The 55,081-nt window shown below is 35.6% G+C and carries 51 protein-coding genes and 1 pseudogene; 29 read left to right on the plus strand and 23 right to left on the minus strand.

Annotated features, from left to right (window positions below; all coding sequences use genetic code 11):
- Positions 1–1,148 precede the first annotated feature (1,148 nt).
- Positions 1,149–1,412: a hypothetical protein gene (locus tag F6K18_RS26670; protein ID WP_124143397.1), complete on the plus strand. Its 264-nt coding sequence runs from the start codon at positions 1,149–1,151 to the stop codon at positions 1,410–1,412.
- Positions 1,413–1,968: 556 nt separating this feature from the next.
- Positions 1,969–2,880, plus strand: coding sequence for a phosphorylase (locus tag F6K18_RS26675; protein ID WP_287525299.1), 912 nt, complete (start codon positions 1,969–1,971; stop codon positions 2,878–2,880).
- Between the two features lie 605 nt (positions 2,881–3,485).
- Here F6K18_RS26675 and F6K18_RS36890 read toward each other — a convergent pair.
- The 4 genes from F6K18_RS36890 to F6K18_RS26690 form a co-directional block, all read right to left on the minus strand.
- Positions 3,486–3,716 carry a hypothetical protein gene (locus tag F6K18_RS36890; protein WP_375341355.1) on the minus strand — a complete coding sequence of 77 codons (231 nt, stop codon included), beginning with the start codon at positions 3,714–3,716 and terminating at the stop codon, positions 3,486–3,488.
- Between the two features lie 54 nt (positions 3,717–3,770).
- Positions 3,771–4,280, minus strand: a complete 510-nt coding sequence (locus tag F6K18_RS26680) for a Uma2 family endonuclease (protein ID WP_375341356.1) — start codon at positions 4,278–4,280, stop codon at positions 3,771–3,773.
- A gap of 152 nt (positions 4,281–4,432) precedes the next feature.
- Positions 4,433–4,609, minus strand: coding sequence for a hypothetical protein (locus F6K18_RS26685; protein ID WP_287525300.1), 177 nt, complete (start codon positions 4,607–4,609; stop codon positions 4,433–4,435).
- A gap of 1,031 nt (positions 4,610–5,640) precedes the next feature.
- The gene (locus tag F6K18_RS26690) at positions 5,641–6,435 is read right to left on the minus strand and encodes an Rpn family recombination-promoting nuclease/putative transposase (protein ID WP_353735186.1); all 795 of its coding nucleotides are present in this window, start codon (positions 6,433–6,435) and stop codon (positions 5,641–5,643) included.
- Positions 6,436–6,800: 365 nt separating this feature from the next.
- Between F6K18_RS26690 and F6K18_RS26695 the strand changes: the two genes are divergently transcribed.
- Together F6K18_RS26695 and F6K18_RS26700 are read left to right on the plus strand one after the other, a co-directional pair.
- Complete coding sequence (locus tag F6K18_RS26695; protein WP_287525301.1) at positions 6,801–9,851, plus strand: sister chromatid cohesion protein PDS5; 3,051 nt, start codon at positions 6,801–6,803, stop codon at positions 9,849–9,851.
- On the plus strand, positions 9,806–10,864 hold the full coding sequence (locus F6K18_RS26700) for a hypothetical protein (RefSeq protein WP_287525302.1): 1,059 nt from the start codon (positions 9,806–9,808) through the stop codon (positions 10,862–10,864). The genes F6K18_RS26695 and F6K18_RS26700 overlap by 46 nt, the downstream gene beginning before the upstream one ends.
- A gap of 821 nt (positions 10,865–11,685) precedes the next feature.
- Here F6K18_RS26700 and F6K18_RS26705 read toward each other — a convergent pair.
- Positions 11,686–11,826, minus strand: coding sequence for a hypothetical protein (locus F6K18_RS26705; protein WP_287525304.1), 141 nt, complete (start codon positions 11,824–11,826; stop codon positions 11,686–11,688).
- 139 nt (positions 11,827–11,965) lie between these two features.
- Between F6K18_RS26705 and F6K18_RS26710 the strand changes: the two genes are divergently transcribed.
- Together F6K18_RS26710 and F6K18_RS26715 are read left to right on the plus strand one after the other, a co-directional pair.
- The gene (locus F6K18_RS26710; protein WP_287525306.1) at positions 11,966–12,856 is read left to right on the plus strand and encodes an ABC transporter permease; all 891 of its coding nucleotides are present in this window, start codon (positions 11,966–11,968) and stop codon (positions 12,854–12,856) included.
- Positions 12,857–13,147: 291 nt separating this feature from the next.
- Entirely contained in the window at positions 13,148–13,519 is a 372-nt protein-coding gene (locus F6K18_RS26715; protein WP_287525307.1) for a hypothetical protein, read from the plus strand.
- 158 nt (positions 13,520–13,677) lie between these two features.
- Here F6K18_RS26715 and F6K18_RS26720 read toward each other — a convergent pair whose 3' ends face one another.
- The gene (locus tag F6K18_RS26720; RefSeq protein ID WP_287525308.1) at positions 13,678–13,863 is read right to left on the minus strand and encodes a DUF5837 family cyanobactin class RiPP; all 186 of its coding nucleotides are present in this window, start codon (positions 13,861–13,863) and stop codon (positions 13,678–13,680) included.
- A 740-nt stretch (positions 13,864–14,603) separates the two neighbouring features.
- Between F6K18_RS26720 and F6K18_RS26725 the strand changes: the two genes are divergently transcribed.
- Entirely contained in the window at positions 14,604–15,359 is a 756-nt protein-coding gene (locus tag F6K18_RS26725; RefSeq protein ID WP_287525309.1) for an RNA-guided endonuclease TnpB family protein, read from the plus strand.
- Between the two features lie 122 nt (positions 15,360–15,481).
- Here F6K18_RS26725 and F6K18_RS26730 read toward each other — a convergent pair whose 3' ends face one another.
- From F6K18_RS26730 to F6K18_RS26740, 3 genes are all read right to left on the minus strand, one after another.
- Positions 15,482–15,787, minus strand: coding sequence for a TOMM precursor leader peptide-binding protein (locus F6K18_RS26730; RefSeq protein WP_287525310.1), 306 nt, complete (start codon positions 15,785–15,787; stop codon positions 15,482–15,484).
- A 27-nt stretch (positions 15,788–15,814) separates the two neighbouring features.
- A complete protein-coding gene (locus F6K18_RS26735) occupies positions 15,815–15,994 on the minus strand; it encodes a hypothetical protein (protein ID WP_287300934.1) in 180 nt (59 codons plus the stop codon).
- A 233-nt stretch (positions 15,995–16,227) separates the two neighbouring features.
- The gene (locus F6K18_RS26740; protein WP_287525311.1) at positions 16,228–16,380 is read right to left on the minus strand and encodes a hypothetical protein; all 153 of its coding nucleotides are present in this window, start codon (positions 16,378–16,380) and stop codon (positions 16,228–16,230) included.
- On the opposite strand from F6K18_RS26740, the gene F6K18_RS26745 reads away from it, so the two are divergent.
- The 10 genes from F6K18_RS26745 to F6K18_RS26790 all read left to right on the plus strand — a co-directional run bounded on the left by F6K18_RS26745 (position 16,361) and on the right by F6K18_RS26790 (position 25,898).
- On the plus strand, positions 16,361–16,726 hold the full coding sequence (locus F6K18_RS26745; RefSeq protein ID WP_287525313.1) for a transposase: 366 nt from the start codon (positions 16,361–16,363) through the stop codon (positions 16,724–16,726). The two genes, F6K18_RS26740 and F6K18_RS26745, sit on opposite strands and share 20 nt — an antisense overlap.
- 179 nt (positions 16,727–16,905) lie before the next feature.
- Positions 16,906–17,079: a hypothetical protein gene (locus tag F6K18_RS26750; protein WP_287525315.1), complete on the plus strand. Its 174-nt coding sequence runs from the start codon at positions 16,906–16,908 to the stop codon at positions 17,077–17,079.
- Positions 17,076–17,198: a hypothetical protein gene (locus tag F6K18_RS26755; protein ID WP_287525317.1), complete on the plus strand. Its 123-nt coding sequence runs from the start codon at positions 17,076–17,078 to the stop codon at positions 17,196–17,198. The genes F6K18_RS26750 and F6K18_RS26755 overlap by 4 nt, the downstream gene beginning before the upstream one ends.
- Positions 17,199–17,705: 507 nt before the next feature.
- The gene (locus F6K18_RS26760; RefSeq protein ID WP_287525319.1) at positions 17,706–18,551 is read left to right on the plus strand and encodes an Npun_R2479 family HD domain-containing metalloprotein; all 846 of its coding nucleotides are present in this window, start codon (positions 17,706–17,708) and stop codon (positions 18,549–18,551) included.
- 234 nt (positions 18,552–18,785) lie between these two features.
- Positions 18,786–18,926, plus strand: a complete 141-nt coding sequence (locus F6K18_RS26765) for a hypothetical protein (protein ID WP_287525321.1) — start codon at positions 18,786–18,788, stop codon at positions 18,924–18,926.
- 315 nt (positions 18,927–19,241) lie between these two features.
- Complete coding sequence (locus F6K18_RS26770) at positions 19,242–20,366, plus strand: AI-2E family transporter (RefSeq protein WP_287525322.1); 1,125 nt, start codon at positions 19,242–19,244, stop codon at positions 20,364–20,366.
- A 344-nt stretch (positions 20,367–20,710) separates the two neighbouring features.
- Positions 20,711–21,778, plus strand: coding sequence for an ABC transporter permease (locus F6K18_RS26775; protein ID WP_287525324.1), 1,068 nt, complete (start codon positions 20,711–20,713; stop codon positions 21,776–21,778).
- A gap of 632 nt (positions 21,779–22,410) precedes the next feature.
- Entirely contained in the window at positions 22,411–23,868 is a 1,458-nt protein-coding gene (locus tag F6K18_RS26780) for a mechanosensitive ion channel family protein (RefSeq protein ID WP_287525326.1), read from the plus strand.
- 424 nt (positions 23,869–24,292) lie between these two features.
- Positions 24,293–25,216 (plus strand): class I SAM-dependent methyltransferase, encoded by a 924-nt coding sequence (locus F6K18_RS26785; RefSeq protein WP_287525327.1) that lies wholly within the window; start codon positions 24,293–24,295, stop codon positions 25,214–25,216.
- Positions 25,217–25,709: 493 nt separating this feature from the next.
- Positions 25,710–25,898: a hypothetical protein gene (locus F6K18_RS26790; protein ID WP_124145263.1), complete on the plus strand. Its 189-nt coding sequence runs from the start codon at positions 25,710–25,712 to the stop codon at positions 25,896–25,898.
- 682 nt (positions 25,899–26,580) lie between these two features.
- Here the strand turns inward: F6K18_RS26790 and F6K18_RS26795 are convergent.
- Positions 26,581–31,677, minus strand: coding sequence for a CHAT domain-containing protein (locus F6K18_RS26795; RefSeq protein ID WP_287525329.1), 5,097 nt, complete (start codon positions 31,675–31,677; stop codon positions 26,581–26,583).
- A gap of 528 nt (positions 31,678–32,205) precedes the next feature.
- Here F6K18_RS26795 and coaE point away from each other — a divergent pair.
- From coaE to F6K18_RS26815, 4 genes are all read left to right on the plus strand, one after another.
- Positions 32,206–32,838 carry a dephospho-CoA kinase gene (gene coaE, locus F6K18_RS26800; protein WP_124145265.1) on the plus strand — a complete coding sequence of 211 codons (633 nt, stop codon included), beginning with the start codon at positions 32,206–32,208 and terminating at the stop codon, positions 32,836–32,838.
- Between the two features lie 120 nt (positions 32,839–32,958).
- Positions 32,959–33,123, plus strand: coding sequence for a hypothetical protein (locus tag F6K18_RS26805; RefSeq protein ID WP_287525331.1), 165 nt, complete (start codon positions 32,959–32,961; stop codon positions 33,121–33,123).
- 689 nt (positions 33,124–33,812) lie between these two features.
- The gene (locus tag F6K18_RS26810) at positions 33,813–34,010 is read left to right on the plus strand and encodes a hypothetical protein (RefSeq protein ID WP_287525332.1); all 198 of its coding nucleotides are present in this window, start codon (positions 33,813–33,815) and stop codon (positions 34,008–34,010) included.
- 24 nt (positions 34,011–34,034) lie between these two features.
- On the plus strand, positions 34,035–34,244 hold the full coding sequence (locus tag F6K18_RS26815; protein WP_287525366.1) for an EamA family transporter: 210 nt from the start codon (positions 34,035–34,037) through the stop codon (positions 34,242–34,244).
- Positions 34,245–34,299: 55 nt separating this feature from the next.
- On the opposite strand, the gene F6K18_RS26820 is transcribed toward F6K18_RS26815, so the two are convergent.
- From F6K18_RS26820 to F6K18_RS26835, 4 genes are all read right to left on the minus strand, one after another.
- Complete coding sequence (locus F6K18_RS26820) at positions 34,300–35,262, minus strand: hypothetical protein (RefSeq protein WP_287525333.1); 963 nt, start codon at positions 35,260–35,262, stop codon at positions 34,300–34,302.
- Between the two features lie 443 nt (positions 35,263–35,705).
- The gene (locus F6K18_RS26825; protein ID WP_287525335.1) at positions 35,706–36,575 is read right to left on the minus strand and encodes a Bpu10I family restriction endonuclease; all 870 of its coding nucleotides are present in this window, start codon (positions 36,573–36,575) and stop codon (positions 35,706–35,708) included.
- 16 nt (positions 36,576–36,591) lie between these two features.
- Positions 36,592–37,776: a DNA cytosine methyltransferase gene (locus F6K18_RS26830; RefSeq protein ID WP_287525337.1), complete on the minus strand. Its 1,185-nt coding sequence runs from the start codon at positions 37,774–37,776 to the stop codon at positions 36,592–36,594.
- A 109-nt stretch (positions 37,777–37,885) separates the two neighbouring features.
- Positions 37,886–39,343 carry an NB-ARC domain-containing protein gene (locus F6K18_RS26835; RefSeq protein ID WP_287525339.1) on the minus strand — a complete coding sequence of 486 codons (1,458 nt, stop codon included), beginning with the start codon at positions 39,341–39,343 and terminating at the stop codon, positions 37,886–37,888.
- A 380-nt stretch (positions 39,344–39,723) separates the two neighbouring features.
- Between F6K18_RS26835 and F6K18_RS26840 the strand changes: the two genes are divergently transcribed.
- A complete protein-coding gene (locus tag F6K18_RS26840) occupies positions 39,724–40,224 on the plus strand; it encodes a hypothetical protein (protein ID WP_287525341.1) in 501 nt (166 codons plus the stop codon).
- Positions 40,225–40,495: 271 nt separating this feature from the next.
- Positions 40,496–40,780 carry a hypothetical protein gene (locus F6K18_RS26845; protein WP_287525343.1) on the plus strand — a complete coding sequence of 95 codons (285 nt, stop codon included), beginning with the start codon at positions 40,496–40,498 and terminating at the stop codon, positions 40,778–40,780.
- A gap of 202 nt (positions 40,781–40,982) precedes the next feature.
- Here F6K18_RS26845 and F6K18_RS26850 read toward each other — a convergent pair whose 3' ends face one another.
- The 6 genes from F6K18_RS26850 to F6K18_RS26870 all read right to left on the minus strand — a co-directional run bounded on the left by F6K18_RS26850 (position 40,983) and on the right by F6K18_RS26870 (position 47,117).
- A complete protein-coding gene (locus F6K18_RS26850; RefSeq protein ID WP_287525345.1) occupies positions 40,983–41,153 on the minus strand; it encodes a hypothetical protein in 171 nt (56 codons plus the stop codon).
- A gap of 533 nt (positions 41,154–41,686) precedes the next feature.
- Positions 41,687–42,256, minus strand: coding sequence for a hypothetical protein (locus F6K18_RS26855; RefSeq protein ID WP_287525347.1), 570 nt, complete (start codon positions 42,254–42,256; stop codon positions 41,687–41,689).
- Between the two features lie 160 nt (positions 42,257–42,416).
- The gene (locus F6K18_RS36895; RefSeq protein WP_353735183.1) at positions 42,417–42,665 is read right to left on the minus strand and encodes a hypothetical protein; all 249 of its coding nucleotides are present in this window, start codon (positions 42,663–42,665) and stop codon (positions 42,417–42,419) included.
- A complete protein-coding gene (locus tag F6K18_RS36900; RefSeq protein ID WP_353735184.1) occupies positions 42,666–43,037 on the minus strand; it encodes a hypothetical protein in 372 nt (123 codons plus the stop codon).
- A gap of 114 nt (positions 43,038–43,151) precedes the next feature.
- Positions 43,152–44,387: an LL-diaminopimelate aminotransferase gene (locus tag F6K18_RS26865; RefSeq protein WP_287525348.1), complete on the minus strand. Its 1,236-nt coding sequence runs from the start codon at positions 44,385–44,387 to the stop codon at positions 43,152–43,154.
- Between the two features lie 1,596 nt (positions 44,388–45,983).
- Positions 45,984–47,117, minus strand: coding sequence for a metallophosphoesterase (locus F6K18_RS26870; protein ID WP_287525350.1), 1,134 nt, complete (start codon positions 47,115–47,117; stop codon positions 45,984–45,986).
- Positions 47,118–47,252: 135 nt separating this feature from the next.
- Between F6K18_RS26870 and F6K18_RS26875 the strand changes: the two genes are divergently transcribed.
- The 5 genes from F6K18_RS26875 (at position 47,253) to F6K18_RS26895 (ending at position 50,810) form a co-directional block, all read left to right on the plus strand.
- A complete protein-coding gene (locus F6K18_RS26875; protein ID WP_287525352.1) occupies positions 47,253–47,393 on the plus strand; it encodes a hypothetical protein in 141 nt (46 codons plus the stop codon).
- Positions 47,394–47,659: 266 nt separating this feature from the next.
- The gene (locus tag F6K18_RS26880) at positions 47,660–49,402 is read left to right on the plus strand and encodes a polysaccharide deacetylase family protein (protein WP_287525353.1); all 1,743 of its coding nucleotides are present in this window, start codon (positions 47,660–47,662) and stop codon (positions 49,400–49,402) included.
- 109 nt (positions 49,403–49,511) lie between these two features.
- Positions 49,512–49,787, plus strand: a complete 276-nt coding sequence (locus F6K18_RS26885) for a hypothetical protein (protein ID WP_287525354.1) — start codon at positions 49,512–49,514, stop codon at positions 49,785–49,787.
- A 15-nt stretch (positions 49,788–49,802) separates the two neighbouring features.
- Positions 49,803–50,210, plus strand: coding sequence for a GAF domain-containing protein (locus tag F6K18_RS26890; protein ID WP_287525356.1), 408 nt, complete (start codon positions 49,803–49,805; stop codon positions 50,208–50,210).
- A 144-nt stretch (positions 50,211–50,354) separates the two neighbouring features.
- Entirely contained in the window at positions 50,355–50,810 is a 456-nt protein-coding gene (locus F6K18_RS26895) for a diguanylate cyclase (protein WP_287525357.1), read from the plus strand.
- A 385-nt stretch (positions 50,811–51,195) separates the two neighbouring features.
- On the opposite strand, the gene F6K18_RS26900 is transcribed toward F6K18_RS26895, so the two are convergent.
- The 3 genes from F6K18_RS26900 to F6K18_RS26910 form a co-directional block, all read right to left on the minus strand.
- Entirely contained in the window at positions 51,196–51,348 is a 153-nt protein-coding gene (locus F6K18_RS26900) for a hypothetical protein (protein ID WP_287525358.1), read from the minus strand.
- A gap of 34 nt (positions 51,349–51,382) precedes the next feature.
- The gene (locus tag F6K18_RS26905; protein ID WP_287525360.1) at positions 51,383–51,742 is read right to left on the minus strand and encodes a hypothetical protein; all 360 of its coding nucleotides are present in this window, start codon (positions 51,740–51,742) and stop codon (positions 51,383–51,385) included.
- Between the two features lie 499 nt (positions 51,743–52,241).
- Positions 52,242–53,678 (minus strand): DUF5009 domain-containing protein, encoded by a 1,437-nt coding sequence (locus tag F6K18_RS26910; RefSeq protein ID WP_287525362.1) that lies wholly within the window; start codon positions 53,676–53,678, stop codon positions 52,242–52,244.
- A gap of 732 nt (positions 53,679–54,410) precedes the next feature.
- Between F6K18_RS26910 and F6K18_RS26915 the strand changes: the two are divergent.
- Positions 54,411–55,081: pseudogene (locus F6K18_RS26915) on the plus strand (transposase); the annotation flags it as partial.

Below are 55,081 nucleotides of genomic sequence, written 5' to 3' on the forward strand. Positions count from 1 at the left end.
ATGGCAACTATTTTAGCCATAACTATTTATCATCTTAAACATCAACTATTGTCTAAATATCTAGTATCTGAACTTAAATATCCTACAATTAAAATGACTGTTATTTAAGTTTTGATGGATTGTTTATCATCAGCAAAACTTGGCGATCGCTATAATTTTTTTTCGCGTTAGCGGAGCTTTGCGTCAGCAATCGCTTGATTTACCATGCGCTATATATAGTGTCTTTGCGTAAGTCCTGATAATTAATAATTAATTATTAGAGTTGTCGCTAAATAAAGGGAAAAAATCACTCTAACCTAGACAGAGCAATAATTCCCAGCATTTTTGCCATCCAATAGCTACAATCCTTACAGAACAAGGTTTTTGGGGAATTTTTAAGTTATAAAGCGACAAGTCTATTAATTGTTGAAAAACAGCTTCTAAGGGAGAGGTCTTAAATGTTTGTACTTCATTTACTTGCAATTTGTTGTAGCTACTCCTCTGGTTATGGCGATCGCATTCGATACATAACCTTTACCTAAAAAGCTTTTACTGATCGCTTTGAAGGTTCTTGTGTTCGGCAAAGATTGAAAAGCCACATATTTAATTATACCTGATAGACTTAATTTTGCAAATTTTTACTGGCAACACTTTTAATTTTTGCTTTTCCTAGTTGTTAAAGTTACTGAATAAAGCTAATATAAAGTATGATTATAATAGTTTTTATTCATTTATTTCTCCAATCACTCACAATTAATATTTATTTACTTTCGAGAAAAATAGCAACTTAAATGTTCGCTAATTTGGCAGATTTGCAGATATAATTATTTTTGGGAATAATCATATTATCATCTTGACAATTTGAGTAGATAGCTGTAAAATTTTACTTACATAATCCCTCCAATAAACTAAGATTAATTATATCATAAAAAATGATTTTTTTTATTAATTTTTATTTATATTGAGACAGTAAAAACTAATATTAATAATGCCGGTTTCTGGATTGAGAATTTATACTTAAAAAAACAAGCAACCGCTCATAAAATCAGAAAAAAGATAGTAAAAAGTATATTAGTTAACAATAAATGATCTGAATTTAGAGATATAAAAAGAATATAGATAGTAATTCACTATCCATAAAGTAAACCAATTACAGGAGAGTTTTTATAATGAAAAGGTACTTAATCCTATCTGCACTAGCTTCTCTCGGCATTTTCTTACAAGCAGGATCGGCTAACGATCAATATAGATGCAATTTCAGATATAAAGTTGGCGCAAATGATTGGGTTAATGACAGTGCCAGTGCAACAACTCGTTCTCTTGCTAAAGGTTCAGTTGCAAGCGTTCTAGAAAGTAAAGAAGCTAAAGCAAATAGAGAAGGTAAAAGTTTTGATTCAACTAACTTATTTTGTAGAGAAGTACTTGGGGATTAATGTGATAGTCTGTCTGGAAACTAAAATACTCAAAAACTCTATTGCTTTTAAGCATGAAAATTAGGTGAAGTTTAAGCGATCGAGTTAGTGAATTTATCAACAAAAACTAAAGTTTTAGTGTTGTAAATACTGAAATCAAGCTCTAAGAGTAGTTGCTATTTATAGGGGTTCCCTGTTTCCAGAGGGGACTTTTTTTTGACTTACAGCAGAAGGAAGAAGGAAGAAAGAAGAAGGTTTTATACCAAATCTCAAAAACTTTTCTATGTTTTCTGAAGCGGGAAAGTAGGGGAGGTAGGGGCGAACGGCCGTTGCATGCAATGTCCCTAACCATTCCCCCACTCCCCTACTACCAATTTTTTTGGGTCTCAAATTTTGAAATATTGATCGCCTCTTCATATCAATATCAGTATAGTTGCCACTATAGTTAGGACATGGGGTAATTATGATGATTGATAACGCGAGCAAGATGCTCACACTAATTGTCAAACGCCAACCTCACCCTTCTTGGGAATTGCTATAATCGATGACTACTGACTATCATATCCAAAATTTAACTATGTCCCAAAATCAATTGTTATTTACACCGGGCACTCTCTGGGAAAGGCTAAAACAACAAACTGAATATGCTCTAGAATGTGGCGCACTTCAACCTATACCTACTGAATACGAGTTTGTGCAACAGGATAATATTCGCTTCCTAGTACGCATTTTGTCTAATTTATCCCGGAAAGATGAAGCTACAAAACAGCAGAAAAAAAAGAAAGCTGAGACTGGCAAAGATTTTAACCCTTTTCTACCTTATGAGCAGGATTTATTTGTTGCTGATATCTCTGAAACTCATTTGTGTTTGTTGAATAAGTATAACGTTGTAGATAATCATCTACTCATTGTGACTAGAGAGTTTGAGGAACAAGAAAATTTGCTTAATTTGCAAGATTTTCAGGCTTTGGGTTGCTGTATGGGAGAATTTGATGGTTTGGCATTTTACAACGCTGGGAAAGTGGCAGGTGCCAGTCAACGTCATAAACATTTACAAATGATACCTCTACCAATGGTTTTGGATGGAGAGAGAATACCGATAGAAAGAGCGATCGCTACTGCTACCTTTGATAATGGTATAGGTGTTACGTCTGAGTTTCCTTTTCGACACGCTTTGGCTAAATTAGATTCTGGTTGGATAAATTCTCCTGTTGACTGTGCTGGTAAAATTTTGGCATCTTATTTTGCTTTACTCAAAGCTGTGGGGATAGAAGATAGTGATGAGATGAGTGGGAAACAGTCTGGTAATTATAATCTTTTGGTGACGCGAGAATGGATGTTAGTTGTGTCGCGATCGCGTGAGAGTTTTCAGTCTATTTCTGTTAATAGTTTGGGTTTTGTGGGTGCTTTGTTGGTAAAAAATCAGGAACAGATGAAAATTATTAAGGAGCATAAACCTTTAAATATTCTTCGTGATGTGGGTAATTAGAAGGAGTCAGGAGTCAGGAGTCAGGAGTCAGGAGAGAAGAAGAAGGAAGGCTTGAGTTCTCTAGGAGAGAAGGAAGAAGAAGGAAGGAGGAAGAAGGTTTGATGGTGGTGCATTTTTATTGGTCGTGCATTGTCTGGCAATGTGTGTTACGAGAACAGTGGGAGCATCTTGCTCCCGACTTTTTTGTGGTAATTTATAGACTATTATCGTCTCTATTGACATACTACCGACGTTGCGCTTACACGACAACGAGGGATTCTTCAGTCAGAAAAAAACTGACCGCAGTTTTGACAGAGGTGATGTCCTCCCCCTGTGTTTGTTGAGACAATAACAAAATACCTCCTACTTGTCAAGGAGGTCGAAACGTTTTATTTGTGGAGATATCCAACTGTTGCCCCTGGCTTTCCCATACGACGCTCCCCTAATAGCTGCCGCTAGGCTCCGCCAACGGGAGACCGCGGGACTTCCCGCCAGGGTAGTTAAATAGAATATGCTGTCTGTTTTTACGTTTGTCTAATTTTTTTCAGTTAACTTAACTACAGATAAAATTGAATTCTTTATCAAAAATATTCTTTAGCCAAGTTAGTCTGAGTCTCTCCAATTATCTAATTGTTATTAGCAGAATTAGCTATTTGTTGAACAACCGATAAAGGTAGGTCTAAAGATTCAGCAATTACCTCTAAACTCAATCCTAATTTAAGCAATCGAGGGACTGCTTCTTGTTTGGCCTTTTGTTGGCCTGTTTGTTCTCCAACTTGTTGACCATCGGCAAAAGCATTTTGAGCTTGTTGAACTTGTAATTGAGCTTGTATCGCTGACTCCTGGGGAGTTGGCACTCGTTCACCGTTGGCAGTGAAGTAACGCAGTTCACCTCCATCTACTCCTAAGTATCATTCTAATTCTTGGCTCCAACGCCAACCTGACTGATTCGGTTGAATTTCTTCATAGCGATTTTGTTGTAAGCGAAATCCCATAAATTCCATAGTTTCCGGGTCGAACCAAAAATACTCTGGGGTGCGGAAGTTGTCTTGATATAACTTCTTTTTTAAGTTGCGATCGACTCTAGCGGTAGAGTCTGATAGTAACTCGATAATTAAGTTAGGATATTTACCGTTTTCCTCCCAAACTACCCATGACTTCCGAGGTCGCTTCTCGGTTTGCTTGACTAAGAAAAAGTCTGGTCCGCGAAATTCGCGAGTTTTTAGCTGCTGGCGACTGTAATAAATAGTCAAGTTGGCACCAATAAAGTAATCATTTCTATCGCGCCACAACCATTCCAGACAAATAACTAGCAACATGAGTTGCGTATAGTGTTGAGAGCTTTCCATTTCGGGTTCGTCGCTTTCTAGTTGAGTAGCATCGGGCATTATTGCCTCAAATTCTTGGGCTGTTAAAACCATTGAATTTCACCTTTTTTCAGTTATCAGTTATCAGTTATCAGCACCTCAAGTTGAACCACAGGCAATTATTAATTAGGGCTTGCTGATTAAATATAAAAGCATTTACATATAAAGGTTTTAGCCTTTTTTTTTCTTTAAAAAGTGCAAATTTTTCAGCTCTTTATGCTCAAAAAGGAGCGTATTTTAGGCAAGACTATGGCAGAAAAATCATTCTGACAATTGTTACTCCTAACTCCTCTACATTCCCATTTCTCCTGTCTCCTGTCTCCTGTATTCCCCTCCTGGGAGGGGGAGGGGCGAGGGGTGGGTTGTCTCCTACCCTCACCCATAAGACTTTTTCAGCAGACCCTAATTATTCATGGCTTTGTTGCATGAAAGTATATAGCTGCCGCACTTGCTCCGCATCTGTACTTCATAACGCGCGGAAACTGTTGTAACTATTGGACAATAGTAAATAGAACATCAATGTTTGAGGTGAAAAAGGCTGAAACTTTTACCTGTAAAAGCTTTGAGGTTTGATCGCTAGAGCAATAACTATTGGACAATAGTAAATAGAACATCAATCATCGCAAAAGATAGCGTACGCGTTCTCAGCAGAGCAATAACTATTGGACAATAGTAAATAGAACATCAATCATCGCAAAAGATAGCGTACGCGTTCTCAGCAGAGCAATAACTATTGGACAATAGTAAATAGAACATCAATCATCGCAAAAGATAGCGTACGCGTTCTCAGCAGAGCAATAACTATTGGACAATAGTAAATAGAACATCAATAATTGCAAAAGATAGCGTACGCGTTCTCAGCAGAGCAATAACTATTGGACAATAGTAAATAGAACATCAATAATTGCAAAAGATAGCGATATAGCTGCGGAATGGATGTTAAGAACGCTACTTTCATGCAACAAAGCCATTATTAATTATTCATTATTAATTATTCATTATTCATTATCCATCCCATTCTTTATCCAAGATTAATGGGATTTTTTCTGGAGGTACAATAACGACTTTTCCATATTCCCAAATAGCGATATACTCTCCTAATTTTCGGTGTCTTTCTAATGCTTCAGCAATGGCTTTATTGATACCTTTAAGGAGTCTTTATGAAAATAATTTAGGTTGTTCATTATTCATGGTTTTATCTCCATAATTTGAGAATAAATTTCAGATTGATAAATAATCGGTGTGTGGTTAATTCTTTTTTTTCCAATACAAACTGATTTATACAAACTGTTTAATTAGACTCTACCTAACTCTCTTACCTAATTTTTTTTAAAAGTTAACTTAACTACAGATAAAATTGAATTATTTATCAAAAATATTCTGTAGCAAAGTTAGTCTAAATCTATTCAGTTATTTAATTATTATTAGCCGAATTAGCTATTTGTTGAACAACCGACAAAGGCAAGTCTAAAGATTCAGCAATTACCTCTAAACTCAACCCTAATTTAACCATTCGAGCAACTGCTTCTTGTTTGGCCTTCTGTTGGCCTGTTTGTTCCCCAATTCCTTCACCAATTTGTTGACCATCCGCAAAAGCATCTTGGTAAAACCTTGTTTGTTTCAAATCACCTAAATTAAACATTGCTGCAATTTCCTCCCGACTTTTTTGTGGTAATTTGTAGACTATTATAGTCTCTATTAATTCGATAATATTTTCTTCTCTGACTGCATCTGTTAATTGAATTTGAGTTTTTTCAACTAACGACTTAGCCAGATCGACTGCGGTTTCTTCTGGTTCTACTACCAGTTTAACAATTTCTACTCCTAACGAGTTTATGTTTGCTAACTCATCTAAATAGATTCGTTCGACTCTTTCTAAAGTCAATATATCCCCAAATTGATGAGCTTCTTCTCTTTCAATACTACGAGTTGGATAAATAACTACTACTCGCCAAGGATTAATCGGTTGATATTGTCTTAAATATAGAAAAAGTTCGGAAAATATACGATAATATAATTCCTCTTTTGGTTGAAATTGTACTTCTACTAAATAGAATGGTTGGTCAGAATTAACATTGGTTGGTACAAATAATCCATCCATACGAAATGATAATTGTTTGACTTCACGGGAAGTAAATTTGTAATTTTTGGCTTCATTGCCAGAAATACCAATTAGTTCAAAAAACTGGATGGAATTGTCAGAAATAATTTATAGAAAATGCTGTCTGTTTTCACGTTTTTATTTTGGAATTTAATTTAGCATACTGTTTTCCTGTTGTTGTTGCAACTGGAATGAAGTGGAAAAAAGCAATCTTAGTTGGTCTAAATTATTTCTTGATTTTCTGTTCCGGTTCAATTTAATATGTTAATATGTAGACTTAAAATAAGCTGCTGTTTTCCATAGCAGTTCTTTAACATAAGAGGTACAGCTTTCGATCCCCCCTAACCCCCCTTAGTAAGGGGGGAACGGCTTAAAAGTGGGGAGTCTTCAAAGTCCCCCTTTTTAAGGGAGATTTAGGGGGATCGTAAATTTACTTCATAACTTTGGGAATTCCTATATCTCTCAATCTAACGATGATGAAACTCTCTAACCCCTTTCTCCGTAAATGGCGTTTTTTACTGCTGTTGTTGTTGGTGCTATTGGTGGTAAATTTGGGTCATGTTCGAGCTGATGAGAAGTCACCGCCGGAAGACTGGCAGCTTCAGGGAATGTTGGCGGCGTTGGATGATTCTGACCCTGATGTTTTGGTGGAAGCTTTGAAGAAAATGTCTGAGTATGACCTTAAGTCTCCTGTTGAAATTCCCCCGGAGCGGATTGAACGAATTGGAAAATTGTTGAGCGATGAAGATTCGGATGTCCGTATAGCAGCAGCAACAGCAGTAGGTAATCTGGGGTTGGAGGCTAAACAATACATTCCCCAGTTGCAGCAGTTGTTCAGTGATAAAAATTGGCGTGTCCGTGAAGCAGCAGTAGAGGCAGTGGGTAATATGGGGTTGGAGGCTAAACAATTTATTCCCCAGTTGCTCCAGTTGTTTAGCGATGAGCATTCGTCTGTCCGTGAAGCAGCAGCACGGGCAGTAGTGAAGATTAGGTCGGATGCTAAACAATTGATTCCTCAACTACAGCAGTTGTTGAACGATGATAATTGGCGTATCCGTAAAGCAGCAGTAGAGGCAGTGGGTGAGATGGGGTCGGAGGCTAAAGAATTTATTCCCCAGTTGCAGCAGTTGTTGAGCGATGAAGATTCGGATGTCCGTAGAGCAGCAGCATGGGCAGTGGGTAGTATGGGTTCGGAGGCTAAAAAATTTATTCCCCAGTTGCAGCAGTTGTTGAGCGATGAGCATTCGTCTGTCCGTGAAGCAGCAGCAACAGCAGTGGGTAATATGGGGTCGGAAGCTAAAGAATTTATTCCCCAGTTGCAGCAGTTGTTGAGCGATGAAGATTCGGATGTCCGTGAAGCAGCAGCAACAGCAGTGGGTAATATGGGGTCAGAGGCTAAACAATTTATTGCACAGTTGCAGAAGTTATTGAGCGATAAAAATCCGGATGTCCGTGAAGCAGCAGCAAAAGCAGTGGGTAGGATGGGGTCGGAGGCTAAACAATTTATTGCACAGTTGCAGAAGTTATTGAGCGATAAAAATCCGGATGTCCGTGAAGCAGCAGCAAAAGCAGTGGGTAGGATGGGGTCGGAGGCTAAACAATTTATTGCACAGTTGCAGAAGTTATTGAGCGATAAAAATCCGGATGTCCGTGAAGCAGCAGCAAAAGCAGTGGGTAGGATGGGGTCAGAAGCCAAAGAATTGATTCCCCAGTTGCTACAGTTGTTCGGCGATAATAATTCACTCACTATGTCCTATTTTGATGATAGGTTTGAAATAAAGTCTGTCAATACAGAAGCAGCAAGGGCAGTCGTTAAGATAGATTCTGGAGCCAAAACTTTGGCAAAATTGAAGGAACTACTAAGCGATGAAAATTCGGATGTCCGTGAAGCAGCAGCAACAGCAGTGGGTAATATGGGGTCGGAGGCTAAACAATTCATTCCCCAGTTGCTGCAGTTGTTGAGCGATGAAAATTGGGATGTTCTTTATGCAGCAGTAACAGTAGCGGGTAATTTGGGGTCGGAGGCTAAAGACTTAATTCCTCAGTTGCTGCAGTTGTTGAGCAATAAGAATTCCTTTGTCCGTGAAGCAGCAGCAATAGCAGTGGGTAAGATGGGAAAATTGAATAGTCAGCAGATTTTACCGATTTTGAATACAGCTCATAAAAGCAGCTACGAAGAAGCAGAATTTCGTTTTCTCGCTTACTTTGTCAGTGGAGGAGAATCTGATACCGTTACCTTAATTCAATGGTTGGGTTCACCCAAAAAATATCCCTACGAAAACAATAAATTTGATAACTCTCGAAAAGAAGGCAAAAAAGTCTTAAAACTCTTTGCCGAAATTTGGCAAGCAACCAAACCCCTAGAAGAATTACGCCCAGAATTAGAAAGACAAATTGCCCAAGTAGTCGATCGCGTCGAATGGCAACCCCAAGACATTAACCTCCTCACAACCCACTACCAAAATTTAAACGCTGCCAAGTCTACTCATGCAGATTCCATCAACACAAAAATCAAGATATTAAAAGGAATACAATGGTTATCCTACCTCTGGAAAATTCTACTCCTTCACGCCATAACTTGGCTCATCCTCCTCTCCCTCTATCCCAAATATCCCGAAATTCAAACCCTATTCTGGCATCCCCTGATTCGCAGAATTGCCGGACTCGGTTACATCGGTTTATTACTCACCTGGATACCATTCCTCCGCCGCACACTCCTCTCCCCTTTCCAACCCCTCCTCATCGCAGACGCCAACCTCGACAGTTTCAACCCTCAAGATTACTTTCCCGACTCCAACGTTTGCCTCAAAAATACCCACAACCTCCAACCCATCAAAACCGCCATTGCCAAAGTGCAATCTCCCATTATCCTCGAAGGAGAATCAGGTCTCGGCAAATCCATGTTCCTGCGCTACTGGGCGAAAACCTGTAAAAATCTTGTCGTTTACCTACCTGCCAGCAAATGTGCCCAAGGAGCGATCGCTGCCATCCAAGCCAAAATCCCGATTTCTCAAACAGACCGTAAATTCCTAGAAAACCTCATCTATAACAACGCCCTAGAAATTTGTATCGACGGTCTCAATGAAGTCACCCCTGACACCCGTACTAAAATTAGTTATTTCGTCGAGCGTCATTTCCGGGGTCATATTCTCCTAGCAACACAACCCCTAGATTGGATTCCACCCTCCGCCACCAAAACCTATATTCTCCAACCATTAAAACGTCAGCAAATTCGACAGTTTCTCCAGACTCGTCAGTTTACCCCATCCGCAGAAACATCAATTTCCCAGTCTGAGTATGAGGAAGCTTGCGAAGAATACCTGGAAAAAACCTTCAATTCAAACAAACAGTCAGAGGAAGAGCGCAAAGCAGTACGTCGGTTACTATCGAATCCCATGGACTTAACTATTGTCGGGCAAATTCTCGCCCAGGGAAAAATCCTGACTTGCTCAACCTGCAACAACAGCAGTATAACGTTATGGCAGCAGCATACGAGCAGATTAATTTTGATTCCTTTCCCCTAACAGAATTTGCCGAAACAGCATATCAAATGCGCCTCAACGATGAAATTAATATTCCGTCCGAGTGGAAAAAAGAGCTAAATTGCATGGAAAACTACAAAATGGTTTTGCGCCGTCAACCTCATGTAGAAGGTAATTCAGGTTCCCAATGGTATTTCCGCCATGATAAAATTCAAGAATATTTTATCGTCCAGACTTTTCTCGGTGAGGAGAATCAAAAATTAGAGCAACATATTAACGACCCCAGATTTCGAGGAGTTTATCTATTATTAGCAACTTTGTTACCCTATAACGAAGCACTGTTATTACGAGATAAATTATTAATAAATGCAGCAGAAACCAAAGACCATGTTGTCAGCGACCAATTTATTCAGCGATTAAATTCTCGGTCGGAATTATCCAAAAATGGTGAGAATTTCAACCTACTAGAAATTATTAAGTTGCTGATTGTCGAGAAAAATAATAATATAAATATTGAAGCTAACCCTAATACTGAAGCTAACCCTAATACTGAAGTTAATCCTAGTATTGAAGCTAACCCTAATACTGAAGTTAATCCTAGTATTGAAGCTAACCCTAATACTGAAGTTAACCCTAATATAAGGAGTGAGTTAATGGCAGATTCTTACAGAAAAAAATATGACCTGAAAGAAGCTACTATTCGTAATCTAGTCGATCAAGAGCAAAGTGAGAGTAGTGGTAACGTAGTCGAGAACGCTGAAGGTGGCAGTCAGATTATCGGAACCCAAAATAACTATGGCTCCCAAGAAAAGCAAACCCTTGCCGAAGCTGCTGATGAAATTCAAAAGTTATTGAAACAGTTAGAATCAAATAATCCCGATGCGACAGATGCAGAAAAACAAGCATTTGTCACCGCCTCCATTCCGCCGAATAACCGCCAACGTTTTGTCGGAGCATTGCAAGCGGGAGGCAAAGAAGCACTCAAAGAATTGTTAGATAATCCTTATGTTAATGTGGGAGTTGCCATTGTGGAAGGGTGGCAAAACCCAAATTAAGAGCATTGAACGAAGTCAGAAGTCAGTAGGGGCGAACGGCCGTTCGCCCGTACAGAAGTTAACCCACCCCTAACCCAACCCACCCCCGCCCCTCCCAGGAGGGGAGCCTGGATGGGAAGTAGGGGATTTGAGCAAGACTCCAAAAATATTTTGCGTTAAAAGGAGGGATTGCGCGACCCAATTATTTTGATAAAAAGTTGAAACCTTGTAGGTTGGGTTGACGCAGGTTAGCGGAGCTTATCCGCAGGATAAACCCAACAACTCCTTTTGTATATGTTGTATAGAACCCATTTGAGATCTATATAATTATGGTATAATTATGGTTCTCAAGTCTTTTCGCGCATCAATTTTGACCGAAAATCATCAGCAAGGAGTTGAATTTTTTGTATGATCTCTGCCCACATCTTCCCTCTTCCCTCTTCCCTCTTCCCTTTTCCCTCTTAACTCCTGTCTCCTGTCTCCTGTCTCCTGACTCCTAGATCAAAAAACTTGGTATTTATCAAGATACGCTCAGGGGTTCTATATGTGTAGGTTGAGTTGAGTCAGGTAAACACAAGGAGCATTTTGGGTTTGTTGGGTTACGCTAGCGCTTAACCCAACCTACATTCTTTGTCCTGCTATATCTTCAATATTTTTTAATAATTATTATAGCAGTCAAAGCAAAGGGCGCAGACATATCAAAAACTTAAAACTCAGACAACGCTAAGTTTTTCCTTCTTCCTTCTGCTATAGCAGTCGAAGCAAAGGGCGCAGACATATCAAAAGCTTAAAGCTCAGACAAAGCAAGACTTTTGCTTCTTCCTTCCCCTATTCTGCCATTTCTAAATAGCAGTGTTAAAATTACCAGTGTATTGGACAAAAGCCATTAGCATACGGTGGAAAAATATTAATAATAAGTTAAAAATCTTTAACTTCCACATTGCCGTATTATCTTTTGTCCATATAGCAATGTGCGCTGGCATATTTACAAATTACAGTAACTGTCCAATAGCTAAAAGCCTGATATTATCGGTTTTTTATTCCCCCTGTTGCCTGTTGCCTGTTGCCTGTTGCCTGCGCACAGCGCTATACATTCTGCACTAATAATATCTAAAGTCTAATATGAGTGGTACTATTACTCCTTCCCAACCAAATATTAGTCAGTTGTCTGACACTCAAACGACACCTTTAACCTCCGGTTCTGTACTGGGAGATTTCTTCCAAGAAACTCTAGCATTAACCCGTCGGTTATTTATCCAACTAAAACGACGCCCTTCGACATTAATAGCTGGAATTATCCAACCCCTGATGTGGTTAATCCTATTTGGGGCACTTTTCCAAAATGTACCTCAAGGTTTATTTGGCGAAAGTCAAAATTATGGACAATTTCTCGGTGCTGGTATTATTGTCTTCACCGCTTTTGCAGGTGCTCTTAATGCTGGTTTGCCAGTCATGTTTGACCGAGAATTTGGCTTTCTCAACCGCCTATTGGTAGCTCCATTAACATCCCGCTTTTCTATTGTCTTAGCTTCAGCTACCTTTATTATCACTCTGAGTTTGATTCAGTCAGCAATAATCATCGGTGCTGGTGCATTTTTGGGCGCTGGATTACCTGGTACATTAGGATTAGCTACCATCGCCCTGATTGTCCTAATGTTGGTTTTGGGCGTGACAGGTTTAAGTTTGGGTCTGGCCTTTGCTTTACCCGGTCACATTGAACTTTTGGCAGTTATTTTTGTAACTAACTTACCTTTACTATTTGCTAGTACTGCTCTAGCACCTCTATCTTTTATGCCTAATTGGTTACAGGTAGTGGCAAGTTTAAATCCTTTGACTTACGCGATCGAGCCGATTCGCTATTTGTATTTACATAGTGACTGGTCTATTGGTAGTATAATCATGGAAACACCTTTTGCTGATATTTCTTTTGGTACAGCATTGTTGGTACTTTTGGTCTTTGATGTAGTGACTTTAGTCGCAATTCAGCCTTTATTACGTCGTCGGTTTGCCTAAATTGATTCGATCGGGTGGTTCATTAATTGATAATTGATCATGGATAATTGATAATTACCTCCGGTTAAAACCGTTCTGACGCTAAAAATGTAGTAGCGTTAGACTCCTAAAATGTTGCATCGGGTAGGGGTGGGTTCCACGTTAAGTTAATTGCTCAACATTAAATTTGGATAAACCCGCCCCCTCCCCAATAATCTAATGCTACCGTAAAATAATATCTCTTCTTCAAACAGACCAAAAAAGTTGTATGCTATATATCTGAAGTTTCTTAAAAAAACTACGATACGACCTATGTCTGCTCAACTTTTGACAAAAATCATTTTCAGCACCTTAACCACAGGAATAATAACTATATTCCTACCTCAGCCATCTTTTGCTGAATCTTATGAAACTAATACAGTTAATCCTCTAAAGGATTTGCAAACCGTAGATAACCCAGATCCTTTCAGTGGTTCCGGTGGGTTGAATATGTTCGACATTATTCATAACTCAAGACTGGGAAATAACCGGAATATGAAAGAGTATATGCTCGAACAACGTGACAGTATTAATGATGCAGCGACGCAGTTTCGCAATAAACAGCAGCAGTTAATAGAACCATCACAGAATGCTGTCGGTGATACTCCTGCTTCTACCGTAGGTGAGAGTGAAGTTAATCCTTAATCGACCACATAGTATAGTTATTTATTCCAGCGATCGCTCTGTTCCTCAAATCAGTATTTAAAGATAAGAGTCTATAATTGTATTGTAGGGGCGAATAACCATTCGCCCTTAAGCATTGTATGACGATCGACTGAATTATATTATTCCATGGAGCAGGGTTATTCTGCCTCACCGTCATAGGAACATCTGTAAGGCTGATTCCTCCTGGAACCTTGTGGGGCTATTCCCTCCCTGGAGGCGAAACCAGTAGTCAGGTTTTCTTCTTCAAGTCCCTCTATAGGTTTTTCAATGTTCAAGCGAATCACAGGCTTTTGTTGTTGTGGCATCAGATTTTTCTTGGCCATCGGATTATTCCTCTGTGTATTTTTAGCTTAATTTGCTTGCATTTTAGGTTTATGAGTCACTACTGTCAAGTTAATGAGCTTAACTTAAGTAGCTATCAGCATTTTCCGTACCGGAATGCTCTGCAAACAGCACTCAGCTTTCAGCGGGCTAAAAGCTTGGGTTTAAATCCTCGACTTCTGCTCTTACCTTTTCCTCCACTTTTATGACCAAGAGAACGACGCAAAGCACTGAGGGCTAACTACTGAAGCCAAATAATTGGACAAAGTTGGATAAATATTAAGAAATCTCGAAAATCTGTTGATGATATGCTATCATACATTAAAATTTTCCTAAACAATCAAAGACTTTTTTTCATGGTGTGCGTGTTCAAATGCAATCAATCAAGACTAAATTAAAAGTTAACAATTACCAAAAAACAATACTTGCTTGCGCACGCAGGTGTAGCCCCTGACTGCTTATAATTGGGGATTAGCTACTTGCATTTCTGAATACGCAGAAACCAAGAAACGGCCTAGTGCTATCGCGTTACATAAACGTTTAATTGCTGAAGTTAAAAGTGAAAATCCATGGTATTATGAAGTATCAAAGTGCGCTCCCCAGCAAGCCTTAAGAAATTTAGAGAGGGCATTTAAAAACTTTTTAACTATTCCTAAACGTGGATTTCCTAAGTTTAAGAAAAAAGGTAAAAAAGATAGTTTCTCCGCGCGAAGGAAGTATTAAAATTCTGCAAGGAAACTACATGAAATTACCAAGAATCGGAATAGTCAAAACTTATGAAATATTACCTTCTGTGCCAGTCAAAAATGTCACCATCTCAAAAGGTGGAGATAACTGGTACATTAGCTTTAAATATGATGAATGTCAGCCCAAACCTCCGACTAAAAAACGGGCTGTTATCGGTGTAGATGTAGGCATAAATGCCCTAGCAACTTGTAGTGATGGAACGAAATTTGCTAACGTCAAAGCCTACAAACAAGCCAAAAAACAACTAACTCGTTATCAACGCCGTCTCAACAAAAAAGAGCCTGCTTCCAAAAACAGAGCCAAAGCCGTAAAAAAACTAGCCAAAGCTCACAAAAAAGCGGATGCGACCCCGCGCCGTCTCACGGCGCAAGGGAACGCGCACCAAGCAGTAGCTGATATCAGGGCGGAGGCACTACATAAAGTCACAACATGGTTAGCCAAGAACCACAGCACCATAGTGATTGAAGATTTGAAGGTGAGTGGAATGCTCAAAAACCATAAGCTGGCGAGTGCAATAGCAGACTGTGGGTTTTATGAGTTTAAGCGTCAGTTATCATACAAGTGTGAATGGTATGGCAATGAATTAGTGATAGCAGATAGATTTTATCCAAGTTCTCAATTGTGTTCTCACTGTGGGCAGAAACATAAAATGCCATTATATAAGAGAATTTACGAATGTGGCAACTGTGGTTTTGAAGCAGACAGAGACTTTAACGCTGCCGTCAATTTGGAAAACTATGTGGATAAGTAGGTGGAGTTTCCGCCGATTTTAAGCCTGTGGAGAAGATAAGTTACAGACTGCGGTCAGTGGTATTCAGTGTTTGCGCAGCATTGCGTCAGCAAAACAGGAAGCTAGCTCCAAAACTCATGCAATTATGTTTGGGTAAGTTTGGGTAAGTTTAGTAGAACGGTTTTGGCACTACCGAAACTATGAGTAGCATTGTAGGTATGGATTAGAGAATTATTTGGGTCAGAGGTTTGTACTAAAGCACTGACAACTCCAGTAATGGGACTTATTAGTTGTTCGTAGCGTTTTGTTGTTTGGTCGGGAGTGAATGCGCGATGACCGCCATCAGAGGTAAAATGTTTTTTGCGACTGGTGAGAGTCAGAGGATAAAATGCCATGTCTTTGAGTAATTTAGGATCGCCGCAAGCTTGACATTGAGGTCGTTTACTCAAAATATGAGTTTCTGTGGTCAGGTTTGTCTAGTTAAAGGTAATCACTTTTCCAGCGAGGGTAGTAAAGTTAGGCATTTCCACCCCACATCTTTGTACTATCCATTTGGCAACTTCAGTGGTTATCAGATTGATGGCAGTTGCCATAGTTGAAGGTAGGTAACCATAAAGAAGTAGGGAGACATCCAGAAATTTCTCTTTTACTCGCACTAGATTTTTTGGTCGAAAGAGATTTTTGTTTCTGTCGCAAAACTGCAGCTTCAACTTCCCGATGACCGCGCAAACGTTGAGCTAAACATTACACATCTTCCAGAAAAGAGGGAGTAGGCAGCTTTGCTGTAGGCAGTATGGAACCCACCCCTCGCCCCTCCCCCTCCCAGGAGGGGAAAGAATTGATAATTTCTGTGTGATAATTGATTTGATTTTTGATTTTTACCAGATGTCTAATCCCAACATCCGGTATCTTCTGGTTCAAATATCGGACCTAACCACAGTAACCCTCCCACAGGTTTTGCCAGCAACCAAGGTTGATGAGCACAGACTGCGGTTTCATTAATTTTCGCAAGTTGTGGTTGAGTGATAGAACAGTGGCTCAATCAGAACAAAACTGGACGTAGGGGAGCATCCAACACCTATAGCAATGTCGCCATGGAGCTAATGGCCACTATTGCTACTTTGTTTAGCTTGGCAGGACGACAAATTGAGGATTTCTTGGAATCTATATTTGAATTGATGGGAATAGACTTGCCAGTACCAGACCATAGTACCTTGTGTCGTCGCTTGAGCAAACTGAACATCAATATACCTATATTACCAGCAACAGAAACCATGTACTTGGTACTAGACTCTACGGGGGTCAAAGTGTATGGCGAGGGAGAATGGAAAACAAGAATTCATGGTGTGGGCGTCGGACATGGCGTAATATCATGTCCGGATAATTAGTGATCAGAAAACTCTCTCCTTCAACTCCAGTTCTTCTTCTTCCTTCTTCTTTCTTCCCTCCTGACTCCTGAGGACTGACTCCTGAGGACTCCGTAGTTATTTATTTATCACTGTTCAACCGGACATGATATAAGCTCTATTTGGGGGTTTCGGAGGCAACTGGGGAGATAGCTACTGCTATGGTAAGGAACAACGATGTTAGTGATGAAGAAGCATTTTCCGAGGTACTAGATGCTCTAGAAGGAGAGATAGCTCAAGTATCAGGAACGGGACATACGACAAGTATAAGTCTGATGAAAAGGCTAGTCAAAGAGGAGCAAAAATCACGATTCCTCCACGAAAAAATGCCGTGATTGGGCAACATGGCAACTGTAAAGCTCCACCCCATCCTAGAGATGAGAACCTCAGACGCATTCGTCAAATAGGACTAAAGAAATGGAAGCATGAAAGTGGTTACCACCGACGCTCCTGATCCGAGACCACAATGTTTCGGCTCAAAGTGATGTTCGCAGGTAAATTACGACGACGGAAATTTAACAATCAAGCAGTGGAGTTATTGATACAATGTGCCCTCCTCAACCGTATAATTACCGTATGATTAAAGATTGTAAGCCAGAAAGTTACAAAGTACAATTCTAGTTCATTCCTCTACAGGGGTGATTTTTGTGATCGCCACCTTCATGCAACAAAGCCTATTTTCTGGTATAATTTTACTTCTCAATTTACTTTCACCCATTTCTATAACCACTCAACACTTATGTTGTAAAGAAAAATTATCGTTTTGTTAGATTTCTTTAAACCATGAAGTAACTCGAATATAAAAATGACCCTGATTTTGCTTTCTGTGTCTCATTACCTTCAGCACTATTTATAATATTAAGTAAGTAAGAATAAATGACGTAAGAAAGCAAAAAAATAACTCAGACAACTACAATTTTTAGAAAAGCCTAAAAAAATCAAAACAAATTAAGAAAAAAATATGTTTAATGCCACTGAAATATTAATTAATTCATTTGTCGAAAAAATTAAAGATGGCTACCGTCGTACTTACGGCGGTCATAAATCTAACTACGAAGAAATTATTGGTTGGGCAGGAAATATGGCACTAGAAAATATTGCCAATAGTGATGCCCTTTACCATAATGTAGAGCATACAATTCTGGTGACTCTTGTAGGCCAAGAAATTCTACGGGGAAAACATATTCGAGAAGGAGGAGTTGCCTGCGAAGATTGGTTACATTATATTATTTCCTTAGTTTGCCATGACATCGGATATGTAAAAGGAGTTTGTCGGGCAGACAAAAAAGGATGGTACGCTACGGGTAGGGATGATGAAATGGTTAATTTGCCATTAGGTTGTACGGATGCTAGTTTAACTCCTTATCATGTGGATCGGGCAAAATTATTTATTAATGAACGATTTGGCGGTCATAAACTAATTGATGTGGGAATAATTAAACATAATATTGAGTTAACATGCTTTCCTGTTCCGAAAGAATCAGATCATCAAGATACTGTTAATCATCCTGGTTTAGTACGAGCGGCAGATTTAATTGGCCAGTTAAGTGACCCCCGCTACCTCAATAAAATTTGTTCTTTATATTATGAATTTGAGGAAATGGGTTTCAATGAAAAAGTAGGGTATAAAAATCCTAGCGATCTGCGCGATAATTATCCGCAATTTTTTTGGCAAGGAGTTCTTCCTTATATAAAAAATGCTCTGAAATATTTGTCACTAACACAGCAAGGTAAGCAAATTATTGCTAACCTTTACTCCAATGTATTTGTAATAGAGCATGATCTTTCTATGAAGGTTGCTGTTTAGAAATTAGGGAGCAGAAAGAAGAAGGAAGAAGGAAGAAGGAAGGAGGAAGAAGGCGTTTAGTTATCTACTAGAGACGGAAGGACAGAAGCAGCGAAAAATCTAGCATTGTCTGAGTTTTAAGCTTTTGATATGCCCGCGCCTTTTCCTTAAACTGCTATAAAATTTTGTTGAGATATTCAACAAGAAACAGAAAATATCTCTAATACCATTTCTCAAAAACTTTTCTACATTTTCATGAGTAGGAGACCCACCCCTCGCCCCTCCCCCTCCCAGGAGGGGAAGTGGGGGAGTGGAGTAGAAGTAAACACAAGAATAATTAACATTAACTTGGCTAAAATTAGCAAAAAAGTGATTCGGCTATTTTTAATTACTTAAGAACTGAAGTTTGACCTAAGTATAGCGTTACTTTTGGGAATTGGTATAATGCCAAATTCAGTTATTATTGGCTAATTACTTAAATCCTAAAAACCTTTACCTCTAAAGGTTTAAATTTTTTAATTATTATTTTATACCAGATCATGGATTTAGATAATGTTGCAAATTTTCACAGACAAAAATTTCAGGTGAATATTTCCAATAATCAGTTTGAAGTAATTTGTGACAGGCTAAAATTATATACAAAACTGAGATTTGATAAATGTTGAAGCTGTCTAAGCTATTACCAATTACTAATTACCAATTACCAACTTTATGAATGTCAAATTTTCACCTATTCAACAATTTCTAATTACATGGTTATTATTATTAGTAGCAGGATGGTTGACAATCGGGGCAATTAGTTATGTAGGTGAAATAGTTAGTATTCTAATTACAGCAGGATTAGTGGCATTTTTGTTAAACTATCCAGTATCTAAACTACAAAAAATTTTGCCCCGAAGTTTGGCAGCAGGTTTAGTATATTTAACGGCTGCTTTAATAATATTAGTTATCGGCCTAACTATTGTTCCACCAGTTCTTAACCAAGCTCGACAATTGTGGTTGAAATTTCCAGACTTATTAGAATCTGCCAGATGGCAATTAACAGAATTTCAAACCTGGAGTGAATTTAATAATTTACCCTTTGATGTCGGGATTTTACAACAGCAACTATCAGCAAAAGCTCAAGAAGAAATACAGGCGATCGCTACTACCAGTTTTGGTTTAGTCTTAGGCACAGTTAACTGGTTTTTCGACTTAATTTTAATTTTAGTAATCTCCTTTTATATGCTCTTAGATGGAGAAAGAGTTTGGAATAATCTGACAAGTATTATTGCTCCAAAAGTACGAGATGTATTTACAAAATCCCTAGAAGTTAATCTTCAAAGTTTTATCTCTGGACAGTTGTTATTAGGTTTATTTATGGCAACTACTTTATCTTTTGCTTTTTGGTTTCTTGGTGTTCCCTATTTTCTACTATTTGCAGTCTTTATCGGGGTAATGGAATTAATTCCATTTATTGGCGCAACTTTGGGCATTGGCACTGTAGGCAGTATAGTAACATTTATTAATTGGTGGTTAGCTTTAAAAGTCTTAATCGTGGCGATCGCTCTCCAACAAATTAAAGATAATATAGTTGCCCCTAGAGTCATGGGTAATTTAACCGGACTTAGCCCAGTAATTATTTTTGCAGCGTTACTATTAGGTGGTAAAATAGGAGGGCTTTTGGGAGTAATATTAGCAATTCCGCTCACTGGAGTTTTAAAAAGTATTGTGGAAGTGGTGCTAAATCCAAAATTACCACCCCAAACAGGCTCTTTCTTTTATAATCCTATGGATGAAGAAAATGAAGTATCAGAAATAGAAATAAAACAATTAAATCAACAAGTTTCTCCCTAACTTATTACGCCTTATTTCTTCCTTTTGATCTCCTTCCTTCTCCCTAAATTATTCCTTATTTCTAACTTTTTAGGCTCGTAGTAGGGCTTTAGCCTTATTATACTTATAATCAATAATCATTCCAGTTAAGATTGAGGCACTTAACCTTGACATAATCCTTAAAAATAAGGGATTTATCCATCTCATTTTTATTTTAAACTACTATAAGTATTAGGGCTAAAGCCCAACTAAGAACAAAAACCTTATTATTAGTAGTTATCCGATAGGGTAACTCCCCTGGAGGGGACAAGCGATATTATTTTCTTACTTATTCCTTCTTACTTATTACTTCTTACTTCTTAAATATGAAATGGTGGAAAAATCTTAAAAAAAATCCTTTAGCAAGATTTGGTGCATTATTACTATTAATTTTTTATCTGGTAGTAATTGCTGCTGACTTTATTGCTCCATACGACCCCTACACATCTCAACCCAATGGTTCCCTACTACCACCTACTCAAATTTACTGGCAAAACCAAGCAGGTGAGTTTATTGGACCCCACGTTTATCCCACAACTCAAGGACCAGTAGATTTAGAAACTGGACTCCGCGAGTTAAACGTAGACTTGAATAAACCATCTCTTCTCGGTTTATTTGTCAAAGGAACACCCTATAAACTCTTGGGTATTTTGCCTTTGGATCGACATTTATTCGGAACCACAGGTGAAGGGAAATTTAACTTATTAGGTACTGACGAACAAGCGCGAGACCAATTTAGCCGTTTACTTTTTGGCGGTAGGATTAGTTTATTTATTGGTTTAGTGGGAATTACAATCTATTTTCCCTTGGGAATGATCATTGGTGGAATTTCTGGTTACTTTGGTGGTTGGATAGATAGTATTTTGATGCGTTTCGCTGAAGTATTAATGACAATTCCAGGTATTTATTTATTAGTGGCACTTGCTGCTGTATTACCTCCTGGTTTAACCAGTGCTCAAAGATTTCTCTTAATTGTGGTTATTACTTCATTTATTAGTTGGGCAGGGTTAGCTAGAGTCATTCGGGGACAAGTATTATCTATCAAAGAACAAGAATTTGTGCAAGCGGTAAGGGCAATGGGGGCGAATTCTTTTTATATTATTGTTCGTCATGTATTACCCCAAACGGCAACTTATGTAATTATTTCAGCAACTTTAGCTATTCCTAGTTTTATTATCTCAGAATCAGTTTTAAGTTTGATTGGTTTAGGTATTCAACAACCAGACCCCTCCTGGGGAAATATGTTATCTTTGGCCACAAATGCTTCTATTTTAGTGTTACAACCTTGGTTAGTATGGCCTCCAGCATTATTAATTATTCTAACTGTATTAGCTTTTAATTTATTAGGAGATGGGTTGCGAGATGCTCTAGATCCACGAAATTTACAACGCTAATTTACCAATGGATAATTAATTACTTCTGGTTAAAACCGTGAGGGAATTGAATATAAGGAAATATCCTAGAACTTTTTTCCCAAGAGAAAGAGTCGGCTAATAAAGCTGAATAATTAATAATTAGGGTTTGCTGAAAAAGTCTTTGAGTAGGGGTAGGAGTCAGGAGTCGTAGGGGCGATTTCCTGCGGAATGCTGCGCAAACGCGAATTGCCCGTATCAGGATAAATGGGAATTTAGAGGAGGTCGTTGGAAAAATTATCCCTTAATTTTTCTTTCCTAGTGAGCCTTTTCTGCTAACTTTTTGAGCCTTTTCGACCTAAAAGCTTGTACTTTTTCCAGACCTAAAAAGCCACTTATCTTTATCTGTCAATGCTTTTAGATTTAATCAGCAAGCCCTAATTATTCGGTAAAGTTGAAACTTCAAAAAAGAATAGGAATTAATTTAGAGTATGTTGATACTTTTACAAACATCAAGCTTTTCAGCAATATACTCACTCCCCTGGCTCGAACAGGGAGGAATTTTAGGGATTGCAATAGTTTTAGGATTCTTTTTATATCTGTTAGTATTCTCGGTTCTAAAGTCTTTCTTTCGCCGTTCAAGCAATGAAATAGGTATTTTAACTATAAATATTTTGCAAACTCCTCTACTGATACTTTTTGTACTAATTGTTTTTAAAGTATTAACTTACAGTTTAAACTTATTAGAAAATTTACCTTTAATTCACAGATTATTAACAGCAGGAATTATTGTTGTAACTACTTATTTAATCAATCAGTTATTTACCCAGGTAATTGCTTATTCTCTCAGCAAATATGCAGAAAAAACAGAAGCAGACTGGGATGATGTTTTAATTCCCTTAATTAAAAATACTCTGCCAATTTTAGTCTACTTGATAGGAGGTTTTTTATTCCTCCAAACATTAGGAATAGATTTAAGTGGGCTATGGGTGGCATTTGGTGGTATTACATTTGTACTAGGTTTTGCCCTGAAAGATATTTTATCTAACTTTTTTAGTGGTTTGGTATTATTAGTAGATACACCATTTAAATTTGGTGATGTTGTGGCTTTAGAAGATGGCTCAGTCGCTGTAATTAAATCTATTGGAATTAGGCTCACAACTTTATATTTAATTGAAAGTCATTGTGATTTGTTAGTGCCTAACGCTGCTTTACAAAGTCAAAATTTGATTAATTTTAGTCGTCCTAATTCTAGCTATTATTATACAATTATTGTACCAATTAGAGCAGATAGTGACCCCAATCAAGCTATCAAAATTATTGAAGAAGTAATTTTGAGTCATCCAGATACATTAGGAGATATCAAGAAAAAGTTGGTAGCTATAGAAAATTTTTACAGGGTGACAGATCAATTATTAGAAGGTGAGACTCATCTTGTATCTAAAAAAGAAGCTGGTCGTCAACGTCTTATAGCAGAAGGAAAAGTTAAAGTTAAGCTAGAAGAAATTAAGCAAGCAATTACAGAGTTAGTTAGTAAAATTAAGTTTATGGAAATCCAGGGATTGGATTCGGGAGAAGTTAGAGAAATTCAAGGTTATTATTTAGATATAGTGAGAATGGTAGGGTTAGAAACAGTATCAGAAAAACAAAAAGGACAAAAGTCATTATATTTGCAAGCATCACAGAATATGGGTGAAGATACTTTAATTAGTTTGCTGAGAAGTTGGTATCGAAACTGGCAAAAAGATCCAGATTTGATTGATATAGATAATGAAGTTTTGGAAAATGAGTGGGAAAGAAAAATAGATTTTTTAACAAAGAAAATGAACAAATTATTACAGCAAATTGTTAATGCTAATCGAAGTTTGTCAGAAACAAAATTGGATGATTATACCGAAGAATTATGGAAATGGATAGAAGAAAGATTTCAAACTTATGCTTCCTGGGAGTCTCCAAGAATTTGGATGCAAGATATGTCGGGAGTTGATGTTGGTCTTACTAATACTAATATGGCTGTGAAGTTTTTTGTTGATAATATTAAATTGGAACAATGTCAGCGTGGCAACCGTATCCGCAGTGAGGTTCATGGAAAAATTGTCCGGCGACTGAGACAAGCTTATTTCTATAGATAAATTTTTGTTTTTGGAGATATTTCGATCAAAAGTAGATGATGCTAAGTTGGTTTAGTATTGTCTATATTAATGTAGTTTTTTTAGGGTTTCATTCTTTCCAACAATTTTCTAGTTTCGTTGTTTAATTCGCCGATCAACCTCATAAAAAATTACCATTTTTGTTGTTTTGATACCAGAGTATACTATTATGTATGATGTTAGATATGTTTCAACAATTAATAATTAATAATTATTAATTATTATAAAGAAGAGGATTGACTAAAAGGATTTTTTTCTTTTTTCTCCATGAATGGAGAGGCTTTATACCTTGATTTTTTCGGTAATTAATTTTGCGTACCTGCTTATCAGTTAATAGTTAATCGTTAATAGTTATTGCAGAATCAATACAACTAATTTTAAACACATTTTTTGTAGAAAAAAAATAATGACTACTACTTTCAAATCTCAGCCTAATTTAGCTACAAAATTAGTCAATGGAATTCTCTCAATTAAACCACTCGCTAATTTTGCTAAAACTCAAGCACGAAAGATGATTATTAAACGTGCAGAAAAAATTGGTGTTCCTTGGCGCAAACAAGCAAAAGAACTCTCCGAACGCAATTGGGATAGAGAATGGGAAATAGTAAATAATCCTAATTTGAGCTATCCAGAATATTACCTTACTTCATTTCATGCTTATGAAAAAGGTAATATGAGTTGGCAAGCAGCTACAGAAGAAGAAGTAGCAGCTTTAGCAGTTCATGCGAATATTTGGCCGGAAGAAGGTATTGGTGGAGATGCCAGACTTCGTAAAAGTTTTCTTGATATTCTAAAAGCAGAAATTTCTACACCAAATGATATTTTAGATTTGGGATGTGGTGCTGGTTTAAATACTTTTTCACTACAAAAAGTTTTCCCTCAAGCTAAGTTTACAGGAGTAGATTTATCCCCTTATTTTTTAGCAGTTGGTTTGTATCGTTCTCAACAGCAAAATTTAGATATTAATTGGGTTCATGCTGCTGCTGAAGCAACTGGTTTACCTGATGATTCTTTTGATTTAATTTCTATCTCTTTAGTCTGTCACGAACTACCACAAACTGCTACTAGAAAAATATTTCGCGAGGCAAGGCGGTTATTACGTCCAAATGGCAATATTGCAATTATGGATATGAACCCTAAATCAGAAGTTTATGCCACGATGAAACCTTATGTTTTTACTTTGTTGAAGAGTACGGAACCTTATCTGGATGAATATTTCACTTTAGATATTGAAAAAGAATTGATAGATGCTGGTTTTATGACTCCCAAAATAATTTGTAATACTCATCGTCATCGCACAATTATATCATATCCAGTAGAACAATTATAATAGGGCTTCGTAGTGGGGCTTTAGCTCTTACAATACTTGTATTAGGGCTAAAGTTAAACTACAAACAAACACAAATTTTATTATAACTAAATTATTCGATAGTGTAGCTCCCTCGGAGGGGGCACATAATATTATTTCTAGGGTGAAATAATCGTTGAGATTTTAATTTTTTAATTCAGCTTTGCTGATTAACTGTAAAAACATTTACCCGACGTTGCGCTTACGCGACAACGCGAGATTCCCTAACATCACTGATAAAGCCTTTCTGCTTCTAACGCACCTGCCTCCGTTGTACCTCGATCGACATTGTATATAGTCGGCAGTTTGGTTATTTTTAGGATATTATCGCTATAATTAGTTTTGTTGCGTCAATATTCTCAACATTACAAAGTTTAAATTTATTTAATGAAATATTGAGATTAATGACCGGAGGGATTGATTAATTTAATAAGTAGGTTAATGTTAAATTAGCAAACAATTTGAATCAAAAAAAATGATTGAGAAAGAAAAAAATCTCCCACGAAATACTTTGAATAACGTAACTGAAAAACAACAAATTAACAATAACTTAACACCTCTGGTAGCTGTGCCTGACGATCGGAGACTAACAAGAGCAGACCCTTTTGAAACTATGAGAGGATGGAACTATGGCATTCCTGGATGGTATGTAGAACGGTATTGAATAGCGATCGCAACAGATCAAAGTTGAACTTTCTATTTTTTCTTATGAAACTGTTGGATCGATAAATTGTTTCCCTATTTTCCTTCTTTCCTTGTTCCTTAAATTGTTTCCCTATTTTTCCTGGCGTTGCTGAGTGGTAATGATTTTGAGATTAACTTTGGGCGCAAAACATCAGTTTTTCAATTTTACCTTCAGCTCATAGACATCTCCAAGAATCAAAAATCAATATCTATATCCCAAAGAAATTATCAATTCTTTCCCCTCTAGGGAGGGGGAGGGGCGAGGGGTGGGTTCCCTACAGCAAAGCTGCCTACTGCCTACTCTCTATGGTTGGAGTAGATGTCTAATTAGGGCTTGCTGATTAAATCTAAAAGCATTGATATATAAAGACAAGTGCCTTTTTGAGGTCGAAAAAAGTGCCTGGTTTTCAGCTCTTCATGCTCAAAAAGTTAGTATTTTAGGCAAAAGTTGGGCAGAGAAATCATTCTGACAATTCTTACTCCTACCTACTCTAAATTCCCATTTCTCCCCTCCTGGGAGGGGGAGGGGCGAGGGGTGGGTTGTCTCCTGTCTCCTGTCTCCTGTCTCCTACCCTCACCCATAAGACTTTTTCAGCAAACCCTAATTATCATTACATTTAAGCAACGCCTTTTTCCTTCTTTCTTCTTCCCTCTTCCTTCCTTTACCATGGCGAACCAATCATCGTAAATGCTGCCCAATAATAAGGATGAGATAAATCCCTTCTACCTCCTCTAGCTAACTCCCGTGGTAGAGGTAGATGTTGATTACCATTTCGGAGTATATGACCATCTTGTAAATGCAACTCTCCCCGTAACATTGCTAACTGGGCCTGTCGTAATGCTGCTGCTTTAATTGGTCTGTTAGATAAACTCTGATAAAACTCAGTCATTAAAGCTAATGTACCAGTATCACTAACGTACCAAAGACTTGCCAAAGCAGACTTGACTCCCGCTTGCACTGCTAACCCAGCAAAACCTAACTCAGCCTCTTCATCTCCGACTGCAGTAGTACAAGCACTCAAAACTAATAATTCTACCTGTGCATTATACAAACGTAACTGGCGTAATTCATTTAAGCGTAACTTAGTATCCCAGAATTGAATATAAGAATTGTCAGCACCCCCTGGATGAAATTCTCCATGAGTAGCTAAATGAATAATTTTGAATTTTTCTTTGCTACTTTGCTGCTTTAAATTTTCGAGAGTAAATCCTTGATTCAAAAAAGATTTACCAGGCCAAAGATTATTCACGATGCTTTTAAGTTCTACAGGTACTGCTGGCAGAGGAGTTTGCTCGGTATCACCAGGAAATTCAGATGCTCCCATTGCTAAAACTTGAGAACCATTTAATCCAACATACGTTGTATCAGTTAAAGTAAAACTAGGAATTAATCCCAAACTATATTTTTCGACCAGGAATTGTTGACCATCGTGTAGAGCGGCGATGGGAATAGTTCGCAAACCGCTATCCATCGAAAAAATGATCGTATTAATATTATGATTTGCCAATTCTTCAGCAATTGGTGCAATTAACCATTGATGTAATTTTTGGGCATTTGGTAAATAATTATGAGAATTTAATTGACTGGGAGTCCTAATCTGATTTGTAAATTTTTTGGCAACCTCAATCACTTCATCTCTTGTTTGCCCACTACTTCTGACAATAGGTTTACCGTTTGGCAAAAACAATTGCAGTTCTAAATTATTGGGTTGTGCAGATACATATATAATTGCTGGTCTGATACCAATTTTTTCAACGCTACTAAGAGTATTTCGGATATTTGCTGCTGTGGCAGTTTTTTTAGTAATATTTTTTCCTAAATAACCCGCGAATTCTCTGCCTCTGTTTAACTCTATTTGCCATAGGGAATCAGTTAAACTAACTTGATTGTAATTATCGTTGCGAGAAATTTCGGAAGCAGTGGTAGTCATATTTTCTTCTACGACTATAGTTGGAGTTGGTTTCTGAGAGGACTTACCTTGGACGGGATTTTCTATAGCAACAGTTTGCTCTAAAACTGATGTAATTGAACTGGAATTAGTATCTTCTACAAGAATATTTGTCTCCACATTTTCGACAACAAGTTGAGAGTTATTCGGTTGGTCAAATTCTAATGTAGTTTGATTTTGATTTTGATTTTCCACAACTAATGGGATAATTTGTTCTTCTGAACTACTCATTGAGGATGCAATATTTTCTGTAGGGGCCGCCGTAGGTTCAGAATTATCTAAAATTGGTGAGTTTGATTCGGGGTTTTGAGATACTATCTGTATATCTTGAGCTGTGTTTGAGGGTTCCTCGTTATCTACTTCAGAGGGAATTTGAGTTTGCGACTCCTCTATATTTTTTGGCTTTTCAACTAATTCTGCTTGAGTTTCGGTAACAATCGAAGTTTGATTTCCCTCATAATTACTAGATTCTGTTGATTCTAGTTGAGTGACATTTTGAGGAGTTGATTCTTCTGAGTGAGGTTGATTTTCTTGATTTTCTGATTCCGTTGTGGTTTCACTAGAATCAGAATTTTGTGGTTGAGAGTTTTCTACTTCTTTGAGTTCAAAACTACTAGTTAGAGAGCGATCGGGTGAAATTGTTAATTTTCCATCTGTTATTGCTCCTACAGAACCATTAATTGTAGCATCTCCGACGATAAAAGGTGTATTTCCGGTGCTAATAGCAATATTTCCCCCCACTATCTCTCCTGCGGTAGAAATACTAGCAATATTCTGATTTTTGTCTAAAAAAGTACCTGTTATCCTGAGAGTATCACCTGTAGTAATTTCGACATTGCCTCCACTATTTCCCCCTTCTGCTTGTATAGATATGACCTCAATACCGTTTTCCGCATTCAGTTGAACTTCTCCTGCATTTCCTAGTGTAGCGCTAGAATTTATTCTACCTATAGTTATGCGATCGCCTGCTTGTAGATTAATATTTCCTCCTGCTGTTGTTCCTGTGGTGGTTAATTTTCCTGTTTCGATAGAACCACTACTGGTAATATCAATATTACCAATACTGTTATCTGATGTATTTGCCGTCACATCTCCAGTCTTAACATTGCCTTGAATACTGGTAATACTAATACCTGTGGATGTGGAAATATTGCCTGTGGAAATGTCACTATTAGCATTTATAGTAATTTGAGCATTATCTACCCCAGTTATTGTACCTGTACCTGTAATTTTTTCTGCTTGAATAGTTGTGGGATCATTGAATACAACTCCATTATTATTGCTGCTTTCTGTAGAAGCAATAGTAATATTGCCAGAGTTTTCAGATTTTCCGATAGTAACAGACTCAAAACCATTTGCCAAAGTTGCTAAATCTCCTGTTGTCAGGTGTAGGGGCAAATTGCCGTCTGTCCCTTCTATATTTTCAAATCCTCCCAGAGTAATATTTTGATTTTCTGATGCTGGTTGTAAGATGAGTTTCCCATTGCTACTGACACTGTTTTCTCCACCTAAAAGGTTGATTTCATCTCCAGTAATAGTAATGTTGCCAGTTTCTCGACTACCGCTTGATGTTGATATTCCTCGCAAGTTGAGAGTATTTCCAGCTCTAATATCAATATTCCCACCACTTTGTTGACCTTCAGCATGAATGCTTTCTGTATCAATATTAGTAGCAGCATTCACAGTAATATTCCCACCCCTAGAGTCTCCACTCGCATCAATTTCCCCTGTAGTAATATTTCCCTGTGCTCTAAGATCAATATTCCCACCAGTTTGTGTACCTTCAGCATTAATGCTTTCTGTATCAATATTAGTAGCAGCATTCATAGTGATATTTCCACCCCTAGAGTCTCCACTCGCATCAATTTCTCCAGTCGTAATATTTCCCTGTGCCGTAATATTAATCTCTCCACCATTGCTTTCTACTGTCATATTTGAATTGGCAGTAGATAAGTTATTAGTCATCACAAAACCTTGACTACTGGTAATATTAAGTTCTCCTCCTTCTGTATTAATATTTCCAGTATTTATCGTCGTGCCAGAAATATTAACTGCTGCTCCTTGAGTATTGATAGTATTTTCTGAATGTATTGTCAAAGACCCTAAACCATTTTCGTCACTATCTGCGACAAATGAGATTTCACCTTTTGTCTGAGCAAAACTTAATTGAGTTTCAGATAAATTGTTGACAGTAATATTATCAGACGCTTGAAAAGTAATATTTGTACTATCTGATATGCTTTCTATTGATGATTTTGATATCTGAGATCCTGCTGCCGTTTCCCCCTTTAAAGGATTATCTGCTGCCTCAATATTTGCATCTACAATATTAATATTTTCAGCCTTAAATGATAAACTGCCCAACACATCTGGAGAACCTAAATTAACAGTACCATCAAAAATTAAATTTCCTTGACTAGAAACTTCTACTAGATTTTTACTGGAGTTTTGTTCTGGCGATATAGACTGTTCTTCAATCCGACCAATAGCTTCTATTTTGCCAAAAAAGCTAGTTTCTTCATCACTCCAAATAACTATATTTCCACCCTCATCCCTAAAAGAGGTAGCAAATATTTCTGTATTTTCATCTACATAAGTACGAGTAGCACTAAAAACTGTTCCTAAACCTTGAGAATCTCCACCAATTCTAATATTGCCACTACCATAAATACCAGAAGCATTCAGTTTGGCATTAAATAATCCTACTTTTTCTCCAAAAATATTGATTCTACTTGTATTTGCCAATTCCGAATTTTCTGCCCAAGAAATATCAAGAGAACCAGATACAATCGTTGTACCTAAATCTGTAGGAATTACTTGATTAGAACCTGTCAAAACTACTTCATTGTTATCATTAACTCTAACTCCGGTAGCCATTTCCATCACTTCACTATTACCTGTTAAAAGTTCTGGTATAGATAAGGGATTTAAACTGTGTAATTCTTCTGGTAAATCATTAGAACTTTCTCTATCCTCTGTCGCTATTTCTAAATTTAATAAACGTCCTTCTTGACTAATACGGACTAAATTTTCTCCAGGAACTGTAGAGATCGTAATTTCACCACCTGGGGCAGAAATTTTACCTGTATTAATAATTGTACCTCCCAATAAAGTGACACTTTCTCCTGCTTCAACAGTTAACTCACCTTCATTTAAAATTACTCCAGGATTCGTCATTGGGAAAGAAAAAGCACTGGGATTTCCTGTTAAAATATCGTAATTATTTTCACCTATGCTATTAAACCAACCAGAGTCAAAACCAATACCTGAACCAGTAGTCACGACAAAAGATGCAGGGACATCCAATCTAGCATTTGCACCAAAAATTATACCCGCAGAATTCATCATCAGTAAGTTAGAATTGCCCCCTGTTACCTGAATTAGACCATTAATTACAGAAGCATCTCCACCAGTTACACGAGTTAGAATATTTTTGATATTTGGGTTAGAGATAAAGTTAACAATTTGGTTTTCTCCCAAATTAAATCTCTCGAAGCTATGGAAAAGATTAGTACTATCTTGTGATTGCTTCCCACCTGTAATATCAAAGCGAGTTGTGGAAGAATCTGGGGATGGTGTTACCGGAGTTACTACTGTATTGGTTGAATTTGCTTCGGGAACTATTGATGGAGTAGATGTTTGAGCTGATGCGATTTTAGCGGAAAAAATTTTCCATGAAATCATTCCTAATCTACCATTATTTTCGTTGTCATGGAATGGTAGGAGGGCAGCAGTATCCAATACCCAAAGTCCAGTTAGGGGAACAGCTATGAGAATCTGGTAAATTTTATAGATGGGTGCATAGTTCATTGGTTTGTGATTTTTTATCGCTTATCATATAACTACTCTTTCGTCAATATTTTTTTGTCCTTTAATTAATGAGCTATATCTATAGCAGGAAACAGGGAACAGCGGTACGACCCCGTGTCGGCGACATCGGAGCGGCTCTGTCACTCTTAGGGTCTCCTCGCCATATCCAATCGACCAAGAGAGGGAATAGTAGGAAAAACATTGCTTAGTCTAGGATTCATCATCAGCATAACTCCTAACCGCTCTGACTATTGCCATAACATAAAATCAAATAAATATTATAGAGAAAATTTCTGTTTGAGCTATTTCCATTTCTACTGTAATCCAAAATTTTCATAACTTGCTTGTAACTTTTCAGAAAGATAACAATCAGGGTTGCTCACGCCTGTTTTCTACACCTACAACTACTAGCAAAGGAACTAGCGACGATAATAAATGGTATAAATTAAGCTAAACTACTGAAAGTTAGGCTCTGCCTCAAAATAATTAACTTTTGGCTATTTATTTTTGACTTTTGACTTTTTGATGATGCGTCTCATTGGTTTAACTGGGGGTATTGGTACAGGAAAGACGACTGTATCAAATTATCTGAACAAAACTTACCATCTCCCAATTTGGGACGCAGATATTTATGCTCGCAAAGCCGTACAACCAGGTTCATTGATTTTAGATAGTATAATAGAAAACTATGGCACTGATATATTGTTACCTAATGGTAATCTTAATAGGCAAAAATTAGGAGAGATTGTTTTTAATAATCAAGAGGAGTTACTTTGGTTAGAGAAACAAATTCATCCTTATGTACGCGATTGCTTCGAGCAGAATATTCAGCAGTTTGTCAAAAAAAATAATGAACCTGGGTATCAGACCTCCGATCAATACCCCACAGCAGTATTAGTAATACCATTGCTGTTTGAGGCCAAAATGACTGATTTAGTAACAGAAATTTGGGTTACATACACTTCACCTCAACAACAAATAGAAAGATTGATGAAACGGGATGGGTTAAGTCAAGAACAAACTTACACTCGAATTAATCATCAAATGCCTCTAGAAAATAAGTGTCAACAAGCAGATGTAGTTTTGGATAACTCCTCAACCTTAGAAATCTTGTTGAAGCAAGTAGACTCAGCGATCGCTCATCCCTCATCACCTAAATAATTGACCATCTGGCCGCAATTTTCTTGGAATAGGTAAAGAAACTGAATTATATCCTGAAAAGACTATATAAATTCCGTATTTAGTAGTAGAAACTCCTTGTATGAACAATAGATAACTCCTATGAGTCTCTACCTATTTATTGATATTTCCATCGTAATTTCGACTATCTTATCCCGTAATATCTGTAGCTGGCAACTAAATTACTCAACCTCAAATACCCAACAATCTTTCGCTCAAGTTAGGGTGTACTGTGATGAACGAGGTAGTGGACGTGGCGAAGCATAGTGTATTGGTCGCAATAGGTAAACCTTTGTGTACTTTCATATCCACAGCACCAGATATATAAGTTTTCCAGCATCCTGACTTCTGCTGTATCAACTACTTTCTTATTTTCTAGTTATACCAAATCCGGTAATTGCTAGTATACTGATTATGGTTTTCAACAATTAACAATATTTTGAAAAGCGTGTAGTGCTTATTCATGGCGGGTCTGTAGACGCGGAGTAAACATTCGCTATCCTCTATCATACACTTGATATAGCAGAAGGAAGAAGAAAGAAGGAAAGTTTTGCGTTATCTGAGTTTTAAGCTTTTGATATTTCTGCACCCTTTCCTTTGATAGCTATAACTGTTAACGTAGTTCCTCCAAAGAAGGCTAACTCTTAATCTATTTAAAAGTTATTCACCAGACATCATATAATTAATGCCACAATAGTCAAGGTCTTAAAACAGTCCTTTGCTATAAATTATATGCTTGGTTTTTTCATTGTTATATTTGCATCATTCTGTTTCTGTTTTCAAAATGTCATTGTCAGAGTTTTATTCAACGAACAGACAATTTTGGGCATTTTTCAAACAGGAGGGTTTGTCATATCAAATCCGGTTAAACAGCCATAGAATGGTTAAGTTAGGGGGAGTCAGGAGTCAGGAGTCAGGAGTCAGGAGGAGAAAGAATTACAAAGATCAACGTAGTTATGGCGATTGAAGATTTTTTTTATGTCCAATTAAACGGATTTGATATCACTCCCACCGTACAAAATTCATTTTTGCTAATGTTTATGCGAATGGTATTGGTAGTTCCGTTGATGGCATCCTTCGCCACAAAACTCTACCCGCACACTTGGCAAAATATTAGAGAATTAGGAAATACTGAATCTCGTCCCCTTTTGTGACGATCGCTAGGTGGCGGGATGCTAATGTTTCTTTACTTAGCACTGCTTTATATGTCTATTGGATTAATTGAAACTGGGGTGGCATTAACTCTATTTTTTACTTACCCAATGTTCACTTCGCTATTTTCTTGGCTATTGTTAGGTATTCCCCCTACTAGCTTTCGGTGGATGGTGATGATAGTGGTATTAGTAGGAACTTTTTTGACTATTCCCTACAGTCAGACTACCTCCTGAATCCTTACTAAGTAATTAAAATGAATATCATACACTAATTCAGCAACGCCTCATTTTATTTTTTAGTTTCGGAAGCATGACTGAGATAATTACCAAAAACTTGACTCAAAGCATCAGCTTTTAAATGATAATTCCAACGACACATTTGTGTCATTACTTTCATCAAGCTATACCCAATCTCAATACCATATTTGAGATGAGAAAAATTGATAATATCTTGACCAGAAGTTCGCTCTTTTTGATGATGATTTAAGAGTCTAATTACACGAGAGATACTGCCAATAACTCGTTGAAAAGCTGAATCACCAAAACCCCATCTAGTGATTCCCCAAAACTTAGCCAAATGATTAACTTCATCTTGTAAAGGTTGAGCGATCGCCATTTGTAATGCCCCTGTAGAATGAGACATTAACCATATATAAATAGATACGGCACTCCATTCAGAACTAATTCTACCTACTCCATGATTATATATTTCTGCCCGTACATTTCCAGTAGGTTGATAACCATGAACGGTATTAGGTTTTTGCTGTAATTTTTCCCCTGTAAGTTGTTGATAAATCTTGCTAAAAGCAGGAGCGTGTTGTCGTTCTTCTTTTTCCCAAATACCAACTTCAATTATTTTACCATTTTCATCAGTTACACCTCCCATAAATCTAGCTAGTTGAGGATGAGCTGTTTGTAAATAACCCCAACTTTCTTGAGAATAGGAACGAATGGGTGCTTCTATTTCTACGGCGGAGGCAATTACTTGTAAAAATAATTTTGGTTCGATACCAATAATTTGACTATGATTTATAGCTTGCCAATTAATTTTTTGCCAAGGTCTTTGTTGAGGATTTTCAAATTGTTGGGGTAAGTCTAATAGTCTTTCTGTGAGAATATCTTGAGAAAGATAGCGTTCGAGTAAATAATTGATTCTAGCTCTGGTTTGTAGATAGTTAGGAGTGGAATGGCAATAACCAGCTAGGTCAAATTGGGTCTGATTAGAGGAATTAATTGTTGTTACTAAGTTCATAGTTTTTCAGTTAAGTTATTTTTGGTTTAATGATTTAGGCAGATTCGAGAAAGTCTTATAGCAATGGAAGGAAAGGTTAGGACAGATTAAAAGCTTAAAATTCAGACAACGCAATATTTTTTTTCTTCCTTCTTTCTTCTGCTATACCTTATCTCTGACAGCTTATTAATAGAAACTGACCAGATGAGAAGGTGTCACTCTTGTGTTCTTGCTTTTCTTAATACCAATCCTAAGCTAACTATTAAGGTAGAACTTAGTATGTAGGTGACAGTTATTCAGTTGTCATATAAGAGGGTAGACAGTTGTAGTGATTTTTCTAAACTGGCACAGTTAAAATAATTTCAATATAGCGCTACGCATTAAGGTTAAGAAATTTCTCAACCCTTTAACAATTTACTATTCCCTATTCCCTAGCGCGTAGCGCTATAAAAATGATTAGCTAGCTAAATTAAATAACCCCGTTTCAAGCCAAAATTAATACCGCCCTCCCAATCAGATGTTAAATAATCTCTAACATAAACAAATAAATGCTCTACTACATTTGCATATATAGGATTTTTCACATAACCTTCTTGAAATCGAAATTCTCTATCCGTATTCTTTTGTTTTCTTAATACATATATTTGGTCTATTTTGAATTTTCGTAAATTTACGGCATCTGTTAATTTTAGCCATTCTGCCACTAAAATATAAATAGGGTTAGGATTTCTATATTTAAGTTGTTCTGCTGCTGTTGCTGCATCTTGAAGCATAGTTTGATCCAAATAAGTTTTGCATTCTATAACTACAGCAGGTACATCCCAAATATGACTTTCTAATTCTTGGGAACCTTGACAATTCATTTGGGTATGAATTCTTACTCCTATGGCAAAATCATTATCTTTTAGTTCAATTAAAGCATGAGGATAACTGAGCATATCCTGATAATTTTCAGAGCGAAAAAATATATCTTTGAAAGTACGAGACTTACCAATTAAAGCTTGTGATGAAAATTCTCTAACCAAATCTTTGAAGAGATAATACATAAATTCTTCTAACACAGATGAATGAAGATTTGAACGAGAATCAAATTTTTCAGCATAGTGTTGTTGTTCTAGAAAATCTTTATATTGATTCAACAATTCTACTCGCTTTATCAATAATTCGCTATCTTGGTCTGTTTTTTCAATTAATGGACCAATTAGCCCTTCATTAGCCAATTTCCACTCATTATATTTTTCTCTTATTTCTCTCAAATATCTCCGAGAATCTTCGTCTCTATATTTCGTTTTATGATTTTCTTTCTGCTCTAAATTTTTGCCATGAACATACATTTTATCTAGCTCTATTTTACAACTGTTTTAAGATATTATCGGCAATAGCTTTAGCTAATAAAGGAGGAACGGCGTTTCCTATTTGATTGTATTGACATAAATGTTTTTCTGCTAAACGACCTTCTCGAGATAGTAGTTTATGACTAACAACTGTTGGTTTACCCATGAATTTAAAACTATCTGGAAATGACTGTATTCTTGCACCTTCTCTAGCTGTGAAATTTCTATGTTGATAAGGGTGAACAAAGTTAGCGTAAAATGAAGCTGGAATTGTATGGCATGGTTGATCTGGGTGGAGTCTTCTATTATTTTGGTCGTAGATTTTTTGAGATATTTTTGTAGAGTTTCTTTGTCGTGGTTGTAAATGTTTTGGTACATCTTTTCTAGAACTTCCCCAAGTCATTGTGGCAAATCTTTCTACCATTCTTGGAGTGTGATTCATTGCTTTATGATTAAACAGAATTTTATTGCGATTTCTCAACAATTTTTGATATTCATTTGACGGTTGTTTGAAATAATTTGACTCTTCTTTTCCTTCACCAGCTTCCAATGGAGGTAAGTCAGAAATAGCATCCCATAATGTCGGACAGAACTTTAAATTTTCTCCAAATAAAGACATTTGCTGATTGGTTGATACTGCATGAGTTGGTAAGGGAAAAGGATTTTCTAGTTCCCGTTTTGAAGCAACAATAAATAAACGTTTTCTGATTTGAGGTACTCCGTATGCTGTAGCTTCTAATATATTTATATAGACGTGATACCCAATCTTTTTAAACTCCTCTTCAATAATGTCAATAACTTTGACTTGAGAATGAGTCCTAAATTTAATCAGGTTAGGCACATTTTCCATAATTAAGATTTCTGGCTCAAAAACTATAGCTACTCTGATTAATTCTCTAAAAAGATTATTTCTAGGGTCTTTAGGGTCTCCAGAATTTTTATTACAAATAGAATATCCTTGACAAGGGGGACATCCTATCACAATTTGTGGTTTATTATTACCCCAAATTGCTGCTATATCCTTATTAGTAATAGTTGCAATATCTTGATTGATAACAACTGCATCTGGATGATTATAAGCAAAAGTTTGTGATGCCCATTTATCTATTTCTATAGCACCAATAATTTGACAACCTGCCCACTTAAAACCAAGACTAAATCCACCTGCACCGGAAAAAATATCTAACATTAATGGTTTCATAAATCATACTTTTGGCAAAGTTTACATTTTGGCATCTTGCCGACTACAGTTATGCTTAACTGAGATAAAATCCGCTGTAAATACAATTATATTCTAGTTTTATCAGAAGTTAACAACGATTTATAATTTGTTCTATATAATGGATAAATATAGGTTTAACGATAAATAAAGTCTGATTTTCTTCTAAATTTTTATCTATCCAACTTCGTCTTTCTAAAGATAGTAATGTTTGAAATAATTCTGGTGATGATAATTGGGATTTTTCTAATATTTGGGAAACTGAAACAGATTTTGGTTGGTTGCTGAGTTGACATAGCACTTGTTTTTCTAACTCAGACAATCTTTGAAAATGCTGCTGTAAAAGATTGGTTAATTCATCGCATAAAAATAGTGGTTGATAACTCAAATATTGAGCAACACTCCCACCAAATAAATTTTTAATTGTCTGTCCTACTAATTTTAACCATTGAGGACTACCTTCATAGAAATTTATCAATTCTTGCCATTTTTCTTCATCCAATAATCCTCGATTTTTCAGCATCTCACGCGCCACCTTTTCCGTTAAACCAGTTAATTGAAATAAACGTACTGCTGAGTCATTATCTGTAAAGTTGAAAATTTCTAAAGGTGGCTCCCAACTATTAAGAATAAAACAACTATTGTGAGGAATTTCGCCGATAATTTTAAATAGGTTGCCATAGTTTTCATATCCTGGTTTATACTTACCAAGAAATAGGGTAGGGGCGATTCGCGTTTGCGTAGCATTCCGCAGGAAATCGCCCCTACTTAGTATTTGTTGTACGTCATCTAGAATAATTAGACAACGCATATCCCGTAATTTTTCGATGAGCATTGACAGTTGAGTATCGGTGTTATTGGGGAGGTTTATTTCTGTTTCGTTGGAGATAATTTCAATTAAATTTTTGAGAGTTACGCTTAGGGGTGGAGATGTGCGGAGGGTGCGCCAGATGATGTGGTCGAAATTAGATTCTATTTCTGGGATAAGGTGACGAATAATAGTGCTTTTACCAATACCACTTATTCCTGAGACGGTGATGAGACGACAACGATGTTTGAGTATCCAGGTTTTGAGGGTTGTGAGTTCCGTGGAGCGATCGTAGAATATTTTTTTGATGTCTGGTGCGTCTCTGAGGTCGAGTTTTGGCAGTGGGGTGTTATTTTCGTTTGTTATTTGTGTAGTGAATAATTTTTGTGTGGTTTCTGGGGAATGGGTGTTGTCTGAACAGAGATTAATATGACCTTTTAGACAATTATTTACTCCTAAATTAAATACATTTGAAAAGTTAGAAATTTGATATCTTTCCATCGTAGCGCGGAAATTTGACTTATGAATTTTTTCATTTAATTCCTTGGAAATAAGTTGCCATAAATTTGAAGCGACATTACCAACGTGAAATTTAGTGCAGTGGTATTCTTGAGCAACCTTTGAGTATTTTTCCCCTTGCCAAGTAGCGCGTAATATTGCTTTTTGGAGACTATCAAGGTGTTTGCCAGTTTTGTCGAAAACTATCTCATCAACAAATTTCAATACTTCATTAAAAATCATCAGTCAAATTTAGCTAGGAATTTCTTCCTATTATATCTGATGTTTTCTGATATTTATGAAATAATCTGATTTTTTCTGACTTAATCAAGCTTAAAAACACATGATCTTTATGAGATTTTATGAATTGCGGGTATTAGTATCACTTGTGTTAAATTATTAAGTATTAGATTACTTGGTAAAGCCATAAAAATTTTTTTGACTTTTAAGCAAGGGTAGTCTCAGATAGTAATGGTATATAGGAAAAAGAAATAACTGGCACGGGAGCAAGATGCTCCCACTGTTATTGTAACAAATATTGCCGAACAATACACGAAAATTACAATGCACTACCACCTAAATAAGTAATCTGAATCAATAAGTATTTGGAGAATATCTAACTTATGAAAACTAGAAAACTTCAATCTATTCTTTTATCTTTAGGTGTAATTTTATTGCCACTGACGGTGAGTAATTTAGCATTAGCATCAAAAATTTCTGCCCAAGCATTAAAAACCACCTTAAATAGAACCTTATCAGGTACATACGACGAAGGAACTTGGGGAGGTAAAGGTAGGAACGATACATGGAATCATTCATGGACAATGGTAGGTGATGGAGCTGTTCAATTGAATAATATTAAACAAGTAGATGATGAATTTACAGCAAATTTAAAAATAGCTTGGAAATGTAAACATACTAGAGAAAACTATAATACTTTTGCTGTAAAAACAAGTGAATATGATGATCGATATTCTGGTCATGTAACTGCAGAAGTCGCAGTGGGAACAATAGCTGGTCAATCAAGGATTTATTTAAACAAGATTAATAATACATATCGAAATTTTCGATGTGGAAATAGTGTTGTAAATAAACTCACAAAGCTAAATTCATCTGAAATCTAAAATTGTAAATCAGCTAGTAGTATATTTTGCAAATATTGATGGTATTTATAAATATAAAATTTGTCATATTTGCTGACTATATTTATTAGTCAAACTTTCTATCTAATCTCTCAAATTCACAAAGGTTAAATCTATGTTTTTCAATAGAAAAAAACGCAAAAAACAAGAATAACTTAAGAAAGTAATTAAATTACTTTCTCAACTAAATAACAAAACATCAAAAGTTATAAAAAAACGACATGAGCCATCATTTAAAATATCTAAAGCTCTTTTGGGAGCTGTTAGGTTAGTTATAATTTTTGGACCAATAATTGGATGGGCAGAACCAGCAATAGCAGATGGTTTTGATCTTGATGAAATTCACATAGATATAGATGATATTAGTGAAATTGATCCGACAGTTCTAGATAGTTTGACTGATATATTAGAAAGTTTAGACGATCTAGATTTTGATGAATTATATCTTAATGTTGAATATATTGATGTTAGCGATTTAACCTTAGATGAATTACAGTCTGCTAGGTGCAATATTGAATTGGTATTAAGAAACTTTTGAAAATTTCAAAATTGATTGGGAATTAAGACATATTTTACTAGCTGTTTATGAAGACTAAGTTATTTACTAATAAAGGATAAATATGAAAAATCAATGATGATATTGAAATAAATTACAAACTCGAAGTCTGCAACGAATATAAAAAAATAATCTATGTAGCTAGGGCAAAGTCTGAATCTTATCTAATAGCTGGAGATGGAAATTATGGCTCTCCATACGGCCAAAGAATAACAGCATCACAAGTTAGAGGATGGATTCCAGTTTCTCCTAACAAATGTAAAATTTTTTCCACTTTGTCATTAGGTCTTGAACGTCCAAAATATTCACGGTATCTAGGTAGAGAAAGCTCTCTATATATAAGGAGTTCTGACAATAAAAGTTTTCCTCCACAACACATAACAAGTTATAGAAATTCTAAAGGAGGTAACACTACAAAACCATCATTTTGTGTGACCGATCTAGGTTTTAATTTCTCTTCCAAAGGTCATCAACTATCAGGTTATAAATGTCCTCGTAATAAACCTGAAGGTGCATATTTTGTAATATTTGAGCCAGTTTACTCTAGTAAAAATAAGATAGTTTTTCGCTAGATTTTAGTTATGGTGGGTAAACTTTGACGAGTCTATATCAACAGTAAAATTTGTTATATTTGCTAATCCTGCTCCTCTTTATTGCTGTAAACCACGAGCAATAAGAAATAGATAATAACTTTATAAAGGGAAATATAACTATTTCTTGAAATTTGAATTATTTGGTAATATTCCATGTATTAGTTTGACGTAAAGTTAATTTTTAATAGGAATAAAAACTATGAACTCACAAAAATTATTGAATCTAGTCAAAACATTTCCAACAGTCAGGAAAAGAAAGTTGCTCAAAAACTTATTATTCTATCCTACTGCACTTTTAACAGCTTATCTTTCTCGAATCTTTAATATAGTAATTCTCTACATCAATAAACACTACATTCTTTTCCAATTTCAAAAATTTCCAAACATGACCAGTCGTCACCACACCATAAATAAAAGGAACATTTTTACCATCTTGTTGATTATATATTTCCGCTGCAACCATTTCAGCAATACATTGCCCTAAACCACCAACTATCCTTTCATTTTTAGCTTCTACAAGCACAATTACAGGAGTATCCAAATATAATTGTTCGGGAGATTCACTAATAATAAAATCACAAAATCCATTCAACCCCTTATCCCTATCAACAGAGAAATCTATACCCGAAAAAAAACTGATTTGAAGTTTTCTCTTAACCTCCAGCAAAATATTAATAATTATCAGCTCAGAACTAGCTTTTTCAGTAGCGATCGCTAAAGCAATAGGTACATTTTGCTTTAACATCTCAGCTAAAAGATTACTAATCTCCACAGGTTCAACTTGAGAAAATAAATCTTCTGTTTCTATAATTTTTAAATTAAACTCAGTTTTGACTTTTTTTAAATCAAAATCACTATATGACATTTTAGCTATTTGCCTACCCTAACTAAACTATTTGGCTATTACTTTTTCAAATGTTTGGAATATTAAGTACCGGAAAAAATATCTAATATTAATGGTTTCATAAATAATACTCTTGGCAAAAATAGTTAAACAACTATTTCATTTTTAGTAGTTTCTCTTATTAAGCAAGGACTTGAGGATCTAGCTGTAGTTCACATTGTTGAAAAATATAGTTAACCACGGCAAATAATTGGTCTAAATCTTGAAAAGTATAAAAAGTCAGATTTTTGGTAAAAATATTTGCTTGTAGTTTACCAAATTGCCAAATTTTGCCATTTGAAACAATCCCAAAAACTATCATATCTGGGTTTTCATTTAATTTTTGAGCAGCTACCATTTCTGCCAAACATTGTCCCCATCCTTCCTCCAATTAATCTTGTTTTGGTTCTACTAAAAGTAAATAAGGTTTGTCAAAGACAACTTTTCCTAGTGGAGAACGTTTCGCTAGAATATATTCTGGAAAACCCGCAAGATTATCGTTATAAACCAGCGACTGATGACTCCACAAAATCAATTTACTACAATAAGATTTCCAGACTTCTTTTAAAACTGGATAAATTAAGTTTTCACAGATAGCAAATTCTGAATTATCAACTACTCCTTCCCGCATAACTATTTCTATATCATTTCTGAAATATTCAGGAATGCTAAATTCTGTCTCCAAAATAAAATCAGATTCAATGTAGGTAATTTGAAATTCTTGGATAACTGCACTAATACTTTTATAGTTACTAAAAGACATATAGTTTTTCCATTTGATTGACAAATAGGTAGGCAAATGTTGCTTCAGTTAGGAATATTTTCCACCACTGAATATTTGCCCATCCTACTAATACTGATTTTAGCGATCGCCTACCTAAACTTTAAATTTCTCAGTTATCCGTTTCATCGCCTCGTTGACATTTTCCCGACTATTAAAAGCGGAAATACGGAAGTAACCTTCACCCGCAGCACCGAAACCTGAACCGGGAGTACCGACAACATTACAATTTTGCAATAACTTATCGAAAAAATCCCAACTAGACAAACCTGTAGGTGTCTGCACCCAAACATAAGGTGCATTCACTCCACCATAAACAGTTAACCCTGCTGCTTGTAACTGGGAGCAAATAATTTTGGCATTCTCTAAATAAAATCCGACCAACGCTTTAACTTGTGCTTTCCCTTCCTCAGAGTAAACTGCCTCAGCACCACGCTGCACAATATAAGAAACTCCATTAAATTTTGTGCAATGACGGCGGTTCCACAATTTCCATAATTCTACATCACTACCATCAGCAGCTTTCCCCTTGAGAGTTTTGGGTATAACAGTCAACGCACAACGAGTACCTGTAAAACCAGCATTCTTGGAAAAGGAGCGAAATTCTATTGCGCAATCTTTTGCTCCTTCTATTTCATAAATGGAGTGGGGAAGACTTGCATCGGTAATAAATGCTTCGTAAGCAGCATCGAATAAAATAATGGCATTATTCGCTTTAGCATAATCTACCCAAGTCTGGAGATATTCTTTTGTGGCAGTTGCACCAGTGGGGTTATTGGGGAAACACAGATAAATCAAATCTACCTTTTGAGTGGGAAGTTCGGCAGTAAAATTATTTTCTGCGGTAATAGGTAAATAAACTAAACCCTCATATTCCCCTTTCTCATTCACATCTCCAGTATTACCCGCCATTACATTAGTATCCACATACACCGGATAAACTGGGTCAGTCACGGCAATAGTATTATCGTGGCCAAAAATGTCAAGAATATTACCAGTGTCGCACTTAGATCCATCAGAAATAAATATTTCAGAAGCATCTATATCGCATCCCCTAGTTTGGAAATCTTGAGTCGCGATTTTTTCCCGCAACCAACCATAACCTTGTTCTGGGCCATAACCTTTAAAAGTTGAGCGATCGCCCATTTCTTCTACTGCTTTAATAATGGCCTGACGACAAGCTGCTGGCAGGGGTTCGGTGACGTCCCCAATACCTAGTTTGATAATTTTGGCCTCTGGGTGAGCTTCAGCGAAGGTATTTACGCGACGGGCGATTTCTGGAAAGAGATAACCTGCTTTAAGTTTGAGGTAATTATCGTTAATTGTTGCCATAATAGATTGCCAAAAATGATTTACAACAGACAGTATGTCAGATTATCCTGATTTTTGTTAATTAGACAACATTGTTTCTTTTTTCCGCAAAACCTAACTATAGCAATCCTATTTAAGTTGTAATATTTTGCTGGCAGTTATGAGTCAGGAGTCAGGAGTCAGGAGTTAGAATTTATTCATGTTTTCAGTTCAAATTAAATATTATAAAAATTTTCACAACCAATTTAGGATTACTATATTTAAACCTGTAATTTTTTTTGGTAATTCCTGTGAATTAACTACTGATCATAGGTAGTTTTAACAATTATTGAAGAAGGCAGAAGGCAGAAGTTAGAAGGTAAGCATTCAGGTGTCAGCTATACAGCCATCAGCTATTAACTTAATTGCGCTTTTTTGAGGAATCAGAATTGAAATATTTAACAGAATTAAAATTCTGAAATAAATTAGCTACTTGCTCACGACTCAAACTCAATATTACTCAAATCCTCAAACTACTAATTCCTGTTAACGTAGTTCCTCCGGAGGAGGAAAGCTGACCGCTAATGGCTGAATGCTGAGGTTATAAGTTAGATTTGATCGACTAAAAACTTTGATAAGACGATAGTTTCGGGCAATTATTTGACATTTAAACTTGGAAACTATTTGTGACATCCCTAAAGTTAATTGGTATCAGAAAGAAGAAGTAAAAAGTAATAAGGCTTTAGTTATCTAGGAGAGAAGGAAGAAGACAAAAGTGAATGGGAATAGTCTTCGAAAAACCACTTTGTGTATACAATTGATTGGGGTTTATAGATACCCTTTCAGGTGGGATATTAAACTCATAAAGAAAAAGATAATTACTTCTCCTAAAAACCGATAGGATTGACGAAGGGGATTTTTGGGATTTATTTCTTCTTTACATAAAAGCTTTTTTACCTTAATTATTCGGTAAAACTCTTGTTTTGCCCTAAATTAATATCAATAACTGTCAAAGTATTTCTGGGAGATAAGTTAGTACTAATTAAATTACGCAGAATCCTACCTGAAGCACCAGAGCAAGTAATTTAAATTACCTCGATAGACAGTGTGTTTAGATTTTCCTGATTTTTTCTAACTAGGCAACATTGTTTATTTTTCCCGCAAAACCCAACCATTTAAACCTGTAATTTTTTCTGATAACTCCTGTAGGTTAACCACTACTAAAGTCTCCAGAACCTGTTGTGTAGAAACTCTGGGTTTGCTCTAGATTAATATCAATAACTGTCAAAGTATTTCTGGGAGATAAGTTAGTACTAATTAAATTATGCAGACTTCTACCTGAAGCTCTAGAACAAGTAATTTTAAATTACCTAGATAGACAGTGTGTTAGATTCTCTTGATTTTTTCTAACTAGGCAACATTGTTTCTTTTTCCGGCAAAACCTAACCATTTCAACCTGTAATTTTTTCTGGTAATTTCTGCAGGTTAACCACTACTAAAGTCTTCAGATCATAGGTAGCATAAAAACTCTTGTTTTCCTCTAAATTAATATCAACAGCAGGACCCCACCTAAAGCTCTAGAATCAAGTAATTTTAAATTACCTCGATAGACAGTATGTCAGATTATCCCAATTTTTATTAACTAGGCAACATTACTTCTTTTTCTCGTAAAACCCAACCATTTAAACCTATAATTTTTTCTGGTAACTCCTGTGGATTAACCACTGCTAAAGTATTAATGTCATAGGTAGTATAAAAACTCTTGTTTTCCTCTAGATTAATATCAACAACTGTCAAAGTATTTCTGGGAGATAAGTTACTACCAATTAAAGTACGCGGACCGCTACCTAAAGCACCAGAATAAAGCAACTTCAAATTACCTTTATAACCAGGAAAATAAGCATGATGATGACCGCTAATATATAGGTGAACATTATACTTTTCTAGGATAGTTCGTAACTCATCAGCTTTAGCTAAAACATCACCAATTTTATTTTTAGTAGGAGCAACAGCATAAAAAGGTAAATGCCCCATGACAATTCGCATTTTTGCTGTTTGTGCTTGACTACTTGCGAGACTTTTTTCTACCCATTCTAATTGTTGTTTAGGAATCCGAAGCATAGAAGCATCCCAAATTAAATAAAAAATTTCTTTATGGAGAAAGCTGTAATAAAAAGGAAATCCATCTGCTTCTAAAAAATTTATGTTTAAATCATTTTGATGTTTGCTCCAATAAAGTTGTGCTTGTCTGCGCTCTTTTTCATACTTATATCCATCCCCAGATTTTTTGAAATAACCTGAAGCATCATGATTGCCAATAGTAATAGCAAAAGGTTGTTTTGCTTGACGTAATGGTGTGGCAATATAACGGTCAAAACCATCCCACATAGCTTGAATATTTTCTTCAGTAAGTGACAGTTTTTGTCCGGCAATCATATCACCGGCACAAAGTAATAAATCTGGCTGCCATTCAGATATTAAAGGAATAGTTTTTTCTACTTGCTGTTGGTAAGTTGTGGAACCATAACTACTGTTTAAATCGCTGATAACTACGAGTCGAATATCTCCTTGTTTTGGGGCAAACATTCCTGGAGGAGCGGGTGTTGATGGAGTCGATATTTCTGAGGGATTAAAAGTCTGATTGCCGGGAATTTGAGACTTAAAATTTTCTACGTTTGTAGTCTTGGTTTGCTGAAAATTTTTGCAATAATTAAAAGCTAATCCTAATGCACTGCCGAGAGAAATTAGGAAATAACGACGGTTTAATTTCATTTTTTTCTCCACAATTACAATTAATTAGGTTAATTATATCTGAACTTTAAGTAAAGGTTTGATTAGCTTGGTGTGAAATATAAAATTTTATGCAAGCATTCAGGTGTCAGCTATCAGCTATTAACTTAATTGCCCTTGAAGAAGGAATCAGAGTTGAAAGATTTAACAGGATTAAAAGTACCAAATATATTAGCTACTTGCTCACGACTCAATATTACTCAAATCCTCAAACTACTAATTCCTGTTAACGTAGTTCCTCCGGAGGAGGAAAGCTGACCCCCCATGGCTGAATGCTGACAATTTTATTAATCTCTTGTTAACCTCTTTTTAAACAACTAATCCCTATTTTTGTTAGCTGTTATACATTGATTAAAACAAATAAAAATATTGATAAACTGCCTAAAAAATCCTGCTATTCTTTTTATTGGTATTTTTCAAATATTTAGATAAATTCAAACTAGATTGTCATTTTTTATCCTATAGACAACTGTGGGAAACTTTCCAAAATTTGCTTTTTCTGTTCCTTCAAAAATTGACTAAAAATGGCTAACAATCACAATCGACTCAGTTTATATCTGAGTTTAACTCTATTAATCGGACTATTGCCAGAACCAATAGTTGCTCAAACTACCTCTAATTTGAAATCTCTTAAATCTTGCAACAATGACAATATTCAATTATCAGAAATATCAGTCGATAATTTAGTAAATAAGTTACTAACTATTTCTAACTGGATGACGAATCCAGAAATGGGATTAGCTAACTTAATTACAACACTGGGAGAACAAACAATTGTTGCTGCTAATACTATACCCAATCCTTGGCCGACAATTCACGAACGAGCAAGATTAGGGAAAGTTCCTGTAATGATGTATCACGATATTTTGCCCAAGAAAAAAGTTTCTTTTGATGTCACAGTAAAACAATTTGAAAAGCATCTTGAATTAATTCAAGAAAGTGGAGTAACACCCATTAGTTTAGACCAACTAATTCAGCATTTACGCACAGGAGAAGCATTACCAGAAAAACCAATAGTTATGACATTTGATGACGGATATATTGGTCATTATGAAATAGTTTATCCCCTACTCAAAAAATATAATTATCCAGCAGTTTTCTCAGTATATACAGACAAAATAGAAGGCAAAATAGTTGGTCGTTCTACTCTCACTTGGTCACAATTGCAAGAAATGGCAAAAAATTCATTAGTCACAATTGCTTCCCATAGTGTTACTCATCCCAAAGATTTAACTAAATTATCTGACCGAGAACTACAAGCAGAAATTTTAAAATCAAAGCAAATTTTAGAGAAAAAATTAGGAATAAAAATTAACTATTTTACTTATCCAGAAGGTAAATATGATGAACGTGTTAGTGCTTGGGTAAAAGTAGCGGGATATGAAGCAGCACTAACAATGGAAAATAATAAAAATATCTTTAGTAATGAATCAAAAAGTTTATTGGCAATAGACCGCTTTGGTCAATCAGGATTAAAAAAGGCAATTGCAAAAACTTTTGGTGGATTACAATTACCTCCCTGGAAATTTGGGTTTGATTTTACTGGTCAAATTATCAAAAATAAAATAACTCTTCAAGGAATTCCATTAATTTTAATTTCTGGAGGAAAACCAATAACTATTCATGCAGATAGTCGGTATCAAGTTAAAGATATTGTGGCAAAAAACGAGGCGATCGCTGGAGTGGATGGAGTATTTTTTTCTCTGGAAAAACTAGATTCTAACAAAGTAATTGGTCCGATTTTTAGTCAGAATACAAAAAAATTTGTGCCTGGAGATAACTATGACAACAATAAATTAAAGAATCGTCCGTTAGTATTAATTAGTGATGATCAAGTAAATTTTATTCCTTTTAATCCCGAAAATCACAATACAATCAAAGGCATAAAAGCAGAGATGCCAAATGTTACAGATGCTTTTGTGGGAGCTGCATTTTTAGTGATAAATTATCAACCTCAACCACCAGAAAGTTTTGGTGAATTATTCAAGTTCAACGAACCTCGTCACCGAGCATTTTGGGGTATTCATCGTAGTGGTCAACCTATCATTGGTGTATCTTATAAAAGAATTGGTTCCGTTAAACTTGCTCAACTTTTAGCACAAGTAGGATTTCGGGATGCAGTTATGTTAGATTCTGGAGCTAGTACGTCTCTAGTTTATGAAGGTAAATCTTTAGTCAGGTATACTCCACGTCCTGTTCCTCATGTAGTTGCTTTAGTTTCACCAAAGTCAGCTTCCAAATCAACTTGTGTTGTCGCTCAGTATTGATAAATAAAAGTCAATTATTAGATTGAAAAAATGATTAACTAAATCAATATAAATTCATATAGCAGTCGGAAATTATTTACTGCTACATAACTAATTAGCATTCAGAATATTGCTAAGGCAAAGCTACCTCACCAGTATTAAAAATGCTATACTTGTTAAGCTGAATTTTAAAAAAGTTAATATTGAATCAGCATTAGAATTAACTTTAGCAGAAGTTTGTCAAACAATGAATTGGGATTTTGGAGAAGCATGGATTCCTGACCCAGAAGCTACAATGCTCAAATTTAGTAGAGGATGGTATTCTAGTAATAGTAATAACGGTACTTTACCAGCAGCTTTGAAATTTCGACAACAGCATCAAATTATTACCTTTAACTCCCAATAAAGCTTACTACAAAGGGTGTGGAATTCTCAGCAAACAGAATGGGTAAAAGATATTTATCAGGAAAAAGATTCAGTTTTTATTTGTTTTCAAATTGCCGAAAAAATAGGTATTAAATCTGCATTGGGAATACCGATTATTCTAGATAAACAGGTTTTAGCTATCTTAGTATTTTTCCATAAATTTTCTCAAACATTAGATCAAAATTCTATACAGTTAGTTAATGCTGTGGCAACTCAGTTAGGTGGATTAATTCAACGTAAAAAATCTGAGTTAGCTCTGAAAAAAGCAAACCAAAATTTAAAACTAATTGCCAGTTTTGATATTTTAACTTCTTTGGCTAATCGTCGTACATTCGATGAATATTTTCATCAAAAATGGGAGCAACTTATACCATTTCTCAAAAACTTTTCTACACTTTGTTGAGCAGGGGAGTATGGTAGTGGGGTAGTGGGGGGAGAATCAAACATAAGAATAATTAACATTAACTTAGGTGAAATTAGCAAAAAAGTGATTTTACTTGTGCTAATTAGTTGACAACTGAAGTATTGCCCAAGTATAGTAATACTTTTGGGAATTGGTATTAGACAAGACAAAAAATATTTATCTCTTATCCTTTGTGATGTGGATTATTTCAAATATTATAATGATTGTTATGGGTATCCAGAGGGAGACCAATGCCTCAAAAAAGTTGCTCAAGCTATTAGCAAGGTAGCTAAATTTTCTACAGATTTAGTCTGTCGTTATGGTGGCGAAGAATTTGGAGTTATATTACCAAATACAAATATTGAGGAAGCTTTACGAAGAGCAGAATTAATTAGGAGAGAAATCAAAAGGTTTGAAATACCTCACGCTTGTTCAAAAGTAAGTCCTTATGTAACTATAAGTTTAGGAGTAAGTAGCGTAATTCCTACGTTACAATTATCTGGTCGTACATTATTAATAGATGCTGATCAGGCGCTTTATCAAGCAAAAGAACAGGGACGAGATTGTGTTATTGCTCATAGAATTAATTATGTTTGTTAGGAAAGAAAAAATCATATAAGACTCAGGTATAATTTTTTTTTGTTTCCCCTACTGATATTAAATACTAAAATTTTTGCTACAAATACTTAGGCTGTTTCAAACAGTCAGGAGTCAGTAGGAATAGCCTATATATTATTTAGCTAGAGTCAAACTCTGTTTTTAGTAAAATCTATATTTCTAAGTACAGTCTTTTAAGCAGGGAAATTATTCATAGCATTCTTTTTTATAGTTCATATGATTACTAAATTGAAGTGAGGTTATTCAACCTGATTTGAGATGATATGAAATACGAAAAATAATGGTAGAGTTATTTCACAAAGGCTGAAAGTTGAACTAGAGAGTCAAAGATCAATTTTATCTGAAATACAAGTAATGATCTTTTCCCTTATGGATTTAATACACTACCGTCACACTGTTTACAAGCTTGTTGGGGTTTGTATAGGTAAAGTTGCAATTTTTCAGTATCCCCATGCACTTTTTCCTTCTCTTCTAGGATATAACTAAAGCTTTCTTCGTTCTTCAAAACTAATTTATTCAAAATTAATATCAGATATTTCAATACACCCTTGAATTTAATTATTAGATTTAGTATATATTTCCATTATAACTCCTACGAATGAGCCAAATATTCCTCCAATAATTGCTCCCCAAAAAGGGATAAGTAGTGGACTGAAACAGGCATAAAATCCATCTAAACCATCTGCACAATTTAGAGGTTGAATTTTTTGATGAGCTACAACTATAAAAATGAACGTACTCAAAAGTGAAGTAAAAGTTGCTGCATTGAATATTCTCATCGTGCATCTAAATTTAGTGATTAAATTAGTAATTGCACCAACAATTCCCCCAATAGTACCTCCAATGACAATACCTACACAAGCTCCAAATAATGTGATAAACCATACGAAAATAACAGGAATTATACTACTCATAAAATCCTCCTTCTCTTGTTAATAAATATTGGTAGTACTGTACAAGTAGTAATATTTTAATACCCAATTAAAATAAAGCTGTATAGAATAAGATTCAATTTTGAATTGACCGTAGATCGACAGAGATAAATGAATTAATTTCATAATTATCTATATTTTAATATTAGGTTCAAGACTCTCAGTATATTTAAAAAAATTAGTGGTACACCTTTGTGGCGGATCTGAGTCCTCCATCATACACCTGAATTTCGCACTTCCGACCCAGGAGATTAACTGATTCAAGTGCAGCCTTACATAAAATTGGTATTAGAAAAAGTCAAATAATTTGTCAATACTATTTCTTTGAAACTTAAAAATTGGAAATATTTTTTGTTTCCTCTTTTGTTACACTACCAGGTTTGTTTATGCCGACCCATTATCCCATCTCTGTTACCTGACTCCACAGGAAATTACTACATCTACAAAATTACCGATAATATTTTAGTTTTTTTTGCTGTTTTTAAGTCCTCCAAAAAAGCTTTAATTTGCTAAAAATACTTACAATTAATGCCACTATTAATGTATAAATAAATCCCGTTAATAATCCTAACCCTGTTGTTTGAGTCATTTGTGCAATTTTTTCATACCATCCAGTTAATTTCAAGATAGGTAAGAGTAAGTTACCAAAAACCACATAAGCTATCATTGGATTTTGACCATTATAGATAAATAATTTGAGAATACTTTTTTGCTGAAAATAATCTCTAACAACAGTGAATAGAATTAATAAAAAAATAGACATTCCTGTAGTAATGAAAAAGTAGCTTAGAGTAGCACTATCTTTTTTAATTCCACCTTGAAAAGGTTCAAAAGCTAATCCTAATACTAGCCAATAAATTCCCCAACCATAAAGTTTATTGAGTAAATTTTCTATCTTATTACTTGGTTGCTGGAATAATAACCAACCAGAAGCACATAAAACTCCGCTGATTAAAGTTGTTTCTAAAACTAGCCTAGATTGTAACCCAATCAATAATACCAAGTCAATAGTAAGCATTAATACTGCAATAATAAAAAAACGACTAGCTGGCCATTTTTCTAATGTCGAATCGCGATCGCTACTTTCATTATTTCTCATCCATTTTAAAATTAAATCTCCGCTAATAGTACCTGGAATGACGATAAATAAGTACTTCAAATAATCAAATCTAAAAATCCAAGGCAAAGGAGAGTTAAACCAAAAATCTTTTACCCATCCATCATCAGCAGCAGAAAATCTTAGCCCTAATAATATTCCCAATAATCCTAAACGTAACCACCAATTAGATTGAGTAAATAACCAAATTATTGAACCAAAAACAGCCATATTAGTTAAAACGATGAGGATAATATCACTGCGTTCTAATGAAAAGTTACTACCATCTGGATATGTTAATCTACTCAGAATTAAAATACATATACTCCACCCAGCTATACTCATAAATTGATTGATAAATTTGGGGATAAATTTTGGCAAACGACTGTACATTAAAAATAGGATTAAAAATCCCAATAAAGCAAGTTTCCACTTTTCCGGAATTTCCTCTGCATTATTAATAATGTGCGGTCGAAAATGTTGAAGCACTATAGCAAAAGTTCCCAACAAAAATCCTCTTTTCAGGATGAATAAAAATATTGAAATGTATCGCCACCCTTTATTTATTAATCGAGATAAAGCTAGGGGTATAGATGCTCCCATTGCAAATAAGAAAATTGGAAAAACAATATCTACCCAAGTTAATCCAGGAATATTAGGATTAAATACATAATTTGGTGGTGGTGTTTGAGCATGATACATCCAAGTAGGAAGTGTTCCATCACGAGGAATTATGCCTGATAATACCATCATTAAAATAGCAAATCCTCGTAGAGCATCTAGAGCTTCAGCACGTTTTTTAGGGGTTGGTTGTTTTACCATAGTTATATAGTCATTCTAATTTCATTTGTGATATTTTAGTGTTGCTTAGGAGTAAGAATTGCTGGAGTCAGCGAGTCAGAATATAAAGGATTTTTAATAGATATCTACAGAAAATCAACTTGCTCTTTATTTAAGATAAGCTAAAGTTGTAAAAGTCACTTACAAAATCATTTTTCGTATCTTGATTGCGAAAATATATTCTCTGTTTCCTGCTCTTACAAAAAGTCTATATCTTGATCTTTTTTTAGAGATGTCTAATGGCTATTAACTATAATTAAATTTTTCACAACCTATTTAGGATTGTCATATAGGAAATAGTTAGATTAAAATGTCAAAAAATTGAATTAAAATACACTTGATGCTTGACATTATATTAATTATAAAACTTGAGGCTGTAGTTAATTTTTGCTAATTTTATATTTCTAATCTTTTAAAGCTATACCCATAATTTTACCTCCACCTTGAGCTTTAGCTAGACGCATTGCTAAAGCAACTTCAGGTAATTTTTGACCAAAAAATTTAGTGCTTGAGTCGTAAATTGTAGAAATGCAAATGCTAAATGAGAAGACAAGCGAGATTGAATAGCTATTATATCCTTTGAATAACTATTTTCTGAAGAAGGATAAGCAATATGATTTCGTACTGAGGTGATTAGTCTAGTAATATAGAATTCCTAAATAGGTCGTAATAGATATAATAGTAATAATAACATCTCCACTTAAAAGAAAAAAAATGAATATTCTACAAGGAACTAGATGATTTTATCAATCAAACACAAGAGGCCAAAGAAATTAAAAGAGCCTTGGCGGTAAAAATGATTTTGTCGGGAAAATCCTACCATGAAGTCAAAGAATTATTAAAGGTTTCTCAGAGTTTTATTAGTGAATGGAAAAACCAAGCACTATTTCACGGCGTAGAAAGTTTAAGGCTTCAATATAAAGGAACACAAGGTTACTTAAAGGCTGAATAAAAAGAGAGAACAATTGATTGGTTGAGAGAACAAGATTATCTGAGATTATCAGACTTGCAAAACTATTTACAGAACCAATATAACGTCGTTTTTGAGTCCAATCAGATTTATTATAACTTACTCAAAGAGGCTGAAATAAGTTGAAAAAAAACTCCAAAAAATCATCCAGCTAAAAATGATGAATAAGTGAAAGCAAAAAAAAAAGAAATAGAGGATAAATTGGCAAAATGGCAACCGGAAATAGAAGCGGGAAACCAAGCAGTGTTTATGATTGACTAATGTCATCTGCTATGGGGGATGTATTAAGTTATGCTTGGGGAAAAACAGATAAAAGAATAGAAATTACGATGAAAAATCAAAAGGAAAGACAGACTTATTATGGAGCTTTATACTACCAAACAAAGGAATTTATAGTTCAAGAGTATCAAAGTGG

It is taken from the genome of Okeania sp. SIO2C2 (genome assembly GCF_010692625.1).
GTDB lineage: Bacteria > Cyanobacteriota > Cyanobacteriia > Cyanobacteriales > Microcoleaceae > Okeania > Okeania hirsuta.

What these genes read in the sequence shown, in the direction of transcription:
- F6K18_RS26670 (WP_124143397.1), top strand. Translation starts at nt 1,149, where the DNA reads ATGAAAAGGTACTTAATCCTATCTGCACTAGCTTCTCTCGGCATTTTC.
- F6K18_RS26675 (WP_287525299.1), top strand. Translation starts at nt 1,969, where the DNA reads ATGTCCCAAAATCAATTGTTATTTACACCGGGCACTCTCTGGGAAAGG.
- F6K18_RS26680 (WP_375341356.1), bottom strand. Translation starts at nt 4,280, where the DNA reads ATGGTTTTAACAGCCCAAGAATTTGAGGCAATAATGCCCGATGCTACT.
- F6K18_RS26685 (WP_287525300.1), bottom strand. Translation starts at nt 4,609, where the DNA reads ATGGGTGAGGGTAGGAGACAACCCACCCCTCGCCCCTCCCCCTCCCAG.
- F6K18_RS26695 (WP_287525301.1), top strand. Translation starts at nt 6,801, where the DNA reads ATGATGAAACTCTCTAACCCCTTTCTCCGTAAATGGCGTTTTTTACTG.
- F6K18_RS26700 (WP_287525302.1), top strand. Translation starts at nt 9,806, where the DNA reads ATGGCAGCAGCATACGAGCAGATTAATTTTGATTCCTTTCCCCTAACA.
- F6K18_RS26705 (WP_287525304.1), bottom strand. Translation starts at nt 11,826, where the DNA reads ATGCCAGCGCACATTGCTATATGGACAAAAGATAATACGGCAATGTGG.
- F6K18_RS26710 (WP_287525306.1), top strand. Translation starts at nt 11,966, where the DNA reads ATGAGTGGTACTATTACTCCTTCCCAACCAAATATTAGTCAGTTGTCT.
- F6K18_RS26715 (WP_287525307.1), top strand. Translation starts at nt 13,148, where the DNA reads ATGTCTGCTCAACTTTTGACAAAAATCATTTTCAGCACCTTAACCACA.
- F6K18_RS26720 (WP_287525308.1), bottom strand. Translation starts at nt 13,863, where the DNA reads ATGGCCAAGAAAAATCTGATGCCACAACAACAAAAGCCTGTGATTCGC.
- F6K18_RS26725 (WP_287525309.1), top strand. Translation starts at nt 14,604, where the DNA reads ATGAAATTACCAAGAATCGGAATAGTCAAAACTTATGAAATATTACCT.
- F6K18_RS26750 (WP_287525315.1), top strand. Translation starts at nt 16,906, where the DNA reads ATGGTAAGGAACAACGATGTTAGTGATGAAGAAGCATTTTCCGAGGTA.
- F6K18_RS26760 (WP_287525319.1), top strand. Translation starts at nt 17,706, where the DNA reads ATGTTTAATGCCACTGAAATATTAATTAATTCATTTGTCGAAAAAATT.
- F6K18_RS26765 (WP_287525321.1), top strand. Translation starts at nt 18,786, where the DNA reads ATGAGTAGGAGACCCACCCCTCGCCCCTCCCCCTCCCAGGAGGGGAAG.
- F6K18_RS26770 (WP_287525322.1), top strand. Translation starts at nt 19,242, where the DNA reads ATGAATGTCAAATTTTCACCTATTCAACAATTTCTAATTACATGGTTA.
- F6K18_RS26775 (WP_287525324.1), top strand. Translation starts at nt 20,711, where the DNA reads ATGAAATGGTGGAAAAATCTTAAAAAAAATCCTTTAGCAAGATTTGGT.
- F6K18_RS26785 (WP_287525327.1), top strand. Translation starts at nt 24,293, where the DNA reads ATGACTACTACTTTCAAATCTCAGCCTAATTTAGCTACAAAATTAGTC.
- F6K18_RS26790 (WP_124145263.1), top strand. Translation starts at nt 25,710, where the DNA reads ATGATTGAGAAAGAAAAAAATCTCCCACGAAATACTTTGAATAACGTA.
- F6K18_RS26795 (WP_287525329.1), bottom strand. Translation starts at nt 31,677, where the DNA reads ATGAACTATGCACCCATCTATAAAATTTACCAGATTCTCATAGCTGTT.
- coaE (WP_124145265.1), top strand. Translation starts at nt 32,206, where the DNA reads ATGCGTCTCATTGGTTTAACTGGGGGTATTGGTACAGGAAAGACGACT.
- F6K18_RS26805 (WP_287525331.1), top strand. Translation starts at nt 32,959, where the DNA reads ATGAGTCTCTACCTATTTATTGATATTTCCATCGTAATTTCGACTATC.
- F6K18_RS26810 (WP_287525332.1), top strand. Translation starts at nt 33,813, where the DNA reads ATGGCGATTGAAGATTTTTTTTATGTCCAATTAAACGGATTTGATATC.
- F6K18_RS26815 (WP_287525366.1), top strand. Translation starts at nt 34,035, where the DNA reads ATGTTTCTTTACTTAGCACTGCTTTATATGTCTATTGGATTAATTGAA.
- F6K18_RS26820 (WP_287525333.1), bottom strand. Translation starts at nt 35,262, where the DNA reads ATGAACTTAGTAACAACAATTAATTCCTCTAATCAGACCCAATTTGAC.
- F6K18_RS26825 (WP_287525335.1), bottom strand. Translation starts at nt 36,575, where the DNA reads ATGTATGTTCATGGCAAAAATTTAGAGCAGAAAGAAAATCATAAAACG.
- F6K18_RS26830 (WP_287525337.1), bottom strand. Translation starts at nt 37,776, where the DNA reads ATGAAACCATTAATGTTAGATATTTTTTCCGGTGCAGGTGGATTTAGT.
- F6K18_RS26835 (WP_287525339.1), bottom strand. Translation starts at nt 39,343, where the DNA reads ATGATTTTTAATGAAGTATTGAAATTTGTTGATGAGATAGTTTTCGAC.
- F6K18_RS26840 (WP_287525341.1), top strand. Translation starts at nt 39,724, where the DNA reads ATGAAAACTAGAAAACTTCAATCTATTCTTTTATCTTTAGGTGTAATT.
- F6K18_RS26855 (WP_287525347.1), bottom strand. Translation starts at nt 42,256, where the DNA reads ATGTCATATAGTGATTTTGATTTAAAAAAAGTCAAAACTGAGTTTAAT.
- F6K18_RS36900 (WP_353735184.1), bottom strand. Translation starts at nt 43,037, where the DNA reads ATGTCTTTTAGTAACTATAAAAGTATTAGTGCAGTTATCCAAGAATTT.
- F6K18_RS26865 (WP_287525348.1), bottom strand. Translation starts at nt 44,387, where the DNA reads ATGGCAACAATTAACGATAATTACCTCAAACTTAAAGCAGGTTATCTC.
- F6K18_RS26870 (WP_287525350.1), bottom strand. Translation starts at nt 47,117, where the DNA reads ATGAAATTAAACCGTCGTTATTTCCTAATTTCTCTCGGCAGTGCATTA.
- F6K18_RS26880 (WP_287525353.1), top strand. Translation starts at nt 47,660, where the DNA reads ATGGCTAACAATCACAATCGACTCAGTTTATATCTGAGTTTAACTCTA.
- F6K18_RS26905 (WP_287525360.1), bottom strand. Translation starts at nt 51,742, where the DNA reads ATGAGTAGTATAATTCCTGTTATTTTCGTATGGTTTATCACATTATTT.
- F6K18_RS26910 (WP_287525362.1), bottom strand. Translation starts at nt 53,678, where the DNA reads ATGGTAAAACAACCAACCCCTAAAAAACGTGCTGAAGCTCTAGATGCT.